This window comes from Brochothrix campestris (assembly GCF_046058945.1).
Classification (GTDB): domain Bacteria; phylum Bacillota; class Bacilli; order Lactobacillales; family Listeriaceae; genus Brochothrix; species Brochothrix campestris.
In genome coordinates this window covers 517,845-574,438 of record NZ_CP175511.1, presented here as the reverse complement: position 1 = coordinate 574,438, position 56,594 = coordinate 517,845, and the positions used below count along the sequence as shown (strand labels likewise).

The 56,594-nt window shown below is 40.0% G+C and carries 60 protein-coding genes, 1 tRNA gene and 1 pseudogene (2 of these 62 cut by a window edge); 19 read left to right on the top strand and 43 right to left on the bottom strand.

Annotated features, from left to right (window positions below; genetic code table 11):
- A protein-coding gene (locus ACJYYY_RS02995; protein WP_035314130.1) for a Xaa-Pro peptidase family protein crosses the window boundary here: on the top strand, nucleotides 1–506 show its 3' end. The gene continues 595 nt to the left of window position 1, outside the view; the window shows 506 of its 1,101 coding nt (coding positions 596–1,101); its start codon lies beyond the left edge, outside the window; the stop codon is at nucleotides 504–506.
- 81 nt (nucleotides 507–587) lie between these two features.
- Here the strand turns inward: ACJYYY_RS02995 and ACJYYY_RS02990 are convergent, their stop codons facing one another.
- The 4 genes from ACJYYY_RS02990 to ACJYYY_RS02975 all read right to left on the bottom strand — a co-directional run bounded on the left by ACJYYY_RS02990 (nucleotide 588) and on the right by ACJYYY_RS02975 (nucleotide 4,353).
- The gene (locus ACJYYY_RS02990; RefSeq protein WP_035314132.1) at nucleotides 588–1,286 is read right to left on the bottom strand and encodes a LytTR family DNA-binding domain-containing protein; all 699 of its coding nucleotides are present in this window, start codon (nucleotides 1,284–1,286) and stop codon (nucleotides 588–590) included.
- A gap of 116 nt (nucleotides 1,287–1,402) precedes the next feature.
- Nucleotides 1,403–1,897 carry a GNAT family N-acetyltransferase gene (locus ACJYYY_RS02985; RefSeq protein WP_035314134.1) on the bottom strand — a complete coding sequence of 165 codons (495 nt, stop codon included), beginning with the start codon at nucleotides 1,895–1,897 and terminating at the stop codon, nucleotides 1,403–1,405.
- Between the two features lie 156 nt (nucleotides 1,898–2,053).
- A complete protein-coding gene (gene rlmD / locus ACJYYY_RS02980; protein ID WP_035314136.1) occupies nucleotides 2,054–3,433 on the bottom strand; it encodes a 23S rRNA (uracil(1939)-C(5))-methyltransferase RlmD in 1,380 nt (459 codons plus the stop codon).
- A gap of 59 nt (nucleotides 3,434–3,492) precedes the next feature.
- Entirely contained in the window at nucleotides 3,493–4,353 is an 861-nt protein-coding gene (locus ACJYYY_RS02975; RefSeq protein ID WP_408869093.1) for a YihY/virulence factor BrkB family protein, read from the bottom strand.
- Nucleotides 4,354–4,453: 100 nt separating this feature from the next.
- Between ACJYYY_RS02975 and ACJYYY_RS02970 the strand changes: the two genes are divergently transcribed.
- Nucleotides 4,454–4,678: a DUF1128 domain-containing protein gene (locus ACJYYY_RS02970; protein WP_198015711.1), complete on the top strand. Its 225-nt coding sequence runs from the start codon at nucleotides 4,454–4,456 to the stop codon at nucleotides 4,676–4,678.
- Nucleotides 4,679–5,025: 347 nt separating this feature from the next.
- On the opposite strand, the gene map is transcribed toward ACJYYY_RS02970, so the two are convergent.
- Nucleotides 5,026–5,784, bottom strand: a complete 759-nt coding sequence (map, locus tag ACJYYY_RS02965) for a type I methionyl aminopeptidase (protein ID WP_035314140.1) — start codon at nucleotides 5,782–5,784, stop codon at nucleotides 5,026–5,028.
- A gap of 243 nt (nucleotides 5,785–6,027) precedes the next feature.
- Here map and ACJYYY_RS02960 point away from each other — a divergent pair, with 243 nt between their 5' ends.
- From ACJYYY_RS02960 to ACJYYY_RS02945, 4 genes are all read left to right on the top strand, one after another.
- Complete coding sequence (locus ACJYYY_RS02960) at nucleotides 6,028–6,474, top strand: flavodoxin (RefSeq protein WP_035314143.1); 447 nt, start codon at nucleotides 6,028–6,030, stop codon at nucleotides 6,472–6,474.
- 25 nt (nucleotides 6,475–6,499) lie between these two features.
- Entirely contained in the window at nucleotides 6,500–7,405 is a 906-nt protein-coding gene (locus tag ACJYYY_RS02955) for a diacylglycerol/lipid kinase family protein (protein ID WP_408869092.1), read from the top strand.
- A gap of 23 nt (nucleotides 7,406–7,428) precedes the next feature.
- Nucleotides 7,429–8,661 (top strand): aminopeptidase, encoded by a 1,233-nt coding sequence (locus ACJYYY_RS02950; protein ID WP_035314145.1) that lies wholly within the window; start codon nucleotides 7,429–7,431, stop codon nucleotides 8,659–8,661.
- A gap of 100 nt (nucleotides 8,662–8,761) precedes the next feature.
- Nucleotides 8,762–10,009 (top strand): MFS transporter, encoded by a 1,248-nt coding sequence (locus ACJYYY_RS02945; RefSeq protein WP_035314146.1) that lies wholly within the window; start codon nucleotides 8,762–8,764, stop codon nucleotides 10,007–10,009.
- A gap of 49 nt (nucleotides 10,010–10,058) precedes the next feature.
- Here the strand turns inward: ACJYYY_RS02945 and deoC are convergent, their stop codons facing one another.
- On the bottom strand, nucleotides 10,059–10,703 hold the full coding sequence (gene deoC, locus ACJYYY_RS02940) for a deoxyribose-phosphate aldolase (RefSeq protein ID WP_035314147.1): 645 nt from the start codon (nucleotides 10,701–10,703) through the stop codon (nucleotides 10,059–10,061).
- Nucleotides 10,704–10,837: 134 nt separating this feature from the next.
- Here deoC and ACJYYY_RS02935 point away from each other — a divergent pair.
- Both ACJYYY_RS02935 and ACJYYY_RS02930 read left to right on the top strand, forming a co-directional pair.
- A tRNA-Arg gene (locus tag ACJYYY_RS02935) sits at nucleotides 10,838–10,911 on the top strand.
- Between the two features lie 25 nt (nucleotides 10,912–10,936).
- Nucleotides 10,937–11,308 carry a PaaI family thioesterase gene (locus ACJYYY_RS02930; RefSeq protein ID WP_035314148.1) on the top strand — a complete coding sequence of 124 codons (372 nt, stop codon included), beginning with the start codon at nucleotides 10,937–10,939 and terminating at the stop codon, nucleotides 11,306–11,308.
- Here the strand turns inward: ACJYYY_RS02930 and ACJYYY_RS02925 are convergent.
- Complete coding sequence (locus ACJYYY_RS02925) at nucleotides 11,305–11,688, bottom strand: hypothetical protein (protein WP_035314149.1); 384 nt, start codon at nucleotides 11,686–11,688, stop codon at nucleotides 11,305–11,307. The two genes, ACJYYY_RS02930 and ACJYYY_RS02925, sit on opposite strands and share 4 nt — an antisense overlap.
- 9 nt (nucleotides 11,689–11,697) lie before the next feature.
- Nucleotides 11,698–12,456, bottom strand: coding sequence for a DNA/RNA non-specific endonuclease (locus ACJYYY_RS02920; protein WP_408869091.1), 759 nt, complete (start codon nucleotides 12,454–12,456; stop codon nucleotides 11,698–11,700).
- Nucleotides 12,457–12,720: 264 nt separating this feature from the next.
- Here ACJYYY_RS02920 and ACJYYY_RS02915 point away from each other — a divergent pair, with 264 nt between their 5' ends.
- Entirely contained in the window at nucleotides 12,721–13,452 is a 732-nt protein-coding gene (locus ACJYYY_RS02915) for an MIP/aquaporin family protein (protein WP_035314150.1), read from the top strand.
- A 186-nt stretch (nucleotides 13,453–13,638) separates the two neighbouring features.
- On the top strand, nucleotides 13,639–13,839 hold the full coding sequence (locus tag ACJYYY_RS02910; protein WP_035314151.1) for a cold-shock protein: 201 nt from the start codon (nucleotides 13,639–13,641) through the stop codon (nucleotides 13,837–13,839).
- 88 nt (nucleotides 13,840–13,927) lie between these two features.
- Here the strand turns inward: ACJYYY_RS02910 and ACJYYY_RS02905 are convergent, their stop codons facing one another.
- The 6 genes from ACJYYY_RS02905 to ACJYYY_RS02880 all read right to left on the bottom strand — a co-directional run bounded on the left by ACJYYY_RS02905 (nucleotide 13,928) and on the right by ACJYYY_RS02880 (nucleotide 18,709).
- A complete protein-coding gene (locus ACJYYY_RS02905; RefSeq protein WP_035314152.1) occupies nucleotides 13,928–15,037 on the bottom strand; it encodes a D-alanine--D-alanine ligase in 1,110 nt (369 codons plus the stop codon).
- A 200-nt stretch (nucleotides 15,038–15,237) separates the two neighbouring features.
- Complete coding sequence (locus ACJYYY_RS02900) at nucleotides 15,238–16,011, bottom strand: hypothetical protein (RefSeq protein ID WP_051456898.1); 774 nt, start codon at nucleotides 16,009–16,011, stop codon at nucleotides 15,238–15,240.
- Nucleotides 16,012–16,052: 41 nt separating this feature from the next.
- Nucleotides 16,053–16,217 (bottom strand): Lmo0850 family protein, encoded by a 165-nt coding sequence (locus ACJYYY_RS02895; RefSeq protein ID WP_408869090.1) that lies wholly within the window; start codon nucleotides 16,215–16,217, stop codon nucleotides 16,053–16,055.
- A gap of 104 nt (nucleotides 16,218–16,321) precedes the next feature.
- Nucleotides 16,322–17,677 carry a PFL family protein gene (locus ACJYYY_RS02890; RefSeq protein WP_035314153.1) on the bottom strand — a complete coding sequence of 452 codons (1,356 nt, stop codon included), beginning with the start codon at nucleotides 17,675–17,677 and terminating at the stop codon, nucleotides 16,322–16,324.
- Nucleotides 17,678–17,690: 13 nt separating this feature from the next.
- Nucleotides 17,691–17,960 (bottom strand): ACT domain-containing protein, encoded by a 270-nt coding sequence (locus ACJYYY_RS02885; RefSeq protein WP_035314154.1) that lies wholly within the window; start codon nucleotides 17,958–17,960, stop codon nucleotides 17,691–17,693.
- Between the two features lie 23 nt (nucleotides 17,961–17,983).
- Nucleotides 17,984–18,709, bottom strand: coding sequence for a GntR family transcriptional regulator (locus ACJYYY_RS02880; RefSeq protein ID WP_408869089.1), 726 nt, complete (start codon nucleotides 18,707–18,709; stop codon nucleotides 17,984–17,986).
- 274 nt (nucleotides 18,710–18,983) lie between these two features.
- Between ACJYYY_RS02880 and ACJYYY_RS02875 the strand changes: the two genes are divergently transcribed.
- Nucleotides 18,984–20,084 carry an IS30 family transposase gene (locus ACJYYY_RS02875; protein WP_408869088.1) on the top strand — a complete coding sequence of 367 codons (1,101 nt, stop codon included), beginning with the start codon at nucleotides 18,984–18,986 and terminating at the stop codon, nucleotides 20,082–20,084.
- 104 nt (nucleotides 20,085–20,188) lie between these two features.
- Here ACJYYY_RS02875 and ACJYYY_RS02870 read toward each other — a convergent pair whose 3' ends face one another.
- The 5 genes from ACJYYY_RS02870 to proB form a co-directional block, all read right to left on the bottom strand.
- The gene (locus ACJYYY_RS02870) at nucleotides 20,189–20,938 is read right to left on the bottom strand and encodes a gamma-glutamyl-gamma-aminobutyrate hydrolase family protein (protein ID WP_035314472.1); all 750 of its coding nucleotides are present in this window, start codon (nucleotides 20,936–20,938) and stop codon (nucleotides 20,189–20,191) included.
- Between the two features lie 160 nt (nucleotides 20,939–21,098).
- Nucleotides 21,099–21,782: a hypothetical protein gene (locus ACJYYY_RS02865; RefSeq protein ID WP_408869087.1), complete on the bottom strand. Its 684-nt coding sequence runs from the start codon at nucleotides 21,780–21,782 to the stop codon at nucleotides 21,099–21,101.
- A gap of 9 nt (nucleotides 21,783–21,791) precedes the next feature.
- On the bottom strand, nucleotides 21,792–22,097 hold the full coding sequence (locus ACJYYY_RS02860) for a hypothetical protein (RefSeq protein WP_035314474.1): 306 nt from the start codon (nucleotides 22,095–22,097) through the stop codon (nucleotides 21,792–21,794).
- Between the two features lie 100 nt (nucleotides 22,098–22,197).
- On the bottom strand, nucleotides 22,198–23,442 hold the full coding sequence (locus ACJYYY_RS02855; RefSeq protein ID WP_035314475.1) for a glutamate-5-semialdehyde dehydrogenase: 1,245 nt from the start codon (nucleotides 23,440–23,442) through the stop codon (nucleotides 22,198–22,200).
- Nucleotides 23,442–24,248 (bottom strand): glutamate 5-kinase, encoded by an 807-nt coding sequence (proB, locus tag ACJYYY_RS02850; protein WP_035314476.1) that lies wholly within the window; start codon nucleotides 24,246–24,248, stop codon nucleotides 23,442–23,444. Before proB ends, ACJYYY_RS02855 begins: the two co-directional genes overlap by 1 nt.
- A 194-nt stretch (nucleotides 24,249–24,442) precedes the next feature.
- Between proB and ACJYYY_RS02845 the strand changes: the two genes are divergently transcribed.
- A complete protein-coding gene (locus ACJYYY_RS02845) occupies nucleotides 24,443–25,270 on the top strand; it encodes an alpha/beta hydrolase (protein ID WP_408869086.1) in 828 nt (275 codons plus the stop codon).
- Nucleotides 25,271–25,298: 28 nt separating this feature from the next.
- On the opposite strand, the gene ACJYYY_RS02840 is transcribed toward ACJYYY_RS02845, so the two are convergent.
- From ACJYYY_RS02840 to ACJYYY_RS02830, 3 genes are all read right to left on the bottom strand, one after another.
- Nucleotides 25,299–26,348, bottom strand: a complete 1,050-nt coding sequence (locus ACJYYY_RS02840; protein WP_408869085.1) for an AI-2E family transporter — start codon at nucleotides 26,346–26,348, stop codon at nucleotides 25,299–25,301.
- Nucleotides 26,349–26,357: 9 nt separating this feature from the next.
- A complete protein-coding gene (locus ACJYYY_RS02835) occupies nucleotides 26,358–26,660 on the bottom strand; it encodes a HesB/YadR/YfhF family protein (RefSeq protein WP_408869084.1) in 303 nt (100 codons plus the stop codon).
- Between the two features lie 230 nt (nucleotides 26,661–26,890).
- Entirely contained in the window at nucleotides 26,891–27,370 is a 480-nt protein-coding gene (locus ACJYYY_RS02830) for a DNA starvation/stationary phase protection protein (protein ID WP_035314481.1), read from the bottom strand.
- Nucleotides 27,371–27,519: 149 nt separating this feature from the next.
- Between ACJYYY_RS02830 and ACJYYY_RS02825 the strand changes: the two genes are divergently transcribed.
- Together ACJYYY_RS02825 and ACJYYY_RS02820 are read left to right on the top strand one after the other, a co-directional pair.
- Nucleotides 27,520–27,954, top strand: coding sequence for an Rrf2 family transcriptional regulator (locus tag ACJYYY_RS02825; RefSeq protein ID WP_035314482.1), 435 nt, complete (start codon nucleotides 27,520–27,522; stop codon nucleotides 27,952–27,954).
- Nucleotides 27,955–27,958: 4 nt separating this feature from the next.
- Nucleotides 27,959–28,663 carry a hypothetical protein gene (locus ACJYYY_RS02820; protein WP_051456922.1) on the top strand — a complete coding sequence of 235 codons (705 nt, stop codon included), beginning with the start codon at nucleotides 27,959–27,961 and terminating at the stop codon, nucleotides 28,661–28,663.
- 25 nt (nucleotides 28,664–28,688) lie between these two features.
- Here ACJYYY_RS02820 and ACJYYY_RS02815 read toward each other — a convergent pair whose 3' ends face one another.
- From ACJYYY_RS02815 to ACJYYY_RS02800, 4 genes are all read right to left on the bottom strand, one after another.
- Nucleotides 28,689–29,387 (bottom strand): hypothetical protein, encoded by a 699-nt coding sequence (locus tag ACJYYY_RS02815; protein WP_408869083.1) that lies wholly within the window; start codon nucleotides 29,385–29,387, stop codon nucleotides 28,689–28,691.
- Between the two features lie 152 nt (nucleotides 29,388–29,539).
- On the bottom strand, nucleotides 29,540–30,175 hold the full coding sequence (locus tag ACJYYY_RS02810; RefSeq protein ID WP_035314484.1) for a class A sortase: 636 nt from the start codon (nucleotides 30,173–30,175) through the stop codon (nucleotides 29,540–29,542).
- Nucleotides 30,176–30,722: 547 nt separating this feature from the next.
- A complete protein-coding gene (locus ACJYYY_RS02805; RefSeq protein WP_035314485.1) occupies nucleotides 30,723–31,001 on the bottom strand; it encodes a helix-turn-helix domain-containing protein in 279 nt (92 codons plus the stop codon).
- Nucleotides 31,002–31,161: 160 nt separating this feature from the next.
- Nucleotides 31,162–32,613: a catalase gene (locus ACJYYY_RS02800; protein WP_035314486.1), complete on the bottom strand. Its 1,452-nt coding sequence runs from the start codon at nucleotides 32,611–32,613 to the stop codon at nucleotides 31,162–31,164.
- A 288-nt stretch (nucleotides 32,614–32,901) separates the two neighbouring features.
- Here ACJYYY_RS02800 and ACJYYY_RS02795 point away from each other — a divergent pair, with 288 nt between their 5' ends.
- From ACJYYY_RS02795 to ACJYYY_RS02785, 3 genes are all read left to right on the top strand, one after another.
- Complete coding sequence (locus tag ACJYYY_RS02795; RefSeq protein ID WP_035314487.1) at nucleotides 32,902–34,875, top strand: LTA synthase family protein; 1,974 nt, start codon at nucleotides 32,902–32,904, stop codon at nucleotides 34,873–34,875.
- Between the two features lie 206 nt (nucleotides 34,876–35,081).
- Nucleotides 35,082–35,906, top strand: a complete 825-nt coding sequence (locus tag ACJYYY_RS02790; RefSeq protein WP_198015722.1) for a YitT family protein — start codon at nucleotides 35,082–35,084, stop codon at nucleotides 35,904–35,906.
- 80 nt (nucleotides 35,907–35,986) lie between these two features.
- Nucleotides 35,987–37,404 (top strand): IS3 family transposase gene (locus tag ACJYYY_RS02785; protein WP_408605180.1). Its coding sequence is split into 2 segments (ribosomal slippage): nucleotides 35,987–36,461 and nucleotides 36,461–37,404, totalling 1,419 coding nucleotides; the frame shifts between segments, so codons are not numbered across the junction.
- A gap of 103 nt (nucleotides 37,405–37,507) precedes the next feature.
- Here the strand turns inward: ACJYYY_RS02785 and ACJYYY_RS02780 are convergent.
- The gene (locus tag ACJYYY_RS02780; protein WP_156921164.1) at nucleotides 37,508–37,654 is read right to left on the bottom strand and encodes a hypothetical protein; all 147 of its coding nucleotides are present in this window, start codon (nucleotides 37,652–37,654) and stop codon (nucleotides 37,508–37,510) included.
- A gap of 109 nt (nucleotides 37,655–37,763) precedes the next feature.
- On the bottom strand, nucleotides 37,764–38,681 hold the full coding sequence (gene coaA, locus ACJYYY_RS02775) for a type I pantothenate kinase (protein ID WP_408869082.1): 918 nt from the start codon (nucleotides 38,679–38,681) through the stop codon (nucleotides 37,764–37,766).
- A gap of 169 nt (nucleotides 38,682–38,850) precedes the next feature.
- On the opposite strand from coaA, the gene ACJYYY_RS02770 reads away from it, so the two are divergent.
- The gene (locus tag ACJYYY_RS02770) at nucleotides 38,851–39,894 is read left to right on the top strand and encodes an alpha/beta hydrolase (protein WP_035314493.1); all 1,044 of its coding nucleotides are present in this window, start codon (nucleotides 38,851–38,853) and stop codon (nucleotides 39,892–39,894) included.
- 53 nt (nucleotides 39,895–39,947) lie between these two features.
- Here ACJYYY_RS02770 and ACJYYY_RS02765 read toward each other — a convergent pair whose 3' ends face one another.
- The 6 genes from ACJYYY_RS02765 to ACJYYY_RS02740 form a co-directional block, all read right to left on the bottom strand.
- Nucleotides 39,948–40,658, bottom strand: a complete 711-nt coding sequence (locus tag ACJYYY_RS02765) for a carbonic anhydrase family protein (protein WP_035314495.1) — start codon at nucleotides 40,656–40,658, stop codon at nucleotides 39,948–39,950.
- 102 nt (nucleotides 40,659–40,760) lie between these two features.
- The gene (locus ACJYYY_RS02760) at nucleotides 40,761–41,834 is read right to left on the bottom strand and encodes a PotD/PotF family extracellular solute-binding protein (protein ID WP_408869081.1); all 1,074 of its coding nucleotides are present in this window, start codon (nucleotides 41,832–41,834) and stop codon (nucleotides 40,761–40,763) included.
- Nucleotides 41,831–42,628 (bottom strand): ABC transporter permease, encoded by a 798-nt coding sequence (locus ACJYYY_RS02755; RefSeq protein WP_035314496.1) that lies wholly within the window; start codon nucleotides 42,626–42,628, stop codon nucleotides 41,831–41,833. Before ACJYYY_RS02755 ends, ACJYYY_RS02760 begins: the two co-directional genes overlap by 4 nt.
- A complete protein-coding gene (locus ACJYYY_RS02750) occupies nucleotides 42,625–43,428 on the bottom strand; it encodes an ABC transporter permease (protein WP_035314498.1) in 804 nt (267 codons plus the stop codon). Before ACJYYY_RS02750 ends, ACJYYY_RS02755 begins: the two co-directional genes overlap by 4 nt.
- Complete coding sequence (locus tag ACJYYY_RS02745) at nucleotides 43,428–44,516, bottom strand: ABC transporter ATP-binding protein (RefSeq protein ID WP_035314499.1); 1,089 nt, start codon at nucleotides 44,514–44,516, stop codon at nucleotides 43,428–43,430. Before ACJYYY_RS02745 ends, ACJYYY_RS02750 begins: the two co-directional genes overlap by 1 nt.
- Nucleotides 44,517–44,527: 11 nt before the next feature.
- Nucleotides 44,528–45,070 (bottom strand): helix-turn-helix domain-containing protein, encoded by a 543-nt coding sequence (locus tag ACJYYY_RS02740; protein WP_408869080.1) that lies wholly within the window; start codon nucleotides 45,068–45,070, stop codon nucleotides 44,528–44,530.
- Between the two features lie 232 nt (nucleotides 45,071–45,302).
- Between ACJYYY_RS02740 and ACJYYY_RS02735 the strand changes: the two genes are divergently transcribed.
- Complete coding sequence (locus ACJYYY_RS02735) at nucleotides 45,303–45,935, top strand: NAD(P)-dependent oxidoreductase (protein ID WP_035314501.1); 633 nt, start codon at nucleotides 45,303–45,305, stop codon at nucleotides 45,933–45,935.
- A 122-nt stretch (nucleotides 45,936–46,057) separates the two neighbouring features.
- Here ACJYYY_RS02735 and ACJYYY_RS02730 read toward each other — a convergent pair.
- From ACJYYY_RS02730 to pfkB, 9 genes and pseudogenes are all read right to left on the bottom strand, one after another.
- Nucleotides 46,058–46,506 (bottom strand): annotated as a pseudogene (locus tag ACJYYY_RS02730) (IS3 family transposase); the annotation flags it as partial.
- Between the two features lie 177 nt (nucleotides 46,507–46,683).
- Nucleotides 46,684–48,753 (bottom strand): Na+/H+ antiporter, encoded by a 2,070-nt coding sequence (locus tag ACJYYY_RS02725; RefSeq protein WP_035314503.1) that lies wholly within the window; start codon nucleotides 48,751–48,753, stop codon nucleotides 46,684–46,686.
- Nucleotides 48,754–48,926: 173 nt separating this feature from the next.
- On the bottom strand, nucleotides 48,927–49,640 hold the full coding sequence (locus ACJYYY_RS02720; protein WP_035314505.1) for a lactate utilization protein C: 714 nt from the start codon (nucleotides 49,638–49,640) through the stop codon (nucleotides 48,927–48,929).
- Complete coding sequence (locus ACJYYY_RS02715; protein WP_035314506.1) at nucleotides 49,624–51,108, bottom strand: LutB/LldF family L-lactate oxidation iron-sulfur protein; 1,485 nt, start codon at nucleotides 51,106–51,108, stop codon at nucleotides 49,624–49,626. Before ACJYYY_RS02715 ends, ACJYYY_RS02720 begins: the two co-directional genes overlap by 17 nt.
- Before the next feature lie 16 nt (nucleotides 51,109–51,124).
- Nucleotides 51,125–51,856, bottom strand: coding sequence for a (Fe-S)-binding protein (locus tag ACJYYY_RS02710; protein WP_035314507.1), 732 nt, complete (start codon nucleotides 51,854–51,856; stop codon nucleotides 51,125–51,127).
- 152 nt (nucleotides 51,857–52,008) lie between these two features.
- Nucleotides 52,009–53,313: a hemolysin family protein gene (locus ACJYYY_RS02705; protein WP_035314509.1), complete on the bottom strand. Its 1,305-nt coding sequence runs from the start codon at nucleotides 53,311–53,313 to the stop codon at nucleotides 52,009–52,011.
- A 36-nt stretch (nucleotides 53,314–53,349) separates the two neighbouring features.
- Nucleotides 53,350–54,207, bottom strand: coding sequence for an HAD family hydrolase (locus ACJYYY_RS02700; RefSeq protein WP_035314510.1), 858 nt, complete (start codon nucleotides 54,205–54,207; stop codon nucleotides 53,350–53,352).
- Nucleotides 54,208–54,522: 315 nt separating this feature from the next.
- Nucleotides 54,523–56,397, bottom strand: coding sequence for a fructose-specific PTS transporter subunit EIIC (locus tag ACJYYY_RS02695; RefSeq protein WP_035314512.1), 1,875 nt, complete (start codon nucleotides 56,395–56,397; stop codon nucleotides 54,523–54,525).
- Between the two features lie 12 nt (nucleotides 56,398–56,409).
- Nucleotides 56,410–56,594, bottom strand: the final stretch of a protein-coding gene (gene pfkB / locus ACJYYY_RS02690; RefSeq protein ID WP_035314513.1) for a 1-phosphofructokinase. It continues 727 nt past the right edge of the window; only the last 185 of its 912 coding nucleotides appear in the window; its start codon lies beyond the right edge, outside the window; it ends in the stop codon at nucleotides 56,410–56,412.

The following is a 56,594-nucleotide window of genomic DNA, read 5'->3' as shown; positions in this document are numbered from 1 at the left end:
GTGTTAACGCCGCTTCGCCTCATGGTAATCCCGGCTTAACACAAATTCAAAATGGTGATTTGGTCTTATTCGACCTTGGTGTGATGCACAAAGGTTATGCGTCCGACATTTCTCGGACTGTAGCCTTTGGGTCGATTACACAAGAACAAGAAGAAATATACAATACTGTTTTAAAAGCGCAATTAACTGCAATGAATACCGTTAAAGCTGGCGTTTCCGCGAAAACAATCGACATGGCTGCTCGTCAAACGATTACCGATGCCGGCTACGGTGATTACTTCACGCATCGACTTGGGCATGGTTTAGGTATTACCTGCCATGAATTCCCGTCAATTACTGATACCAACGAAATGATTCTTGAAGAAAACATGGTCTTTACGATTGAACCTGGTATTTATTTACCTAACGTTGCCGGTGTTCGAATTGAAGATGATGTTGTTGTCACTAAAGACGGCGTTATTTCATTAACAACCTATCCAAAAGAATTACAAATCATTTCACAATAACAGCACGCTTAAGTTGCTTCTCGCTCATTTCCATAAACAACAGTCCCCTGTCATGAAATTGCAATGACTGGGGATTGTTGTTTATGGTTCTTCTTTTAAACGTTTCATCAAACGATAGTAACCGCGGACCGATGTGTGTACTTTTTTATTTTGCGGAAAATAAATTTGTTGTTCTTGCCGATTAACCGACATTATTTGTTTTAAGTTCACAATCACACCATGATGACATCTAAAAAATGAGGAGGGTAATTTATCAGATACCGCTGCTAAACTCGTACGATATAAGTAATTCCGTTGACGACACACAACCTTTATTTTTCGTAAATGCATGACATGCTCAAAATAAAAAATATCATTGAAGTCGACCAAATACACATGATTAGCTTGTTTAATCGCTAATTTCCGTCGATTGAAGTCACCTACTAAAACATATTGACACAATAACTTCTCAACGACTAAAGCAACAGTTGACTTTATAACCTGTTCGTTTTCTTTTTCATCAATGATTGTATATATTTCATGGCTGTTCTGTAATAACGCTAAAATCTCACGTTCCTTTTCATAGACATAAACCGTATAACACCTTGCCAAACTTATAGCTAGTTGCTCACTATGATGTTCATCGATAAATTGAATAACCGTATCGCCATAACAGAATGCATTGGGAAACTTGCTAATTTTAACCTCTTGATGATCAATTGAATAAAACCATTGGATGATTTGGCGATTGATTATTTTATTCAGGCGTTCATTTTCAAGTTGACAATACACATAAAACATCATTGGCCTCCTTTATATCACCTACCGTTTCCTAAAATTATATACGATGGTCAATAGAATTAAAAGTTTTAAAGGCATAAAAAAACTGTCCTAATCATGTGTAGGACAGCTTTTCGTTATAACTGCTTATCGTAACAATAAAATTCAAACGGTAATTCTGGACGTTTCATGATGCCTTTGAAATCGTAATCCTTCTTGGCAAAAAATGCACGCATTTTCTCATTTGTCACATACGTATCGCTTTTCAAATACCCTTGACTAGTTGTCACCGCTTTTTGTTCAGCAAAGGCAAATAACTGTGAGGCAATTCCTTGGCTACGACTTTTAGTCGAAACCGCGCAACGATGAATGACCGTTGCGCGCTGTTTACTCGCCCATTCAATCGTTGCATATTCATCATCTGTCTCTGGACTAATACAAATAAATCCAAGCACTTCCATATCCGCTTCAAACACATATAATTCATTTCGTCTAATATCATTTTCGAATACCTCATAGCTTGGATATGTCTCATCCCATTGTAAATTGTTTTCAGCTTGCATCATTGCAATTGTCTTTTTCACTATCATCATAATTGGTTTAATATCTGCTTCAGTTGCTAACCTAATCATCTAACCGCTCCTTGCACCTTATTAATAAACATTTATCTACTATAACAAAAAAACACTATAACATATAGCTCAAAAAAAGCGAACTAAACGGTCTTTTTTGACAGCTCAACACATTCAAAAAAACACATCGAAAACAAGTTTCGATGTGTTGCTGCTTTATTTCAATTCGAGTAATGTCACCGACTCCACATGTGCTGTTTGCGGGAACATGTCGTACGGTGTCACTTCTTTAATCGTATAATGATGTGTTAATTGTTGCACGTCTCGCGCTAAGGTTGACGGATTACATGAAACGTAAACAATTTTTTGCGGACGTACTTGCTTGAGTGTGTCTAATAAGGCATCATCACAGCCTGAACGCGGCGGATCGACAATTACGACATCCGGTTTAAAACCTTCTTTAACCCAGCGTGGCATAATCTCTTCAGCCTTACCAGCCTCATACTGAACATTCGTGATGTTGGCACGAGCGGCATTGCGTTGCGCATCTTCAATCGCGTCAACAACAATATCCATTCCTCGTACTTCTTTAACTGCGTGCGCTAATGAAAGACCGATTGTTCCGACACCACAATACGCATCCACGACTGTTTCCGTTCCTTTTAGTTCGAGGACATTTGCCACTTTACGATATAACTTTTCAGTTTGTTCAGGATTCAATTGGAAGAAAGCACGCGCTGATAAATCGTAACTAATGCCTGTCATCGTTTCAGAAATCGTTTCTTTACCCGCTAAAACAAACGTTTCTTCCCCAAATACAAGCGACGTCTTTTCTTGATTAACATTTTGCATCACCGATACAATTTGCGGAAAAGCTGTGCGTAAGTTTTCAATTAACTCACGTTTACGCGGTAGTTTTTTACTGTTTGTAATAAAGACGACTTGAATTTCATCCGTATTTTTCGCCTCGCGTACAACAATCGTCCGAACAATGCCGCTGTTTTTTTCTTCATCGTAAATAGGCACATTTAATTGTTGCAACTGTTGTTTAATAAAGGCTGTGATTTGTGTTGTATGTGGTTGCTGAACAACACATTCTTCGATATCAATTAAATGATGCGATTCTTGTTGATAAAGTCCCGCTTTAATAACACCATCAACTTCACGCACTTGGAACTGACTCTTATTGCGATAAGCCCAAGGGTTTTTCATCCCGACCGTATGTTTAACTTTTAACTTATCCATTGGAATTTTCGTATGCTTTTGAAACGCTTGACGTATCATGTCACGTTTCATTACAAGCTGTTTATCATAAATTAAATGTTGCAACTGACAACCACCACATTCTTCATAAATGGGACAAAGTGGTTGAATCCGATCGGGTGACTCCCGTTCGATAGTTGTCATTTCAGCTTCTAAATACTTTGGAAACACCTTACTAATTTGAGCAACGACACGTTCGCCTGGTAAAGCTCCTTTTATAAACACAATCGTGTTATCAAAGTAGCCAATCCCTTCGCCATTAATACCAATTCGTTTAATAATAACTGTCATTTTTTGGCCGACACTAAATTGTTGCGTTTTTACTTCTTTCATTTTCATTTCCTCCTAAAACCATAACTAACAAGTGACTTATATCTCATTAAATTTACGCTTTATTCATGCGTTTTAACATCAAATAATTGTTTTTTAGATAATAACGTTTTGCGATACGTTGCATAGGCTGCATTGATCATCCCTCCGATTAACACAATAATGCCTGATAAATAAAACCATAACATTAAAATGATGACCGCTCCAATACTACCATAAATTGCTGAGTAATTGCTGAAATTATCGATAAAAATTGAGAATAAATACGAGAACACTAACCAACCAATCGATGTAAAGGCTGAACCGATTAGTGTTTCTCTAAATTTAATTTTATGATGTGGCAAAAAGCGATACAATAAAACTAAGGCTACAAAAATACCGAGCACAACGATGCCCCAACGCATAATATCATAGCGTTCAAAAATATTAACATCAAATTGCAAACGTTTCGAGATGAACACACCAATTTGTCGACCGAATACACCGACAATCGCAACGATACCGACTAAGAAAAAAAGAAAAACCATAAAAACCATCGACATGATGCGCTGCATAATAAAATGACGCGGTTCAGTCGTGTTATAAATATGATCCAACGCTTTTCCGATTGCATTTACACCATTAGAAGCTGACCAAATCGTCCCTAAAATCCCGAGTGATAATAAACTCGCATTTTGATGATTTAACAAACTTTCAACCAAGCCATGAATTAAATCATACATTTCATGGGGAACGAGCTCCGCCATCATTTTATAAACACTTTCTTCATTGATATGTAAGTATGAAATTGAAGCTGAGAAAAATAATAAGAGCGGAAATAATGAGAGAAAAAAGAAATAGGCTAATTGCCCACCGACGGCCGTAATATCGACCTTTGTTAGATTTTTAAAAAAATAACTAAAAAACAGTTTTACCTTTGTCATTTGCACACCTTCTTTCTGTTATAATTCCCAACACATTACACAGCAAAACATTTTTATGCTACAATTTATCCCATACTAATTAAGAAGGGGAGTTATGTCGATGAACGAAGCTACACCAGAAAACGTCACGGTGATGTTACAAACGATTACAACCAAACTGCAAATGATCAATGCAGAAGTCATGGCGCACCGGACAATTGATTTGAACGATTATGAAGAACTCCACGATATTTATACATTTGTAATGAAACGAACAACCTTCAGTACCAATGAATTAAATATGATTGCTGAAGAACTTGGTCAGCTAACTATTAGCCGCTCGTAAGTAATAAAGGAGTCCTCTGTTAGACGGAGGACTCCTTTATTTAAACTAAGTTCTATAAGATGAACTCATTTAATGGTACTTGGGTGGTTTCTAAACGGTTTCATTCACTTTAATTTTTTCCAGTTACTTCAACCAGAAGCTCTCAACTTTCAGTTAAATGCTTGCGACGGAAAATAGTCGCTCTCATTTCACTTCCAAGTTATTCCCTTCTAAACGGTTTCATTCACTTTAATTTTTTCCAGTTACTTCAACCAGAAGCTCTCAACTTTCAGTTAAATGCTTGCGACGGAAAATAGTCGCTCTCATTTCACTTCCAAGTTATTCCCTTCTAAACGGTTTCATTCACTTTAACGTTTTTCACCTTGGTCTGTTAAAATAACAGGCCCATCTTTCGTAATCGCTAATGTATGTTCGAATTGACAGCTTAATCCACCATCGATTGTGCGTGCTGTCCAACCATTTTTATCCATTTTAGCACGCCATGCACCTGTATTTACCATCGGCTCAATTGTAATAACCATACCTTCTTTAAGACGTAAGCCTTTGCCAGGTAAGCCATAATGCGGTACTTCTGGCGCTTCATGCATTGTTGGTCCAATACCGTGACCAATAAATTCACGAACAACACTAAAACCTTCGGGTTCAACATACGATTGAATCGCATGACCAATATCGCCAATCCGGTTGCCGACAACAGCTTGTTTAATCCCTTTATAAAGCGCTGTATGTGTCACATCGTACAGACGTTGTACTTCGTCTGAGACATCTCCTACTAAATAACTCCAAGCTGAATCGCTCATCGCGCCATCAAGATTTACGACTGTATCAACCGTAATTAAATCGCCATTTTTCAATGGTTTTTTCGTTGGAAAGCCATGACAAATTTCGTCATTCAAACTTTGGCACGTCGCATACTCATAACCTTCAAAACCGATTTGCTCTGGAATCCCTCCACCGGCAATAATTTCTTTTTCAACAAACTTATCCAATTCCCAAGTTGTAATACCTGGTTTAATCATCTCTTTTAATTTGATGTGAATACTTGCTAACAACTCGCCTGAGCGACGCATTGCTTCGATTTCACGCGGTGACTTAATTGTAATCATTCTATTCATCCTTTCAATTGCTTTTCTACTATATTATAAACATAAATATTACTTTTTAAAAGGCTATTGCAAAAACTCTAATGATTTCGTTATCTTTTAACATCTCATAGTCATTTTTTTAACTTTTTCACTATCTTTTTGATAATAAACTGACAATTTGTAACATTAACATGTCAAATTACAGCTCTAGTATGTTAGAATAACATCAGATTACTATATAGAAATAAGAAAGAGTGATATTCGATGACTACTGCTAAAATTGTTTATGCCAGTATGACTGGTAATACGGAAGAAATCGCCGATATTTTCGGTGAAACATTAGAAAAACATGGAATCGAAGTCGATATCGAGGAATGCGTCACTGTCTCTCCCGAAGATTTACTCGATTATGATATTTGTCTCGTGGGAGCTTACACGTATGATTTTGGCGAGATTCCCGATGAATTTGTTGATTTTTATGAAGAAATGGCAGAAGTCGATTTCAGCGGTAAAGTATGTGCTTCATTTGGTTCAGGTGATACATTCTACGATGACTATTGCTTACTCGTCGACTTCATTCAAACCCGCTTTAAAGAGCAAGGGGGGACGATTGCAGGCGAAGGCATTAAGGTTGATTTGGATCCCGACACAGATGATATCGCCGCCATCGAAACATTATGCGAAGCCATTGTCGCCCAAGTGAATGCCTAAATAAAAGAGTAAGTGAGGTGATTGGATGAGTTCAATAGCAATGTTGATTGTCAATCCATCGTCAGGAAAAGAAAAAGGAAAAAAATATTTAAAATTTGCCGAAGAAACCTTATTAAAACGCTTTGACCGGGTCGATGTCCGTTTAACCGAAAAAGGTGGCGACGCGACGATTTTTGCCCGTGAATCGGCAAAAAAACATTACGATGCCTGTATCGCAATGGGTGGTGACGGGACGCTTAATGAAACCATTAACGGCTTAGCCAATCAAGCACACCGTCCGACCTTCGGCTTAATTCCACTCGGAACAGTCAACGATTTGGCGCGCGCGCTCAAAATACCAAAGCAACCGAAGCAAGCAATTAAAATGCTCGCTCATGCTGACGAATCTGATTTAGACATTGGTAAAATTAATGGGCATTATTTTATGAACGTGGTCGCAATCGGGAGTATTCCTGAAGCTGTTGACCGCGTCAGTGTCAAACAAAAAACACAACTAGGTGCAATGGCTTACTTCATCGAAGCTGCAAAAGCCTATGCCCGTAAAGAAAAATACCATTTTCATATCGAATCAGCTGAACAATCCTACGCGGTTGAATCAGAGTTAATTATCGTTTCATTGACGAACTCTGTCGGTGGTTTCGAAAAGCTAGCACCTGAAGCAGAAGTCAATGATGGGTTATTCCATGTGTTTGTCGTATCTGATAGTACCTTAATTGAACGGACGAAACTTTTACCACAATTATTTAGTGGACAAGTTAGTCAAAATGAAGGCTTACTCGCGTTTCAAACGAATAAAGTAGCCATCGCTTCTGATGATGCGATTTTAAAATCTAACGTCGACGGCGATCCTGATGATCACTTGCCGCTCCACTTAGAAGTACTACCCTCTCATTTAAAAGTCTTTGTGCCTGAAAAAACAAGTAACAAATAATTTACTAAAAGGGGAAATGACCGATGAAAAACTTTAAAGAACGTTTACAAAAATATGCCGAACTTGCTGTTAAAGTTGGTGTCAATGTCCAACCCAACCAAAAAGTATACTTAACGTGTACAATCGAAAATACCGAAGTTGCGCATGCAATTGCTGCAGAAGCATATAAAGCAGGTGCGAGTAACGTCATTGTTAAATATGTCGATTCAACCTTAGCTCGTTTGAAATATGAACATGCACCGTTGGCGATTTTCGAAGAAGAACCCACGCATTTTGCAAACGAACGAATTGAACTCGCGAACGAAAATGCCTGTTTCATTTCGATTACTGGTCAAGACCCTGATTTATTAAATGGTATCGATGCGGCTAAAATTGCGGCTAACAACAAGGCCTCTGGCAAGGTGATGCGCCCATTCTTACAATTGGCACAAGCTGACAAAATCAGCTGGACCGTCTTAGGTGCACCAACAGCTGGTTGGGCTGCAAAAGTCTTTCCTAACTTACCGACTGAAGAACAGATTCCGGCGCTTTGGGAAGCGATTTTCAAAACAATGCGAATCGATAATGAGAATCATATTGAAGCGTGGTACGCGCATGAAAAAACATTGACCGACAAGGCCGCTGTTTTAAATGACTTGCACTTAAAAACACTCCACTACACTGCACCAGGGACAGATTTAACGATTGGCTTACCTGCGAAACACCTCTGGGTGGCAGCTGGAAGTGTCAATGCCAAAGGCACGCGTTTCACTGCCAACATCCCAACTGAAGAAGTCTTCTCGGCCGCTGAAAAAACAGCCGTTAATGGCTTTGTTAGCAGTACGAAACCACTTAGTTATGGTGGAACAGTCATTGACGACTTTAAATTGACCTTTGAAAATGGCCGTATTATCGATGTTGTTGCGAAACAAGGCGAAGAAGTGTTACGCCATCTCATCGATTCTGATGAAGCCGCCAAATACATTGGTGAAGTGGCCCTCGTACCACATCCATCACCCATTTCACAATCAGGGATTTTATATTACACGACCCTGTTTGATGAAAATGCTGCGAACCACTTAGCCATTGGGAGCGCCTATGCGTTTAACATCGACGGTGGTAAAGAGATGACACCTGAACAACTTGAGGCTGAAGGCATCAATCAAGGGCCTGTTCACGTTGATTTCATGATTGGATCGGGTGAAATGGACATCGACGGCATTAAAGCCGATGGTACTGTTGTTCCTGTTTTCCGCAAGGGTGACTGGGCGTTTTAAACGCAGTGCTCTCGTAAGGAAGTCCCTTTTTGAGTCCGACGAATTCGTCGGACTCATACTTTATGCTTAACTATAATACATTCGTGATTGGAGGTTTTTGATGCGCTTTTCAACTTGGGATATTAACCTCAAAGTACGCTTGTACGGCGAAGCATTTGTCGACGTCTCTTTTTGGATGATTTTCCCCTTTTTAACATTATATTTTTCTGAAACATTAGGCCGAGCGACTGCTGGTCTCTTACTGATTATTTCGCAAATCATTACAGCTTTTACTGGTTTACTCGGTGGTTTCTTAGCTGATAAATACGGTCGCAAGCGTATGTTACTCGTGGCGATTAGTGGCGAAATCGCGTCATTTATTTTATTCGCCTTTGCCCGGAGCTCCTTGATTGACTCACCGATTCTTGTATTGGTCGCTTTTACTGGTGTGAGTATCTCTGGTTCATTATACCAACCAGCCGCTCAAGCAATGATTGCTGATGTGGTTCCCGAAAAAGATCGCGCTTATATCTTCTCGATTTTTTTCACGATGTTAAATATTGCGGTCGTCGTCGGACCACTGCTTGGCGCTGTCTTTTTCATTACTTATCCGGTGCAAACAATTTGTGCGATTATTTTCTTCGAAACAATTTTACTCATTGCACTCGCGAAGTTGACTCACGAAACCTTACCGCACACAGCAACAAAACAACCAGCTGGTAAACAAACAATTGCTACTGTCTTAAAAGAACAATTCAGTAGTTACAAGGTTGTTTTACGCGACAAATTATTTCTTTGGTTTATCGTTGCTGGAATTTTAACGACCCAAACAATCATGCAAATCGACATGTTGTTCCCGATTTACATTAAGGAAGTTATTCCAACAACCGTCAACCTCTTACGTTTAACCTTAAATGGTGAGCAAGTTTTCGCCATTTCGTTAGCGATTAATGGCTTCATTGTTGCCTTAACCGCCATTGTGATGACCAAATGGCTGGCACGTTATAAAGAAGGGCTGATTTTCGTGTTGTCCTGTACCTTTTATGCTGTCGGACTTCTGCTTTTTGGCAGTTCCATCTCTGTCTGGCAATTTTTCATCGCGATGGTTATCTTTAGTTTCGCTGAAGTTATGGTCGTAGGTTTCCAACAAAGTTTTGTCGCACGGATTGCCCCGGTCGAAAATCGAGCAATCTACTTTAGTGCCTCAGGCTTACGTAATACCATCGGACGGGTTGTGGCACCGTTAATGGTGACCTTATCGGTCGGCATTGGTTACTTCCCGACGTTTATTGTGATGGCTTTATTAACACTGATTGCCGCTGTTATTTATTACCTCGTCTTTAAACGTGAAGAACAGCAGCAACGCTAAAAAAAAGACTTCGTTATCGATTGATTAAGCTCGATAACGAAGTTTTTTTTTAGTTGATGAGCATCACACTCGTGCTTGCACCAATGCGATTCGCACCCGCTACAATCATCTGTTGTAAATCTTCTTTTGTTCGAATACCACCAGCGGCTTTAACACCAACTTTTTCACCGACTGTTTGACGCATTAACTTGACTGCTTCAACCGTCGCACCACTCGTTGAAAAACCAGTTGATGTTTTAACAAAGTCTGCTCCCGCGCTGACTGCCAACTGGCAGGCACGAACAATTTCAGCCTCATCAAGCAGGCTTATTTCAATGATTACCTTTAGCACAGCTTGCTCTTCGTGTACTAAGCTAGCAATCGCAGCAATTTCCGCTTTAACGGCCTCATCCTGTTGTGCCTTTAGCGCACCAACATTAATAACCATATCGATTTCATCTGCCCCATTAGCTAAGGCCTCTGCTGTTTCGAATTTTTTTACGGCTGTTGTGGTGGCACCTAATGGAAAACCAACGACTGTACAAACAGCGACTTCCGACTCTTGCAAGGCTGCCGCAGCTAGTTTTACCCACGCTCCATTCACACACACCGCTGCAAAATCATGTTGCTTGGCTTCTGTTATTAATTGTTCGATTTCTGTTTGTGTTGCCTCTGGTTTTAATAAGGTATGGTCAATCATTTTGGCTACTGACATGTTTAAATCCTCCTCGTATACAAATCCCACTATTAGCATAACACTCGTGTCATCTTCGCTCAAGCAATATTTAACACTAGCTCACGTTAGCCTCTTGTAAAAGATAGTCTTTTTTTGGTATACTAATTGCATTAGTCCCGATAGCTCAGTCGGATAGAGCATTCGTTTCCTAAACGATGTGTCGTGGGTTCGAATCCCATTCGGGGCCTTACTTAATAGTGGGAGGTGCTAAGATGACGTTAATGCAAAGCTTACAAATGGAAGCTGTCAGCGTGACGAAAGAAGCTGTCATATATAAGATGCCGGTCAATGAGGCAACAACACAACCATTTGGCTTTTTACACGGCGGTGCAACAGCTGCCTTAGCAGAAACAGTGGCGAGCGTTGGTGCAATGTGTCATCTCGCATCCACACAGATTGCCTTTGGGCTCGAAATCAACATCAATCACCTGCGATCCGTCAGAACAGGCGCTGTGATCGCCACCGCCACTCCCATTCATATCGGCCGTAGCAGCCACGTATGGGACGTTCGTGTAGTGGATGAAGAAGAACACCTCATCGCTATTAGTCGCTGTACGCTTGCAATTAGGACAAAATCAGCTTAAACGTCTGCTAAAATAGTTGACGTGATTTTTTTAGCTGTATAAGCCTTTAAAAAGACCACCGCTGGGTACGGATAACGTTCGACCTGCACAGCTTCTAACGACACTGGTACAACCAGTGTCGTTTTATTTTGTTCAATGATATAATCACCATCAATTGTCATTGCAATGAGGAGATCTTCACCGGTATCGGTATTGGGATTATACAAATCGAGTACGATTGTGTCACTGGCCTGTAACGCGTGATAAATGGAGACAAGTTTTGCTTGAAAATGATAGGCATTAAATAAGAGGTAACCTTTAAAATCCTTAATGTTTGCTTGATTTAATTGTTCAAGTAGCTCATCTGCACTCAGCGTATCCGGGTAGTCCATCCAGTCCATTAGCTCCACCTACTTTTCATTTTTTATTGTAACGTTAAATAAGATATCACCAGCTTCAGTTAAACTTTGCCCTTCCATTTTCACAAAGGCTGGCATCAAGTCATCGCCTTCAAAAACAGGTGTCACACGGTAACGTACTTTATCACCCGCTAATAACGAACGACGAATCGCATTCTCATAATTTGTCATATCTGGCGAATTAACCGGATATTGATAAATCGTCATTAAATTACGGCGATCAGTGCCACTCCCACCCAGTTGTTTACCAATCAAATGCCCACGTGAGTGATTATAGGGAGCATTCCCTGAAATAAACCCTGTTGGTTTAATGTTATATTCCGCCTTCGTACCTGTATCATACATCTCTTTTGTTAAGACTGCATTAGCTGTCGTCACACGACCTAAACGATCCAGTTCACCATATTTGATGTAGCTTGCTTGATTGGTGTTTAAATCTGCCGCTGTAAACGTTGTTTTTTCTTCTTCAACGAGATGATTGGCTGTTGTTGCTTTATCGTATTTGGCCGCTCGACTCGAAGAACTCGTCGTTGTCTTAGTCTCCGTTTCTGAATGCACAGTGGATTCACTTATAGTACGCTCTGTAACGATTGAAGTATCATCCGTTTTTTCATTTTTTTCAAAAAAATAGTTGTATCCTTGAAAGATTGCAACGAGTATAATAATAATAAGTAATGTCGAACGTTTCATCTTCGATAGCTTCTTCAACTCTTTTTTCGTTAATCTTTGTGTCCGTTTTTTGTTTGCCATAGTAATTTTATCGCTCCTTTTTGATTTATTTCAGTATAACCTATAAATAACGTTCACAAAATACTTTTTCTCATACTATTTTACGTAAAAATGAAAGCGTTTTTATGAAAACTGTCACAAATTTTCCTTTTTCTTTTGTCCATTTTTAGACAAACGGCTTTATAGATGCTTGTTGTTGCTCTAATTGTGTAAGATGAACTTATCGATTTAGCTTATTTTTTTAATTAGCATTTGTCAGATAACTATAACTTTGGAGGTTTCATTATGCCCTATGACTTAACAACCCGACTCATCTCAGAACTAATTGGTACAGCACTCTTAATTATTATTGGTAACGGGGCCGTTGCCAATGTTGAACTCAAAGGTACTAAAGGCAATAATGCCGGCTGGATTATTATCGCTTTAGGCTATGGTTTTGCCGTAATGATGCCCGCCCTCATCTTTGGTGGTATTAGTGGCAATCACATTAACCCAGCTTTCACTATTGGGTTGGCGATGAACGATTTGTTTCCTTGGTCTGAAGTATTGCCGTATATTTGTGCTCAACTTGCCGGCGCCTTCATCGGACAACTTTTAGTCGTCGCTGCTTTCAAACCCTATTATGATCAAACAAAAGAATCCGAAAAAATCTTTGCCACCTTTGCAACGAATAATAATGCAAACAGCAACGTAAATGGATTTATCAATGAATTTATTGGAAGTTTCATTCTGTTCTTTGGTGCCATCGGTATTACCAGAGCACCCTTTTTCGCTGACAATGCGGGAACAGCTCACCTAGCACTAGGTTTTCTCGTCTGTGCGCTTGTATTATGTGTCGGAGGATCAACCGGTCCCGCATTGAACCCGGCTCGTGATTTAATGCCACGTATTTTGCATAGTTTATTACGTTTGAAAAATAAAGGCAGTTCTCAATGGGGATATTCTTGGGTACCCGTCGCAGCCCCAATATTGGCTAGTATCGCTGCTATTACCCTTTATTCATACCTTTATTTGTGACAGCTAAACAATCATTTTAAAATTTTTATTGTATAATTTTAAAAATGTATTATGAATTCAAGCGAAAGTGTGTTATTCTAGGTATATAGTATTTTTGTAGGAGTAATATGTAAGTGTTTCACTTCCATAATTTATGTCCAACAGGAATCAATACACGCCTATAGGCATAAGGAGGTTTGTTATAACATGGCAAACGGTAAAGTAAAATGGTTTAACGCAGAAAAAGGTTTCGGTTTTATCGAACGCGAAGATGGCGATGATGTATTCGTACATTTCTCAGCTATCCAATCTGAAGGTTTCAAATCTTTAGACGAAGGACAAGCAGTTTCTTTCGACGTTGAAGATGGTCAACGCGGTCCTCAAGCAGCTAACGTTGTTAAAGACTAATTGTTGATTGGAACGTATTTCTTCGGAAATACGTTCTTTTTTTGTTTTAATAACTAAAACCCCTAAGCCATCGGCTTAGGGGTTTTAGTTATTCGCTTTTATTTTGCAATTGTGCTGTTTGCGCAAACCGTGCTTGCGCCAACTCAATCATCCGATTAAGCAACTGATCATAAGGTAAGCCTGATTCAGCCCAAAGCAATGGGAACATACTCACTGGTGTAAAACCGGGCATTGTATTTAACTCATTAAGGTAAATACTGTTATCTGCTGTTACAAAGAAATCCGCTCGCGATACTCCCGTACCATCTAAGGCAATGTAGGCTTTTTTTGCATAGGCTACAATTTGCTCATAAACGCCTTCATCTAATGGCGCTGGTATGACTAACTGAGTTGATGAATCAGCATACTTCGCTTTATACGTATAGAAGGAGTGACTCTCTCCTTCTGGGGTTATTTCACCCGCTACAGACACTTCAGGTCGTTCATTACCTAAGACGGCTACTTCGACCTCTCGTGCGGTTACGCCCTGTTCTACGACGATACGACGGTCATATAAAAATGCTTCTGCCATTGCCGCTTCTAATTCAGCCTCTGCGGTCACTTTTGAAATACCGACGCTTGATCCCATATTAGCCGGTTTCACAAAAACAGGATACGTCAATGCCGCGATAGCTGCTACCATATCCGCACGACGATCTTCCCAATCAACATTACGGACCGCAACATACGGAACTTGTGGAATCTTCACAGCTGTGAAGATTTCTTTCGAGATGATTTTATCCATTCCTGCTGCTGATGCAATGACATTAGCCCCAACATAGGGGATGTTTAGCGTTTCAAACAACCCTTGAATCGTTCCATCTTCACCGTTCGGTCCATGTAAAACTGGAAAAGCAATCACGTTAGCAATTTTCGTTAACTCACCAATCGTTGTTTTAACGCCCACTGAGGCTGTTTTAACACCATCGCCTAATAACATTTCATCGGTATCACTAATCGTAAATTTCAATTGTTCAGCGTTAGCGACTGGCTCAAGTAATAACGGCCCTTTTATCCATACGCCTTCATAACTAATATACATCGGTTGAATATGATACTGATTATAATCTAATGCTTTAATTACTGAAAAAGCAGACACAACCGACACTTCATGTTCAGCAGATTTCCCACCATAAAAAACCACGACTGTTTGTTTCATTCTGATTCCTCCTAGAAGCTGACTTCGAGCCAACATACGTTTATTATTTTACCATGTTTCACCCTGAATTTCTAAAAAATATGTAAGAAAATCATCACTTTAACTAATAATTCTGGTACTATCATAAACTGGTACCGCGTCGTTTATAGCTAAAAAAAAACAGCCGTAGCAAAAACCACCACAACTGTTTTACTTATGTCTCACTTCAATGACCATTCATCATTTTTCAATGAGTAAGTAAGCCATTTTTCAATGTTTACCTCTGTCATCTCTTCGTCAAAAATACTAGCGCTATCATCATCGCTATTTTTAATAATAATGGGTATCCGTACTTCTGTTTTAGTACGTTCACTTAAACCAAAGTCAAAAACACAGCCCTCTTTTAGTAACGGACGTAATGTCCGAATCAAACCAACAGGTAGTTTGTTTGCTCTTGTCGGACGAATCTTCCCGAACAAACTTTTCTTATGTTGGACTGCGTTCACCCGCATCGTAATGACCGCTGCTAGCATTTCATAAAAACGTGTAATATCACGGTAGTAGACCTTATTACGTTCACCCTCATCTAAGGTCAAGTATACATATTCATTTTGTAGCTTATAGTAAAAAGGCGAACGTAAATGTGTTCCGCGGTGACCTAAATATAAAATTTCAGCAATTTCTTGCCCGGTCAATTGATTAAGCATCTCTTCTTCTTCGAAATCAAGCCACGAAAAAGCGGTTGTCTGTTTTTCTAACGCTATTGCCAACGCTTTCGTCTTTTCACCCTCATCAATAAAACTGAATTTTGTATGCGGATTTAAATTCGCGACATCAAATTTACTATTTAATAATAATAGTGCACTCGGCAACCGTTTATTACCAATTCCATGCATAAAGTCAGTCAATGAGATTCCTTTAGAAATAACACTGTTTGTTACCGTATCTAAATAGATAACTATTTTTCCTTCGCTACTACGCTCTCTTTTTGCCACCCACGCTCACCTGACCCAACATGAATTATTTATCGATCTGCTTATTTTGTTCGAGCTGGCACAATCGCTAAAGCTGTTCCTCTTTGAACGATGCTTTGCCAAACATCATGACGAGATTTAGTTTTCGCAACAGAAATCCCCTGTTGTTTCAGTTTTTGAATAACACTGTTTAGATTAGCTTCGACTATCTGGCTATTTTTACTCATCATGCTGTCCTCCTCGCTTAATTTAGACTAGATACTATAGGATTATTTTACCACATTTCCGACTCTTTAAGCAGACTTCTTGATTCTTTTTTTTAATAGCCTCATTAATTTTTAAACGAGTGGATTGGCGCTGGAATACGACCGCCCCGTTGGATGAAGTCAGTTGAAGCAAATTGGTTGACCGGCATTACCGGACAGTAGCCTAACAGACCACCAAATTCCACCGTATCCCCCACGTCTGTTCCTGGTGCCGGAATTAAACGGACTGCTGTTGTCTTATGGTTAATAACACCAATCGCCGCCTCATCAGCAATCATCGCCGCGATGGTTGCTGATGGTGTATTACCTGGAATTGCAATCATGTCTAGACCCACTGAACAAATTGCTGTCATCGCTTCTAACTTCGCTAAACTCAGCGACCCATTAATGACTGCATCAATCATTCCCGCATCTTCAGATACTGGAATAAAGGCCCCACTCAAACCACCAACATGACCACAAGCCATGACGCCACCTTTTTTAACTGCGTCGTTTAAAAGCGCTAAGGCTGCTGTTGTTCCATGCGTTCCGACCACTTCAAGTCCCATTTCTTCAAGAACATGTGCGACTGAATCTCCAATCGCAGGTGTTGGCGCCAACGACAAATCGACAATCCCAAACGGTACACCGAGTCGTTTAGAGGCTTCAACGCCTACCAGCTGCCCCATACGGGTAATTTTGAAGGCCGTTTGCTTCACTGTTTCAGCCACGACATCAAATGATTCCCCTCTCACTTTTTCAAGGGCGCGTTTGACCACACCAGGTCCACTCACACCAACATGAATGACACAATCCGCTTCACCAACACCGTGAAAAGCACCTGCCATAAACGGGTTATCTTCGACAGCATTCGCAAAAACAACGAGTTTTGCACAACCGAGTCCTTGATTATCCTTCGTTAACTCCGCCGTTTCTTTAATAATTTCACCCATTTGTTTCACAGCATCCATGTTAATCCCCGCTCGCGTTGTGCCGACATTGACCGAAGAACATACGCGTTCGGTTTGGGCTAATGCTGCAGGAATTGAAGCAATCAACTTGCGATCGCCCGTACTGTAACCTTTTTCAACGAGGGCTGAGAAGCCACCGATAAAGTTAACACCCACTGCCTTAGCAGCTTCGTCTAATGTTTTAGCATAGGCGACATAGTCACTATCATCTGAAGCGCCTGCTACAAGTGCAATCGGGGTAACTGAAATACGCTTATTAATAATTGGAATCCCAAACTCAGCACTAATTTGTTCGCCAACTGCGACCAGATTGGCTGCCTTCGTCACAATTTTATCGTATATTTTTTGACGGGCTTTCTCACCATCGCTATCAATACAATCAAGCAAAGAAATCCCCATCGTAATTGTTCGAATATCGAGGTTTTCTTCTTCAATCATGCGGATTGTTTCTAATACTTGTGCTGTTTCCATTGCGTTAGCCCCCTTATATTTGATGCATCCGATCAAAAATCGCTTGATTTTGAATCACAATGTGAACCTTTAAGGTTTCGGCTAAAACGGAGGCTTTCGCCTTCACTGTTTCAAGCGTATTGTCCGCTTCTACCAAATCAACAGTCATCATCATCGTAAAATTCCCATCCAAAATTGTTTGAGACACATTTAAAATATTGATTTTTTCAGCTGCAAGCAACGCACTCACTCCTGCAATAATCCCTGTACCATCGCGTCCTATTACTGTTACGATTGCTTTCATGTCCATCGTCTCCTCTATTTAAATTAATTGGCATGTATGCGCGTTGAAAATTTAAAGCGGTTACCGACATATTGCGAATCGACATATTCAAATAATGTTCCATCACTAAGCGCTGTTGTTTGACGCAAACGCATCACCGGTGTGCCGAGTGGCACTTCAAGATACGGCGCAATTTTTTCAGAAACAGCGACCGCTTCCATCGTCTGCTGTGCATCACCGATTGTTAGGTGGAATTTATCACTAACAGTTTGAAATAACGAATTGGTCAATTCATCCCGTGTCAATTTACTGGCGATGTTCATCGGAATCGCAGCCACTTCGAATAATATCGGTGTGCTATCGCCATAACGGATTCGCTCAATTCGAAGCACTTCAGCATCTTCGGCTAGTTTGAGTGCCTTCGCTTCACTTCGCGTAACTGGCTTCATTGCAAATGAAACAATATGCGATGTCGGCTGTTTGCCTTGTTTCAACATTAAATTTGTAAAACTCGTCACGGCATCCATATTTTCAATCACTTTTTCTTCAGACACATATGTACCTGAACCAATTCGTCGATAGAGAATCCCTTCATCAACAAGTGCTTGAATCGCTTGTCGAACTGTCATCCGCGAGACATTAAACAGGAGCGCAAGTTGTCGTTCGGCTGGTATTGCTTCATGTACCATCCATTTTTTATTTTCAATATCTTTTTTTATTTCATTTTGAATCTGCTGATAAATCGGCAGTTTTGACATCTTATTAATCATTCCTGCACTCCTTTTCCGAAAAAAAAATCGACTTATTTAAGCTATACCAATAGTGTACCATATCAAATTTAACGTGTATGCTAAAACAATGAAATTGCTTACATTTTTAACTATTTTGTAACATTTACTGCTTTTTTGGCTAACAGATAGACAAAAAAAACTAATGGCGAATTGTATAATCAAGTTAGCCACCTGAATTTATAAAAAAAGTGCCTTAGCGAAAAATCATGTATTATTGAGGTTACGACACCAAACAATAAAGGATGATTTTGCTATGACACTCATAAAGAATAACACATTTAAAACAAAACATACACACCTTTCTGTTGCCGAACGTAGGATGATACAAATGTTACTCCGCAAGAAAGAATCACATCGGTCAATTGCTTATTTACTCAATCGGTCACCTCAAACAATTAACAACGAAGTTAAAAGGGGAATGATCACGAAAAGATTTCGATTGAAAGTAAACAAAAAACAAAGCACCGTCTTTCTTGTTCGTTCTTACTCGCATAAAAAGGGACAAGCTTGTTATGAACTCAAGCGCAAAAATTGTGGCCGTAAATACAAATGGATTTCCTGCGTTGCCTTCATTGAATATGTCACTCGAAAAATAGCAATTGATAAATGGTCACCTGATGCAATCGTTGGCTATGCCAAACGCCATCAGCTTTTTTCAGACGATGAAATGCTTTCAGTAAAAACACTTTATCATCTGATTGATGCTGGTTTCTTAGGCGTCAAAAACATTGACTTGAATAAAAAGGTATCACGACAAATTAAGAAACAAAAAAGTCGTAAGAACAAGCGTATATTAGGACAATCAATTGAAAAACGTCCAGACATCATTGATGTCCGAGAAGAATTAGGGCATTGGGAAATTGATACTGTTGTTGGTCTAAAAAATAAAACAGACGCTGTTTTATTAACAGTGACTGAGCGTAAAACAAGATTTGAATTCATACTCAAAGTCGAAGGAAAACAAGCATCTTTTGTGAATAAAGCGCTCTTACAACTAAGGAAACAGTTTGGATCATATTTTGGAGCCCTCTTTAAAACCATTACTGCGGATAATGGCAAAGACTTTTCAGGCATCAATGAGTTGCTCAAAGATACACTGGCTATTTATTTCACACATCCTTATTCCTCTTGGGAACGTGGCACCAATGAAAATCATAATGGAATCATTCGAAGATTCATTCAAAAAGGACGTTCTGTCAGTGATGTAAGTGATCAACTTGTCCAACGGATTCAAACATGGATGAATAATTTGCCACGTCGGATTTTAGGATTTCAAACACCAAAAGAGCTATTTTTAGAAGAAATTACAAAACTTCAACTGTTCACAAATGAAAAAGTAAACTTACTATCATGATTCGGCACGTGGTGGCTAACTTATTCTTGCAATTCATGAAAAAAAACTAATAATTTAGCGGATACGAGACCGATAAACAATTAGTTTTAACATCTATGTCCTTTTTAATGCAGCGACATTATCACCTTATATGTAGCACTCTCTGCAACAAACGCATTAAAGAGTCCTTGCATCTGCTGATTTTTTTGCGCCATTTGCTCAGGATGCCATTGTACACCCATAATAAAATGGTCGCGTGCTTGTGACTCAATCACTTCAACCACACCATCTGACGTGACACCAGTCGCTACAAATTGTGGTGCAACCGTTTTAATCAACTGATGATGGAATGAATTAACACCAATTGTTTCCGTCTCAAAAATTGTAGCAATGCGTGATGCTGGTGTTAAGGTAACCTTATGGACAGGCTCTTCTCCGGCAGTGGCCTGTAGATGTTGTAGCTGCACATGCTCAGCATAGGAAACATCTTGGTATAGCGAACCACCATGGACAACGTTGAGCAGCTGTGCACCCCGACAAATACCCAACACCGGTTTATTATGTTTTAAGGTTTCTAAGAGCAGGGCATGTTCAAACGTATCACGGGCAGGATAAGATTCGCCTGCTCGACTTAAGGTTTCTTCGCCATACAATTGCGGCGAAACATCATGACCTCCTGAGAGAACAAGTCCATCGATTAGTGACACATAGGCTGTAACAGCTGCAACATCTGTCACAGGGATGATGAGCGGAATTCCTCCAGCTGCTGTGATTGCATCGATGTACTGTTCATTAACATAAGAACGTTTAATAATTACGGGTGAAAAAAGCGGATCCAATAAAACACTGCCAGAAATACCAATTACGGGTGCCATACAAACTCTCCTTTAAAATTTCTTTTCTCTAGTTTAACCGAAAACCATTCCATATCCAAGTGAAATACCCCGAAAAGAAAAATCCCTTATCCGAATAAGGATAAGGGATTGAACTTTCAGACACATTTCGGCTTGTTTGACAACGTGCTGCGAAATGCTGTTATTTATCTTCCTTTGGATACTTTTCTTCCAATTGATCCATTAACTCATCCAACGATGTGCCCGCTTTTTTTTCAACCGCTTCGACTTCATCAGCAAAACGCTCTTGTTCAACTTGTTGAACTGCTTCTTCGACTGTGCCCCACGATAAGTTGTGTAACACTTCGTCCATTTTAGCTTCGGCACGTTCTTGGGTTGTATCGCTAACAAAGCTCAAACGATCAACTTCAATCGACTTCCATTTCGTTTGGATTTCATAATAGCGTTGCTCAAGCACATCAATGTCCGCTGCCATTTTTTGTTGTAATGCTGTTAATTTCTGAACCTGTGTTTTATAAAACGAAACTTCCTTTGTCGCTAAATCAGCCAACTTCACTTCGTTATCAGCTGTCGCCTGATCGGCTTGGTCTGTTCTTTTTTGCAATTGTGCTGTCGCATTTGCTAATAAGTCATCCACCTCCGAAGCTAGTTCACGTTTCTTTGCCATAATATTATCGATATCATTTAAGTCACGTTTCACTTTACGAATGTAGCGATCGTAAGACTCTAACTGCGGCATTTCATCATACTGCCATTTACGCCACGTTTCTTTCCCTTGACGGACGACATCTGACACACTTGTTTCCACTTGTTTTTTCAAATCACGCGCTTTATCTTCAACTGATTTACGAACATCCTTCATCATTCATTCCTCCTAAGATTTGTATTCAAATATATTTGGACGTGTGACTTTATTCGCACGACGCTGTTTACGCCAGTAATATAAACCGACAGCAATTAGCATCACAAAGAGTGCGAACTTCCACTGACTGATTATAAAGCTGGTGCCAAGCACAATTACAAGTAGCTGTATCCATTTTACCCAGCCCTGTGCTCGTGTAAAATACGTCACGCCGGAAACGATCATCGTTAAGCCAATTCCAATAATGAGTACTGACCAAAAAGACATCAACAATAAAAGTCCTAACGCAAGCATTAATCCAATGACTAATAGTGGCATTTTTATAACCGCCTTCTTTCTGTGTATCTATAGTATAACAACTCCTCAACCGTCACTATAGATGCTAGAGCATGATATTCCCCTACAACTTAAGTCTGATTTAATGGCGAATTTGTCCGTCACCGCTAACAACGTATTTAACCGACGTTAGTTGTGTCAATCCCATCGGTCCACGCGCGTGTAGTTTTTGTGTACTAATACCGATTTCTGCTCCGAAACCAAATTCAAAGCCATCGGTAAAACGGGTTGAGGCGTTAACATATACGACAGCCGCATCGACTCCCTTTTTAAATAATTGGGCATCCGCGTATGAATTGGTTAAAATTGCTTCCGAGTGTTTTGTGCTATAACGTTCGATATGATTCATCGCTGTCGCAGTCGAATCGACCACTTTAATGGCAATGATTAAATCTAAAAATTCAGTCTCATAATCGTGAATAGTTGCTGGCACGATTGACTCGTTAAGGGATTGAACTGTTTCGTCACCGCGTATTTCAATCCCTTTTTGTTGTAGTTTCGTTAAGAGTCCTGGTAAAAAGGTCGCTGCTATCGCTTCATGAACTAAAACTGTTTCAACCGCATTACAGGCAGACGGACGTTGGACCTTCGCATTGATAATAATCGCTTCAGCCTGTGCTTGATCAGCTGATGCGTCAACATATATATGACAATTGCCTGTGCCTGTTTCAATCACTGGTATAGTTGCTTCTTGCACAACCGTTTGAATCAGCCCTGCACTCCCACGAGGAATTAACACATCAACGTAGCCGTTCAATTGCATTAATTGTTTGGCAGATGCGCGTTCTGTACTTTGCACCAGCTGCACGGCCTCTTCTAAACCAAAGGCACGCAAGGCGGCTTGAATTACTTTAACAAGGGCACGATTTGAATGAATTGCTTCCTTACCACCTCGTAAAATCGTCGCATTCCCCGCCTTTAAACATAAGACAGCTGCATCAACGGTCACATTCGGACGTGATTCATAAATAATCGCTACGACACCAAAAGGGACACGTTCTTCTGCAATTTTCAGTCCCGCTTCATTTGTCCAAGCATTGACTCCTTCACCGACAGGATCCGCTAGTTTCATCACCTGTTCAACACCTTGAGATATGATCTCAATCGCATTTTCATCAAGACGCAAGCGCGCCATCATTGGTTCAGTCACGCCGTTTTCCGCTGCAACTGCTAAATCCTTTGCATTCTCAGTCATAATTGCCGTACTATTTGCTCGTAAAGCCGCTGCAATGGTGGCTAACAAGTCGTTTTTTTGGGAGGTTTCGAGCAGCGCAAGTTTACGTGCTGACTGCCGGGCCCGTTGCCCTTGTTCGATTATTTCGGTCATTATTTCTCCTCCAAACTAAATAAAGTACCAATCTGCTTGCCTGCTAAGATCGCATGAATAATGTAGGGATCCGCACCATTTGTAATGACCATTTTCGACTTATTATGTAACACGCGTTGAGCCGCCTCGATTTTAGTCACCATTCCACCAGTCCCAAAGCGACTGCCTTCACCACCTGCTAACTTTTCAATCGCGGGTGTAATCGCCTGAACTTCTGCGATTAGTTTTGCCGCTTTATTTTTATGTGGATCGCTATCATATAGACCATCAATATCCGATAAAATAATCAGTAAATCAGCTTCGATAATTTCACTGACAATCGCTGATAACTGATCATTATCCCCAAAGCGGGTAACGTGTTCGATTTCATTAACACTGACTGTATCGTTTTCATTAACAATTGGAATGATATGATGTTCGAGCATTTTCGCAAACGTATTCGTCACATTCTTCCGACTGTCAGGAAAGTCAATCACATCGCGGGTTAATAATACTTGTCCAACAACATGACCGTATTCACCAAATAGTTTACTGTAAATATGCATGAGCTCTGACTGTCCTACAGCTGCTACCGCTTGTTTACCAGCCATCTCAATCGGTGCCTCATCGAGTTGCAGTTTATGAATCCCAACGCCGATTGCTCCTGATGAAACAAGAACAACTTCACGACCTTGATTTGATAAATCAGCAATTACGCGGACTAATCGTTCAATCGTCCGTAAATTTATTTTGCCATTGGCATACATTAATGATGATGTACCCACCTTGATAACCACACGCTTACTTGTCGCAATAGTTGTTCTCACACTGCCACTCCTTTTATGTATCCAGTAATAAGTTCTTACCGTTTATGATGTTATTCCCTTTATTTTACACGATTTTTTACAAAAGGGCAGTATTATGATTTCTTTTAGTCCGAATTTTCTGAAACTAGCGGTGTACACAAACAGAGTAACATACGCTATAATAAAGGGTATTACACAATTAATTGAGGTGAACTATGAAAAAACATACTGGACTGTTCGTCATCCTATCTGCCTGTTTAGCTGTCGGCCTTGTCATTACGCTACTTTCACTCATGCAGCCCAAATATCCTAAAGCACAATCTACTCATATTCCAACGGTCTTTATTCATGGGTATAATGGTAATGAGCGAACCTTTGGTGGTATGATCAATCGCTTTCAGTCACAATTTGATTGGGCGTCAAACACGCAAACATTACGTGTTGATACGGATGGTACCGTTAATGCTGTCGGAACCTTTGACAAAGACAGTCTAAATCCACTCATTAATGTGACCTTTGCTTCAAATAAGGAAAACTTAAAAACACAAGCAGGTTACATTAAAAATATCATGACCTACCTCGCGGAAGAAAATCACATAAAAAAAGTCAACTTCGTGACACATTCAATGGGCGGAAGCGCTCTAACTGTTTTTATTGCCCTCAACCACCAAAATGCCGAACTACCCCAACTAAACAAATTAGTTTACCTCGGTGTGCCTTTAGCGGCAAATGATTACACGAATAAAGTAAAAAGCCAGGAAAAAGCCACTGCCAAAATGTCACAGTTGATGGCGGAAAATCTACCTAAAAGTACCGCTTTACTTATTGTGGCGGGTTATACAAGCCAAGCTGTTGGTGGCGATGGCTCAGTCTCCCTTGAAAGCGCCCTACTCGCTGAAGAAATTTTCAAAAAAAGCCCGATTCAAACACAAATCATTAAAGGCGAGGCCGGCCTTCATTCCTTGCTACACGAAAACAGTACGGTTGATTGTCGTATCGGTCAATTTTTATGGTCAGTTCCTCAAACAAAATTAAAAAACTGATTGCCCTTAAATAGCGGCAATCAGTTTTTTAATGCACTTTTTTCTTTCTTACTTTTTTGAGTAATGATGCCTTTTCAAGATGTTCTGGTTTCGCTCCAACAACGTCTACTAAGAACATAAACACAGGAATTCCGACAATTAAACCCCAAACCCCAAAGAAGTGTTCGCTAAAAATCAAGACGAGAAACGTATAAAAAATGGGTAAATCAGTTTTCGATGACATGATTTTAGGGTTTAAAATATAGGCCTCAATACCATGAATAACAAGAATCGTTATCACCATATAAATAACATCTTTAAAGCCACCAATCGTATAACCGATAATACATAGCGGTATCAGAGAGATAACAACACCGGCAACTGGGATAAGACTCAACACAAAAATCATCAGTGCTAAACTAATCAGTTGTGGGAAATTAAGCAACCATAAAACTAAGGTTGTCGCTAATGTATTGAACAACGCGATGATAAATTGTGCTTCTAATACCTTACCAAAGGTACCGATAAAACGCGATCCAAAGTAGGCCATTTCATCATAAATAAAACCAATTGCACTGTGTTTAAAGCCTTTTGTAAAAACAAGTAAATGTTCTTTGCTGAGGGAAAAGAAAAAACTTAATAATAAAGCAATTAATAAATTCATCGTTAAGCTACTTGCACTTGTTAATGAAGAAACAAGTAAATTAACACCTGTATTCATGTACTGTTTAACGTTGTATTTTTCCATGAAATCCATCGTAATTGTAAAGGCTGCATTGCTCTTACCTTGACTAAAAAAGTCCACCGTTGAATTGAATAATTGAGTCACCTGAGTGACAATCGTTGGTAAATAATGGGTTATCATTGTATATATAAAGATAACAAAGGTTGCATAAATAATGACAACAATTAGTTTTCGCGGTAGTTTGATATATTTTAAAACAAGTGTTTCTAAGCGGTCCACTAAAAAAGCAAAGATGAACGTTAGGAGTAGCACACTTATCATACTACGCAACACATAAAGGATACCAATCAGTAATACAAAAATCAAAAAGCGACGGACTGCTTTTTTCTGGAACAATTCTAACAATTCTTTCATAGTTCTCTCCTATCTATCTGTAGATGTAACTGGTCCAAAATCAAGCGAGTCTGTTTGGTGATCATAATCAATATGCCAATCGTGTCCTTCAAAATACCAAAAGTCAGTTTCTTCAATAAAAAAAACCATTTGGTCCACGGGAACCTCAACTACAGGATCGACCATCTCTTCTGCCATAATTCCTACTGAAAAACCTTGATGGATATTACTGTTACCACCATACTTCGCAAATAGACGAATGCTAGGCGTTTTCGCTATATCAAACTCATCTTTAAAAAAAGCCAACGCTGGGCTACTAATTTCAATTTTCAAACTGATGCACTCCCCTCAAATTCTACTATTAACTTCTATTACTGTAACATATTTAAGCTGAAAACTCTCCCGAGAGCAATGACAACATTATGAACAAAAAAAGACCTTGATGCTTTCTCAAGGTCTCAGATTGTCGAAAAAGTAAAAACAAACTTCTTTTTCTTTCGAAATAACGCAAGCAGCATTGCCTACGAGTTGATAAGGCTGAACAAGGTGATTTCACCTGTCGTTTAATCTTTAGCAGGCACTGGTTGCTCACCTAAGAAAGCCGTGTAGAACCAAATGTGCGTATCAATTGAGGCTTTTTTCGAAATAAGCAAGTCATTTGTTACTGAATCGTTTTCTTCATCGCTGATTGCAATGCCTTCAACTAATTCATCACGTAAAGTTGTTAAATCAGCAATGACAATTTTCACCATCTCATCTTGATTAAGCGGTGTTTTATAAGGTTGTTCTTCGATACTTGAATGAGCGATAAACTCAGCCAATGTCGAATAAGGTGCTCCACCGATTGCAATTAAACGCTCGGCAATTTCATCTAAAATGGCCGTTGTCTCATTATATAACTCTTCAAATTTTTCATGTAAGGTAAAGAAATGAGAGCCTTTGACATACCAGTGAAGTTGATGTAATTTTATATACACGACGCCGTAATTGGCCACTTGGTGATTTAAAAATTGTTTTGTATCAACTGCTTTGATTGTTTTCATAATTCATACCTCCAGTTTTTTTACGATCTTTATACCTTGTATTATAACCTTTTTTTTACTACATCTTTACTGATACGACTTAAGTGAGAACATTATCATTGACAGTGACGACATCAAGTTTCTATAATTGAGTGAAGGAGGCTGACTAAATGAAGATTAGTAGTCGTTTTACCGTGGCTGTGCACGTGCTTAGTTTATTAGCGCTCGACCAAAATGAAGGCATGAGTTCCGAGTTGTTGGCAAGTAGTGTCAATACGAATCCCGTTGTGATTCGTCGTATTATTGGTCAATTAAAAGAGGCGAAACTCGTGACTAATCATCGCGGTTCCAAAGGGGCTACTCTACTACACCCCTTTGAGTCAATCAGCTTACTCGATGTCTACCACGCTGTTGACAGTGTTCCCAATACACTCTTCCAAATACATGAAAATTCTAATCCTGATTGTATCGTAGGTTCTGAAATCGAAAAGGTTTTAGCGGATGTCTTATTTAAAGCCCAACAAAAAATGGAAGCTTACCTTGCTACACAGACAATTGATTCGATAGTAAAACAAATTATTACATTAAATGAAGCGAAAGAGTGATTCGATGACCTTATACTGGCAAACACCAGAACATCCTCATAGTAGTTTTCAACCACCACAAAACTATGACCGTTTTTATCACGAAACCATTGACGGATTACTGGCTAAAAACACCCTAGCGACGATTGAACCAACCTCGTATGGTTTTGACTTTTTAGAAGTGTATCGTGTGCTACCGATTGAAGCCGTTACAACCGTTACAGGCTTTGAGCACGAACAAACGTTGGCAGGTACAACCTTTTATTTTGCTAAGGATGGACCACGCATGCTTGGGTTTCATTACCGTACCCACTCAATTGAACCGACTGTGATTTTTGCTGATTTCGAAACATTAAACAGCTTTCAAGTTGCAGCCTCTTTAACTGCCTTTAACGAGAAACTTCAACTGAAACTTTTCGAAGCCACTGATATTTTAACGTGGTCGGCTGATAAAATCGCATTTCATATATATCATTATGATACTACTGCGTTTATACATGCAATCCAAGCAATCGAAGATTACCCTGACAAAAACTTTTGGACAACCGTTTGCCAAAGACGTTTTAAACGTGGACAGCCGCTTGAACAACAAGCAATTGCTACTGCTGTTTTGGATCAGGTGCTTTACTTCCGTCGAAAGTTACCCGCTGACTGGCTCATCCCTTGGCAGCGCCTCCTTAATACAGCACCAACCGCCTCCACGTTAGCACTAATTGAAATGGAATGGTAAATAAAAGCGAAAGCCTGTCTCCTTGTTAAGAGTCGGCTTTCGCTTTATTTTTCTTAGCTAATTCAGCACTTAATTTCACTGCCTTATTAATTTGAACCTCAAACAAGACACGTTTCTTCTCATTTTTGATTGTTTTTATTTGTTCTTTCGCCTTTTTTATTTGTGCGTCGGTCACTTTAGGTGCTAGTTTAGCTTGCTCGCCATTTGTAAATAGCTGACCAATCGTCACTTCGAGCTCATCACTCGCTGCTAGCCAGTCAATTAATTCTGTTTGTTTGGCTAGGGCTTGCTCTTGTATTTTTGCATTGCTAATGTTTTCAACTGGCAACTCTCGCACTTTCACACTCGTTAAATCATCAATGAATTGATCGCCATCGTCCGTTGTAAAGGCATCTAGCTGCTCGATAAGATCATTTTGCTGCTCCAATAACAGAGTTGCTTGTTTAATTTGTTTCGCTAATTTATTTTTCTTTGTTTCATCCTCAATCTCTGCCGTTGCCGTCCGGGCATTATTTAACGTTATTTCAGTTACACCATCTGCCAGTCGCTCATCTTTATACAAACGATTAACAATTAAGGTAGCCTTTTGGACCTTCGCTTCTTCAATCGCTTTTACATTGTTAATATGTCGCACTGCAAAAATAACTGCAATAATAATAATCAGTACCGTTAAGACAAAAAAAAGCCCGAATAACTTGTTTTTTGAATTGCTCTTCTCGCTCATCGACTACAATCCTCTCAATAAATACTCTAATTTATTAATCACTTTATTGTATCACATCTCGTTTACAAATGGATAAACTTCTAGCCAGACTAAAAGCCAGTGTCGCAACACTGGCTCAGACTAAAACTATGTTCACCACTCTCGTTCTGCGGTTATTTATGTTTTGTTACCTTATCCAGCTGACCAATAACAACATAACGTTTCGTTGTTGCACTAGCTGTATCACACGTAAATAACGTGATTCGATCATCGTTTTTATCATCTAAAATATCAACCTGTGTCTCATCGACAATTTTTGTTTCAGTAACTCGATAGTGATAATCTTTTTTCTTATTCGTAATGATGATTTCAGCCTTTTCTTTAATGTTCATCAATGGTCCAAACAGTAATTTTTCATCACGCATGTGATGACCCGCTAATGAGTAATTTCCTTTACCCATCACTTGATTATCAAGCATTGTTGTTGCCCCACCGAGTAAATTCGCATCGTTTGTTCCTTTTAAAATCGGTAAATGCAGTTTAACACTTTTAATTTCAATTTCGCCGATGATGGCATTTTTATCGACATTCATACTGTTGTTAAACACAGTCGTCAACGACGGACGTTTAACTGCATCGTAATCATTCTTCGCTTTATTTTTATCATTATCACTCAATTGACTCGCAGTGATTGAACTATCGACTTGACTCATGTTGGCAATAATCATGTTTTTAATCCATGGTGATAAAATTAGTAAAAGACCGATTATTAAAATGATGATAGGTAAAAGCAACTTCTTTTTTTGCATTATTGGACATTCCCTTCTTAAATAGATTGCTCTAGTCTTTACATCTTACCCTATTTTTTTCTAAGATGCACTTTAAAACATAAAAAAAAAAAGGCGGAAGCTGACAGTTTTCTGCGAAAGAGACTATTTACTCATCGAGAGAACGCTATTGACTGCCCTCACTTATGACTGAAGCAATCAAACAGCTTACGATGTTTCGAGTTAATCAATAGAAACTTATCACTCGCTAGTAAAACGTTTCAAACTGAACGCGTGTCATTTCAAAAAAGTTTTTTTAAAAAAAAGGGACACCTGAGCAATCCAGTATTAAAATCGAATAAACAGGTCTTTCAAGGTTTTGAGAGACACGCGTTGGTTGCGTAATTGCGTTTCATAAACGGTCAGTTGGGACAAAAACATAAAGAACTTTTCGAAATCCAAAGAAAGATGCCAATGAAATTGGTGCCACGCCATCTTCGCTGTACTTTTTTCCTTTCTTTAGACTATTTGACCCTTTAATTGTCAAATAAAATGCAACATAATATTGCAAAAGACTTCATACCGTGTTTTACAGTTTAAACATTTTTGAGTCGATAATTACGTTTAGATGTAAAAATATCAATGTTCGCCTCTCTGTATGTTGTGATGTCTGTTTATTAGGCAAATATTCTCGCAATAGACTCTTTGTCTTTTCATTTGTCCCACACTTCCAAGATGAATTAGGATGCGCAAAATAGAATGTGGTGTTATCAAGGAAATCAGCAATTTTTCGAATCGAAAGATTTTGTTCAATCCATCCATGTAAGTCTTCACGTTCAAATAGGGTAAGATGTTGGTAGTGATTCATAACTATTAATCCTCTTCGAATAAGTTGTGTAGTAACTTCTATTCTACTGAATATTTATTTATGGGTCTTTTTTGTAGCGTTGCACTTCAATTGTAAATTCAAGCCATAAAAAAAAGTTAGTTTTTCAACTAACTTTTGGTGTTCGCTAATATGATGATGCTTATTTAATTTGATCTAACGATAAGCCTAGTGCTTTTGCAACACGTTCACCATAATCTTTATCGGCTTTATAGAAGTGTTGTGTTTGACGAATTTTAATTTCTTCTAATCGGACAGTGCTTAACCCACCGACGATATTATCAACTAAACGTTGTTTTTCTTCTTCGCTTAATAAACGGTATAAATCACCAGGTTGTGTATAGAAATCATCGTTAGCATGCGCATGGTTCGCAGCAATGCCTTCGAGTTTCAAGGTTGCATATTTATCAACAGGTGATTCTTTCGGTCCGCCAAAACTATTCGGTTCATAATAAACACTTGAACCGCCATTGCTATCGCTGCGCATTGCACCGTCGCGTTGGTAGTTGTTAATCGGATTTTTTGGTTGGTTAACTTTTAACAAGTTATAGTTTGGTCCGATGCGATGACGTTGCGTATCTGGATAAGAGAACACACGACCATGTAACATTTTATCTGGTGATAAATCAATGCCAGGTACGATGTTTGCTGGTGAAAAGGCCGCTTGTTCAATTGTTGCAAAATAGTTTTCCGGGTTACGGTTCAAGATCATTGTACCGACTTCGATTAACGGATAATCTTTTTGTGAGATTGTTTGCGTTACATCAAACGGATTAAAGCGATATTTCGCTGCATCTTCTAACGGCATGATTTGAACATGGAGAGTCCATGACGGAAAATCACCATCTTCAATCGCATAGAATAAATCTTGTGTATGGTAATCAGGATTTTGACCAGCTAAACGTTCAGCCGCTTCAACAGTTAAGTTTTTAACCCCTTGGTTTGTTTTGAAGTGATATTTCACCCAGAAGCTCTGGCCCTCAGCATTTGTCCAACGATATGTATGACTACCAAAACCATGCATATGTCTAAATGAGGCCGGAATCCCGCGGTCAGACATTAAGATTGTTACTTGATGTAATGATTCTGGTGATAACGACCAGAAATCCCAAGCAGCAGTGGCGCTTTTTAGATGGGTTTGCGGATCGCGTTTTTGCGTGTGAATAAAGTCAGGGAATTTAAGCGGGTCTTTAATGAAGAAAACCGGTGTATTATTACCAACGATATCATAGTTTCCTTCTTCGCTATAGAAACGGACAGAGAAGCCACGTGGGTCACGCACTGTATCGGCCGAACCAAGTTCACCTGCAACAGTCGAGAAACGCGTTAAAATTTCAGTTTCTTTACCAACTGCTGATAAGAAATCAGCACGTGTGTATTTTGTTAAATCATTTGTTACTTTAAAAACACCATGTGCACCTGCACCTTTGGCATGAACGACACGTTCTGGCACACGTTCACGGTCAAAATGAGCCATTTTCTCAATGAAATGTACGTCTTGTAATAAGACCGGACCATTAACACCTGCGGTCATCGTGTTTTGGTTATCGCCAACTGGCGCACCGGTATTCGTTGTTAACTTGTTGTTCGTCATATTGAGCACCTCTTTTCGTTTATAATAATTATTATTTAATAATCATTATTCCCCCTAATTTTAATCGGTTAATTTGATTTATGCAAGCATTAATCTTTAATTATCAGAAAATAATCAGACTGTCATTTTACCTCATCCTGTCATTGATATATTTCTTTACTTTGGCATTTACGACCAGTTTGTGGTATTATTGTTTCAGTCTAACAGGTAGCCTTTACGTCCGAGTAAAAGTAGTCACCTGTTTGTTTTTATTGACGTTAAAACCTGAAAAATAGGAGAGATTAAAACATGAGTCGTTTAAAAATCAAACAACCCTTCAGTAGTGCCTTATTGTTTTGCTTACTAGCGGTTATATTATTTTGGATTAAATCCTACATCACTTATAAATTCGCCTTCACCTTAGGCATTGAAAATGGAGCCCAATCCTTCTTACTATTGCTTAACCCTCTAAGTGCAACCTTGTTCTTCATTGGACTTGGCCTATTCGCGAAAGGGAGACGCGCCTTTATTTGGATGATACTCGCGGACTTCCTCTTGAGCTTATTGCTTTATTGCAATGTTGTCTATTACCGTGAATTTGCTGATTTCATCACCGTTCCAACGATGTTACAATCATCAAACTTAGGAGATATGGGTGGCAGCATTATGGCATTAATGCGCCCGGTCGATTTCCTTGTCTTTACCGATGTTGTGCTCTTAATTTTATTACTTGTTTTCAAAGTATTTGTTCCTAACAAAGCGGTGCGTGTTCGTCCCCGTAAAACCTTAGGAATTTTAACGTTAGCGGTTGCCTTATTTGCAGCCAACCTATCATTAGCTGAAATTGATCGTCCGCAATTACTTTCACGTGGGTTTGATAATAACTACGTCGTGAAATATCTCGGTATGACCAACTTCATGTTATTCGATACTTATCGTACTGCGAAATCAACAAAAGAAAAAGCGAGTGCGAGCGGTACCGATACGCAACAAGCGCTCGATTTCACTAAAAAGAACTATGCTGTGCCAAACGAAAAATACTTTGGTATCGCTAAAAACAAAAATGTTATATACATCCATTTAGAGTCTTTTCAACAATATTTAGTTAACTTTAAGCTAAATGGTGAAGAAGTGACACCAAATATTAATAAGTTCTTCAAAGATAAAGAAACCATCGCCTTTGATAATTACTTTCATCAAGTCGGTCAAGGTAAAACAAGTGATGCCGAAATGATGTTAGAAAACTCATTGTACGGTCTTGCTAGCGGATCGGCCTTTACGTCTAAAGGTGACAATGTCTATCAATCACAGCCTGCTATTCTCGGTCACCATGGCTACGATAGCGCGGTATTCCATGGTAACACACGGTCGTTTTGGAATCGTGATGCCGTATATAAAGAGTTCGGTATTAAGAACTTTTTCGACTCAAGCTACTATGACATGAACGAAAACGATACGCTTAATTACGGTCTGAAAGATAAACCCTTCTTTACAGAATCGATTCCAATGTTAGAAACATTGAAACAACCGTTTTATGCGAAGTTCATCACCTTATCCAATCACTTCCCTTACCCAATAAGTGCTGAAGACGCTACGATTGATGGGGCAAATTCAGGCGATTCAACAGTTGACGGTTCTTTTCAAACTGCCCGTTACCTCGATGAGGCACTTGGACAGTTTATGACCTATTTAAAGAAATCAGGTCTGTATGACAACTCTGTGATTGTTATGTACGGCGATCATTACGGCACGTCAGACAACCGCTCAGATGCACTTGGTAAAGTTTTAGGTGACGATGACGTTACTGATTTCGATGTTGCCCAACTACAGCGTGTGCCACTCATGATACACGTTCCTGGTGTCGATGGCTTTGTTGACCATTCCTATGGCGGCCAAGTTGATACGTTACCAACGGTCTTACACTTACTCGGTATCGATAGTAAAGACTACCTGCAATTTGGGACTGACTTATTATCAACCACTCATAACCAAACGATTCCATTTAGAAATGGTAACTTTGTAAGTAACACGGTTTCTTATATTGGTGGTAAGTATTACGACCAAAAAACCGGCACCGTCTTGACCGATGAGCAGGTAACAGATGAGATGAAAGAGCAACATAATTACGTCAATAATGTGCTCGGTTTCTCTGATAAAGTCCTCCAACAAGATTTACTCCGTTTCTATACACCTGAGGGTTTTACCCCTACTAAACGGTCAGACTATACGTACGGTAACAACTCAACAACTGCTAAGAAAACAGACACAAAAGATGAGAAGTAATTGCTAGATTGCACCTTTCATGCTAAACTAGCTATATATAATTTTATGGTGAGACAGTTTAGGCGTATGATGCCTAAATGCTTTTTTTAGAAAAGACTCCTGCTAGCTACTAGCGGAAGTCTTTTTTTCTGATTACTATTATTAACTAACTATTAAATGAGGTGGCTATCGTGAAAAAAGAAATAACATTTAACATCACAAAAATTATGATTGGTTCGTTTATTTTCGCCCTTTCAGTCAACATCTTTGCCCTTCCTAACAACCTTACTGAAGGTGGTGTCACCGGGACAACGATGATTCTCTTTTATTTATTTGGGATTGCACCGGCTCTCACCAACTTAATTTTTAACGGCGTGCTGATGTTTTTAGGCTATAAATACTTGGACAAATCAACCTTCTATTATACCATTGTTACCATTGCCTTCATGTCACTCTTCTTGAAGTTAACACATACGTGGGGCGCTGAATTTCACTCTCCACTTGTTGCAAGTGTTGCAGCTGGTATCTCAATGGGTGTCGGTATCGGTCTCATTATGAATAGTGGGAGTACCACGGCGGGATCAGCGATTCTAGCGAAGATGGCAAATAAATACCTTGGTTGGAACACGAGCTACGCCTTATTGTTTTTCGATCTCATCGTCGTTATCCCATCGGGCTTTGTCATTGGCTTTGAAAATATGATTTTCACTGTTATCTCGCTCTACATCTCGACAAAGGTACTCGATTTAATTTTAGAAGGTGCCAACGTCAAAAAATCAATCATCATTATTTCTGAAAAGCATGAATTGATTGCGAATACAATTGAGCAACAAATCGAACGTGGCATCACTGTTCTTCATGGTCACGGTCACTATACGAAACAAGCCAAACAAGTCCTCTATGTGGTTGTTAGTCGGCAACAGCTCCGCATAGCAACCCAATCCATCCGTGAAATTGATGAACATGCCTTTATTATTATTAATGATGTCAAACGCGTCGAAGGTGAAGGTTTTACTCATAAGATAACGAACATCACCAAAAAAGAGAACTAAAAAACGAATGCACGATCGAAAGATTGAAGCGACCCCCAAAAGTTAGACCAAAAATCTAACGTTTGGAGGTCGCTATTTTTATGGCAAAATATAATTTTGAATTTAAATTTAGAATCGTTCAAAAATACCTTGATGGAGAAGGCCTATTGTATCTAGCGAATAAATATGAATTGAAAGATAAGAAACAGATACTAAGGTGGGTTAATATTTATAAAGAATTTGGTGAAGAAGGTCTTTTTAGAAAGCGTCAAAATCAAAAATATTCTGTTCAATTCAAGTTAGATGCGATAGAGTTATATCAAACAAGTGAAATGTCCTATCGTGATGTGGCTAATGCCATAGGCATTAATAATCCACCTCTGATTGCATCATGGATGCGTAAGTTTAGAGAGGATGGAGTCGAAGGACTTTCAAAAACGAAAGGACGTCCTTCTAATATGTCTAAGAAAAAGAAAGCTGTAAAAAAAGTTGCAATATGTGAAATAGCTGGAGAACGCGACCGCATCAAAGATTTAGAGAAACAAGTGCGTTCGCTTCAAATTGAGAATGCCTTTTTAAAAGAATTGAGGAAGCTGCGAAAACTGGAAGCTCAACAAAGACAAAAGAATCAGTCGCACGAATCATCGACAGCCTCCGAGGATCATTCAAATTAGTTGAGCTTCTTGAAACATTAAAATTTCCTAAAGCAACCTATATGTATTGGAAGAAACGCTTTAATCGCTTAAATCCAGATCAAGATATCGAAAATAAAATGTTAGAAATTCGTCAAGAACATAAGGATTATGGTTGCCTTCGAATGAAAAAAGAATTGGAAAACTACGGATTATCTATCAATAAAAAGAAAGTTCAACGTTTGATAAAAAAATTAGGTATCGAGGTGAAATCCTATACTAGAAAGTCACGTCGATATAGTTCTTATCGTGGCAAGGTCGGTAGAATTGCTAAAAATCTTATTCATCGACGATTCTACACGAGTATTTGCCATCAAAAAATAACAACTGATACAACCGAGTTCAAATATTTTGAAGCAGACACCTCAGGTGTCATTCGTCAGAAAAAACTTTATTTAGATCCTTTTATGGACCTATACAATAGTGAAATTCTTTCTTATCGAGTATCAGAGAAGCCGAATGCAGCAGCTATTATAAACGGATTAGCAGATGCTATCAAGACAACAAATAATTGCCCTTTTCGTAGAATATTCCATTCAGACCAAGGATGGGCTTATCAAATGGCTGCATGCAGTGATAAACTCAAGGAACATAAAATCTTTCAAAGCATGTCCCGAAAAGGGAATTGTTTAGATAATTCTCCTATGGAAAACTTCTTTGGTCTTTTGAAACAAGAAATTTTCCATGGTGAAATCTATCATAGCTTCGAGGAACTCAAACGAGCGATTGATCGCTATATTCACTACTACAATAATAAACGTATGAAAAAGAAGCTAAACTGGCAAAGTCCCGTTCAATTTCGTAAAACAGCACGATTAGTTGCGTAGTCAGCCATTTTAAAACATGAAAAAAAGGAGTGGATTTCTCCACTCCCTAAAAGTCTAACTTTTGGGGGTCACTACAGATATCGATCGTGCATTCGTTTTTTTGTTACTTACTTTCTATCGCTTCATACTTAACGGGTGACTGTAGATCAACGTTATTGTCTGCTGCTACTTGAACCACAATTAAATATGAGCAATAGACCGTTAAAATTAGACCGGCAACTGTAAGCGCGACACGGAAAGATGTTCCCATGAGTTGTTTACCTCTCTTTTGAGTAGAATTGTCAGCAGAATTGCTCGGCAATCTGTCGGTCTGACATCCTTATTGTATGCTGTTTGATTCAAAATTGCAATCAAAGCTGTTACTTTCGTAATTTAATTTCGTCAATTTTATGATTTTCGCCCTTTTTCAGAATCAATTTTGCTCGATTACGAGTCGGCTCAATGTGTTTTTCTAAGTTAATTTCATTGATGCGATGCCAGACATCATCAGCAATCGCTAAAGCTTGTTCATCGGTTTTATCAACATACGTATGAAAATATGATTCTGGTTTTAAAAAGGCCGTTTCACGTAAAAGCATAAACCGTTCGACGTACCATTTTTGAATCAATCCCTTATCAGCATCCATATAAATTGAAAAATCGAAGAAGTCAGTGGTGAAAAACGGTTGTTTGAGATTGCCTTGCAATACATTAACCCCTTCAACAATCACGACATCGGGTTCAATTAAGGTTTGTTTTTCATCCGACAAGACATCATAGGTTAAATGCGAGTAGAGTGGTACTTGAATTTCTGTTTGACCACTTTTCAATTCACTCAAAAAACGAATGATGCGGCGGCCATCATAACTTTCAGGAAAGCCTTTACGATCCATCATATCAGCCTTTCGAAGCACTTTATTCGGGAATAAAAAACCATCAGTCGTCACTAACTCAACATTTAATGCTGGTAAAGCATAGCTTAACAAAACTTGCAGCAGTCGTGCAATCGTACTTTTCCCAACTGCGACACTGCCAGCAATCCCAATAATAAACGGGGCAGGCTTATCTGTTTTCTTCAGAAACTGATTTAATTCGGTGTTTTTCGTTTGAAACTCTTTAATATGAATGGCTAATAATTTAATTAATGGGAGGTAGACTTCTTCTACATCTGCTAATGATAATCGGTCATTTAAACTTTCAATCCGCGTTAACTCAGATAGGGATAAATCTGGTAGTGTGATTTTTTCTAACGTTTTCCATTCCGATCTTGTAAACGTACGATATAAGGCTTCTTTCATTTTAAGTATCCTTTCAACGCTATAAATTAAGCACTGGCTCCAACTTCTACATTATACTTGAATTCACGCTGATTGAACAATCACAACCCTCACCGCTGAGTCTTTAATTGCTTATTATTTCGGAAAATTGGTATAATGGTAAAGAAGTGAAATTAAAGGAGTGAACGAGATGAATAAATTTTTAAAATGGCTATTTGTAGGATTTGCGACACTTGTATTATTGCCCTTTACGGTGCTTTTTTTCATATTCCGTAAAGCTAAAGGCGTGCCCATCGCCCACCCTGAACAATTAGAAAACTTAAACGATGACGCTAAAGAATACGTTAAAACAAGCGGTAGTACGACTGATATTGGCAGCCGTTATAAATACATCCGTGTAACCGATAAATTAACACCTGTACGTCCCTCTGTTCACGTAGGACTGGTTGAAGATAAAAAAATCGCGGGACCAAAAGGCACTCAGTTGCCGATTAGAATTTATACACCGATTAAAGATGGCCCTTACAAAGTAATGCTTTACTTCCATGATGGTGGCTTCATTAACGGCAATCTCCAAACAACTGATGCGCTTGCACGTGACATCGTTGAAGAAACTGGTTTCAAAGTCATCACAGTCGAATACCGCTTAGCTCCCGATGCGCCGTTTCCTGCTGCTGTCGAAGATGCATTCGCAGCCTTAGAATGGGCACAGGCTCATCCTGCTAGCCTTGAATACGACGGTTCTGGTTTTATCGTTGCCGGTGAAGGTTCTGGTGCTAACCTCGCGGCTGTTATTAGTATTTTAGCCCGCGACAAACAATCTGAAGCGAAGATTAGTGAACAACTCTTATTTAGCCCGATCACTGATATTTTCTCGCGTGACGCCAGTGTCTTATACCCCTCATTTGATATTTTTGATGAAGGCTTTGTTCTTACCAAAGATGGCTTAGATAAGATGTTTAGCCTCTACATAGCTGATAATTATGAACTGAAATACAATCCTTTATTAGCACCTATTCGCACTAAGGACTTAACTAACTTACCGCCAGCACTTATTATTTCAGCACAATTTGATCCATTACGTGATCAAGCTCGCAAATATGCTGATGTCTTAGCCAAAGCTGGTGTAACAGTTGAACATCATGAAATCGAACGCGTAACGCACGGTTACATGGCGCATTTACCAAATGCTGCTGCTCATGTTTTACAACTCGTTAACAAATTCGTTAAATAAAACCAAAAGAAGGCCACACTTGCATCCTAGCAAGTGTGGCCTTCTTTTCATGATTAATATTTAGAAACAATGCGACCGTTTAAAGGCTGTACCGGACGATTAGAGCCATTTAACAAATTAACAAAGGCTGTATACTGTTCGTGGCTAATAATCATTGGACGCTTCCTCACCATCCATGTCACGCATTCTAGTGTCGGTGGTGTTGTTAACGAGCCATCATACACATAAATTGTTTCACGGCTGTCGGCAATTAAGGTTGCTGGGTTAAACTGCCAGCTGCCTTTTTTACCTTCGGACTGAGCCAGTTGCCATTGCTCAGCTAAACCAGCCAAGAGACGGTTATCGCGCTCGCCAATTTTCATGAAAAAGGCCCGTACAATCACACCGCCCTGCTCATTCGTATGGACAAGATGACCTTCAAGCGGATAATGAAATCCATCCATCTGATGTTCACTTGGCATGTGCATGTGCCAGTTTGTTAAATGGTATTTAACACCGCGGTATGTCAAATAATTGGTGTTTTCTTGTGGATAAGCATGAAAGACACGATCGCCCTTCATCTCACAATCAAAGGTTAAATTTGTGTAGTGATACGTTACTGGTAGTACAGATACAGCGGTAAGCGCATCTGCGCGTTCGATGTTAATCGGAGACTGTGCTAAGCCGGTTTTTGCGATGGCAAACGCCTCACATAAATCGCCCCAGTCTGTACTCCCAGTACCGTCTAGCTTATATGTCCATTGTTTTATTTGTTGAATCCCCATCGTCTTACCCCCTATAGCAAATCGGGCGATAGTTACTGAAACAGAACCGTCCCGTTGTCTTGCCTTAATTTAGTCTTATTATAAGCCTAATTTTACAATTTGTCACCGTTTAGCCATTTTTAATTGCAAATATAGTTCATTGTAGAGGGATAACTTTTCGGGACCTAAGTCAGCATAGACTTCGAGCCCTTTCACTTCAGAAAAATCAGGGTAAAAACGTTCATCATTGGCCACTTCCAGTGGTAAAAAGGCCTTAGCTTTCGTCACCGGTGTTGAGTAACCGACGTAGTCTGCATTAGCAGCGGCATGTTCTGGCTCCAACATGAAATTGATAAAGGCATAGGCAGCCTCCTTATTTTTGGCTTTTTTTGGAATTGCCATCGTATCAAACCAAAGGTTCGTTCCTTCTGAGGGGATGACGTAATCAAGTTCAGCATCTTCCTGCACAATGTTAGCTGCCTCGCCTGACCATACGACGCCGAGGGCTGACTCTTTATTTTGAATCATCAATTTGATCTCGTCCCCGACAATCGCTTTGACATTCGGCATCAATTGTTTCAGCTTTGTCTGTGCCTCGTCGAGATGGGTTGGGTTCACATCGTTCAACGAGTAACCTAACGTATTGAGCCCCATTCCCATCACTTCACGCGCCCCATCAACGAGCATGATTTCACCCTTTAATTCGGGACGATATAAATCTGACCAACTTGTAATCGTCAAACCATCGAGCATGCGACTGTTATATAAAATCCCGACTGTTCCCCAAAAATACGGAATTGAATAATTATTGCCGTCATCATAATTTAAGTGTCTAAAGTTCGCATCGATGTTATTAAACTGTGAGATCTTTGTTTTATCGAGTTTCTCAAGCAGGTTGGCTTTTTTCATTTTAGCAATTGTATAGTCAGACGGTACGATTAAATCGAAGTTGGTTCCGCCTTGCTCAATTTTGGTCATCATTGCCTCGTTGCTATCAAACGTTTGGTAACTGACATGTATGCCCGTTTCCTTCTCAAAGGTTGTAATTAACTCCGGGTCGATGTAATCGCCCCAATTGTAAATCGTTAAGGTATTTCCAGCAGTATTGCCGCTGGCCGCATTCATTTTAACGGCAATTAACAAAATGATTAAGGCGACGACGATAATGCCAGAAAAAAAATAAACTAATCGTTTCATTTACGTATCCCCTTTGCTCGTTTGTCTTTAATGCTTAAGAAGTAATAACCTAATACGAGTGCTAACGTAATCACAAACAGGATGGTTGAAATCGCATTGATTGAAAGTGATACACCCGTTCTTGCCCGTGAATAAATTTCAATACCTAAGGTTGAAAAACCGTTTCCGGTCACAAAGAAAGTAACAGCAAAGTCATCCAGTGAGTATGTTAACGCCATAAAGAACCCCGCAAAGATACTCGACGTCAGCGAAGGTAAAATCACCTTCGTGAGGACCTGCCACTGGTTAGCACCTAAATCTTGGGCGGCACGGACGAGTGATGGACTCATTTCATTTAATTTTGGCAATACCATTAGCACGACAATCGGTACGCTAAAGGCAATATGGGCAATTAAAACCGAGGCAAAACCGAGTTTCAAACCGACCATTGTAAAGAGGATTAAAAAGGAGGCCCCAATAATGACATCCGGTGAAACGATTAAAACGTTGTTTAACGTTAAGATACTGTTTTTATACTGACGTTTTGGTGCGTAACGAATGGCCAAAGCACCAAACACACCAATAATGACCGCGATGGTTGACGATAGTAGCGCAATCGCAAACGTATCGAGCACGATCATAATCAACCGTTTATCTTGAAACACTTCTTGATAATAGTCCAAGGTGAAACCCGAAAAATTAACCATTGTGCCTGCCTTATTAAACGAAAACAACGCCATGTATAGGATTGGCACATAGAGCACTGCAAAGACAGCGACTAAATAGACATTGCCCCATTTCATTTGTTTGTTCATTCGCCCGCTCCTTTCTTACCACTCATGGCAAACATAATAATTCCCATCGCCACAATGAGAACGACGGCAATAGTGGAACCCATTCCCCAGTCTTGGGTCACGAGAAAATGTTGTTCAATGGCTGTTCCGAGTGTCACAACGCGATTGCCCGAAATTAAACGGGTAATCATAAAGAGTGACAAGGCGGGAATAAAAACAGCCTGCGTGCCGGCTTTAATGCCATCGAGTGTTAATGGGAAAATCACGCGACGAAATGTCTGAGCGCTTGAGGCCCCTAAATCACGTGAAGCCCGAATGAGCGATGGATTTAAATCTTCTAACGCGTTGAAAATCGGCATGATCATAAACGGTATGAAGATGTAGGTCGTGACAAATACGTAGCTAAAATCGGTAAACAATAGCTGTTGGGCGGGTATCCCAAAGAAGCTAAACACCTCATTGACTGGGCCATAGGCGCCAAATAAACCGATGAAAGCATAGGTTTTCAACAATAAATTAATCCAGGTGGGTAAAATAATTAATAACAACCATAGTTGTTTATGCTTCGTATGTGTTAATAAATAAGCCGTTGGATACGCCACTGCCAAGCAGAAAAACGTCACTAAAAACGCATACCAAAACGAACTCAAGGTCATTTTTAAGTATACCGGTGTTGCAAAGCGGCGGTAGTTATCGAAGGTGAAGTGACCGCTAATATCAAACAATGAATAGTAGGCGACAAGCAAAACCGGCAATATCACAAATAAAATAATCCATAAGAAATAAGGAACTGAATACAGGCGTCGAAAAGTTTTACTCATTAGGACACCTCATACGCTTCAAGTCGTTTGTCGAACTCGGCCTCAGACTCATCCAAGCGCATGACATGGATGTCTTCGGCGTTAAACTCCAACCCGATTGTATCGCCAACACTTGCTTTCTTCGTCGAATGCACAAGCCAATCATTCCCCTCGCTATCGACTGCGAAAATTTCGTAATGGACACCGCGGAACAACTGTGATGTCACAGTGACTTGTAACTTGCCCTGGTGTTGCTCTGTTAAAACTAAGTCTTCGGGGCGGATTACAATTTCAATCGCTTCATTCGGACGTAAGCCTTGATCAACACAGTCAAACTGTTTGCCTGCAAAAACTACCTTAAAATCGGATAACATGTTGCCCGCGATAATATTTGATTCACCAATGAAATCAGCCACAAACCGGTTGATTGGTTCATCATAGATGTCAATTGGTGTGCCGCTTTGTTGAATCTCGCCCTCATTTAAGACAAAAATTTCATCTGACATCGCCAACGCTTCTTCTTGGTCATGGGTAACAAAAATAAAAGTAATCCCTAAGCGACGTTGTAACTGCCGCAATTCATTTTGCATCGCGACCCGCAATTTCAAATCCAATGCCGATAAGGGTTCATCGAGTAAGATGATGTCAGGCTCATTAACAATTGCCCGGGCAATTGCCACACGTTGACGTTGACCACCACTCATTGCTTGGATGTCACGGTTAATAAAACCTGATAAATTCATCATCGCTAACGCTTCTTCGACCTTTTTGACAATCACTTTTTCACTTACTTTTTTTAAACGGAGACCAAAGGCAACGTTTTCGAACACATTCAAATGAGGAAATAAGGCGTAATCTTGAAAAACCGTATTAATCGGTCGTTTATTCGGTGGTAAATGGTCGATTTTTTCACCATTTAATAAAATACGGCCACTGGTAATGTCTGTAAAACCAGCAATCAATTGTAAAATGGTTGTTTTGCCACAGCCTGATGGGCCAAGTAACGTGTAAAACTTCCCTTTTTCAATCGTAAAATTCATCTCGTTCAAGACGAGGGTGTCATCATATTTTTTTGTGACATTTTTAAATTCAATGATAGGTGTCGTCATGTCATTCTCCTTTATAGGTAAGAGTTCGTTGCTACAAGTACAATTACACTTTTAGTGTCACTGTCGCTATAAATCCGATGAGGCTGTGACGCTTGAAAATAGAGAGCTTCGCCCGCTTTTAGTCGATGGACTGTTTGTCCAAATTGAATCTTGATAACGCCGGCTAAACAATAGCCAAACGTTTCGGATAATGACGGTTCAAATTGTTTGAAACTGCCTTTTTGGGGGAAGGTTAAAATCACCGGTTCCATTTCTTTTTCATTTGATTCTGGTACGAGCCACTTAATTTGATAGCCTTTTTCAGTATCTTCGTAATACGTATGTTCTGCTTCATCGTAAATGATTTTTTGCTGTTGTGTTTTCTCATCAAAGAAACTTTTGGGGCTCACACCAAGCACTTCTAATATATCAAAAAAAGTTTCCATCGAAGGTGAACTGCTCTCATGTTCAATTTGCGAGATATACCCCTTGGATAAATCAGTCCGTTCTGCCAACTCTTCTTGTGTTAAGCCTTTTTTTAAGCGTAAATTTTTCAAACTTTGGCCGATATTCATTCGAAACCTCCTTGTTAGTCTTCTTTACAACGTTACGTTGTGTTAGTGCAACGGTACGTTGAATCGATACAACCTCAAGTTTAGTCTAAGTAAACTTATAGTTTACTAACAACGTAATTATACTCTATTATGCAAGAATTGCAATATCGAATAAGAGCTTTTTCTTGACCTTTTTATTTAATGTAACTACAATGGTTACATAAAGGGAAATATAAAACTGGAGGTAATAACAATGAAATTAGCAATTATTGGTGCAAGTGGTAAAGCAGGACAATTTATTTTACAAGAGGCGCTTGATCGCAAACTCGATGTGACTGCGATTGTGCGTAACAAGGCGAACATTTCACAACCGGTTAAGGTGATTGAAAAAGAGGTGTTTGATCTCGAAACAGCTGATATCAACGCTTTCGATGTCATTATCAATGCCTTTGGTGCTAAACCCGGCGACGAAGAATTACATGTTAAAGCTGGACGCCATTTAATCAAAATTTTCACAAATACAACCACCCGCTTATTAGTCGTTGGTGGTGCTGGTAGTTTGTATGTTGATCCCGAAAAAATCACCCGTGTGATGGATACCCCTGAATTCCCCGCAGCCTTTTTACCGACTGCTTCCAACCAAGGGCAAAACCTTACCGATCTACAAGTGTCACCCATTAACTGGACCTTCTTAAGTCCGTCAGCCTTTTTTAATCCTGACGGTATTCGGACGGGTCACTACGTTGCTGGTCGCGATCATTTACTGGCTAACAAAGCGAATGAAAGTTATATCAGCTATGCGGATTATGCCATCGCGATGATTGATGAGGCTGTTCATCCGAAGCATCAAAATGAACGTTTCACTGTTGTCGGTGAAAGCAAGTAAGTTAATAGCAACAAAAAAGCAATCGTGCTCAGGCGAACTTGGGGACTGAACCCACAACACTGGACAGTCACAAAAAAGTATTATCCAACCAGTTTCAATTGAATTCGAGAATCGTTATACTAGGCAATATAATCTCTGGCAGTACGTTCAACAATTACCGTTGTTGTTCGCGTTAATCCGTCGAGATAGAACGTTTCAGACTTTAGCGTGGAATGAAACGATTCGATTGGGGCATTATCAGCGGGCATTCCTTCACGGGACATGCTCCTGGTAATGCCTTTGCTTTTGACTGCTTCTTGATACGCTGCGGATGTATAGACAGAACCATGATCACTATGCCGCATTGTCCCTTCGGGCAAGCTCGTTAATTGATTCAACGTATCTAATACAAGTAAGGTATCTTGCGTTTCTCCAATCGTATAATACTGGAAAGATATAATACTTTTCCACCAAATGGCAAGGCGGTAATATCCGTTACTAATCTTTCGAGCGGCTTTGTCGTAAAGAATTCGCGCTTTAGATAGTTTTCTGCGACAATTGTCGATTGACCCTTTCTTTTTCGTTGGAATACCAGATAGTTTCAGCTCAACAGCCTTCATTTTAATTTCATATAGATAACTTACACGTGTGCCGATAAAAAAATACACCTCCAAAGAATAATAGGTATCTATACCCGAAAATTCTTTGAAGATGCTTTTTTGTTTTGTCTAACCCTAAGGGGTCAGTCCGCCTGAACGCGATTGTTTTTTTAATCTTCGGTGGATTGACTATCCAACAAATAAGTTTCCATGAAGTTAATGTTTTGGCGAATGTCGTGGGCCATTTCCCGTGAAATCCGTCCTTCTTCATAAAATTGTTGCAGCGAATCCCGCTCCGCTTGCAGTGCTCGAATACGAATATCATTTTTAATAATTTCAAAATCGGCACTGTGTTTTAATGCACCTGTTTGATTTTTCAAGCGGCTAATAATCATTGATTGTTCGCTAATAATTGAGCTCACTAAGCGTTTGTTTTCTGGTGTAACATGCTCATTCAAGTAGCTCATCGCAGCGCGACCACTCTCTGCACGCCAATCTTTAATCGCTTGCAAATCCTGAGGTGAATATTTTTTCTTCTCACCGCTTGCTCGTTTTTGACGTTTACTTCGCAGTTGCAATGCCACATGCATGATGCTTACAAAGTAATAATTGAGACGCGTGCGTATCCGTCGTTCAATGCGTGTTTTCGTCGCATGAATTGTTTCGGATAAGCGATACGCAATTAACTTATTAATTTTACCTTCTTCAACGTAACGGTGTAAGAGCTCCTCTTGGATGGTTAACACTTTAATCCGTAACGCTTTCTCATCTGCCGACATTTGAATGCCGTATTCGTTAACGATTTGACCGCGTTGCACCCGACGAATCGAAGTCCGGTATTCTTCAATAATAACTTGCACCGCCGCCTTTATTTCTGGCTCTGGCTCTGATTCTAACTCGCGAATCACATCGCGGAAAATTTCAATTTGAATTCGGGCTTCAGCTTCTTCAATCGATTCACCGACTTGTAATTCAGCTTCCTCTTTTAAAATAATCGGCAACAAAACGTTCGATACGATTAATGAAACGAGGATGACACCCGCGGCTAAGAAAATAATTAACGCGCGCTCGGGGAACATCGCCCCACTTGCGAGGACGAATGGAATCGACATCGACCCAGCTAAGGTAACTGCACCGCGAACACCGGCGATTGAGATAATCGCACTGGATTCGAGCTGTTCTTTAACGGTTGTGTCCGTATCGTCGCGCTTTTGTTTACTGAGCAAACGCGGCACTAGCCATGAACCAAACACCCATACAAAACGAAGCACAATTAAGATAACATATAAAATCAAAATATATACGATGACCCGTTGATTGGATATCGCTGAATCTTCCCAAATACTCCCTAAAATATCAGGAATTTGTGACCCTAAAATGACAAACACTAAGCCATTGAGAATAAACACTAAAATATCCCACGTACTGGTCGAAACTAAATTCAACTTAACGACTTGGGTCGTGACACTCTTTTTCTCCATCCCATGCACAACACCAGCCATAACAACAGCAAGAATGCCTGAGACACCAATTTCTTCAGCTAAGATGTAAATAATAAAAGGTGTCACAATTTGCATTAAGAGATGGATCGTCACATCTTCCATACCGAAACGTCGCAACCAATGACGGATGCGGAGAATAAACCAAGCGGCAATTGCTCCGACAATTAAACCACCGACGGCGACCACCACAAAATTACCAGCGGCATTCCATAATGAGAAGGTGCCGGTTACCATTGCTGCAATGGCCATTTTAAAGGCAACAAGGCCCGAAGCATCGTTCATTAAAGCCTCACCTTCAAGCAATTGCATGATGTTTTTTGGCAGTTTAATCCGATCAGATAATGAACCCACGGCAACAGCATCGGTCGGCGATAAAATCGCTGCCAAAGCAAAGGCTGCCGGATATGGAATTGTTGGAATCATCCAGTGGATAAAATAACCAACTAAAAAGGTCGTTACAAAAACAAGTCCGACTGCCAGTAACACAATCGGGATCCGTAAGTTCCAGAGGGCTTCACTGTTCACTCGTTTACCATCATTAAAAAGTAACGGGGCAATAAAAAGCACTAAAAATAATTCCGGATCCAATTGTAAATGCCACAATGAAGGGATAAACGACAGGGCTGCTCCTAAAGCGATTTGAATCAATGGTACTGATACAAACGGAATAAAACGATTAATAACGTGCGATAAACCGATAATAAGTAGCATTATTAAAATAAAATCAAATATTGCCACCAAACCAACTCCTACTATTTTTTTCTATTCTTATTATCTCATACTAATTAATAGTTCGTCTAATATTAAGACCAGATACTTAGTCCTATTTTTTGATAAAACATACGAGGACTGTCGCCCCTCCTAAAAAAAACGCCTCCACCGTGAAAGCGGTGGGAGGACGTCGGTAGTATTCAATCTTCAATCACAATATAGGTCACCTTTAACGGGCCATGTACCCCTACAACTAGGATTGATTCAATATCGGCCGAATTCGACGGGCCTGATATAACATTAATGGCTGATCCGACCCGTTCCCCCGCTTCAATCCGGCGATTATAAGCTTTAGCCGCCTGCGTAATGCGGGGAACAAGTTGACTTTTTGGCGTGATGGCAATGTAGTGTACCGGTAAAAAATGCAAGGCGCGTCCTTGACCCGGAGTTGTTTCGACCACCACTGAGCCTGATTCAGCCAATAAATAATCACCAAAGACAATACCAATGTTGGCATTTGAGGCGTTCGTAATATTTAATTCACGATTTTCGATCCCTGGCAACCAGTGCGTGACCGTCGACTCTGGCCACGTTCCGTTCGCCAAGTCACCTAACCCATACTGGTGAAAGCGTTCATCGGTGGAAGTCATCACCGTTTCACTGCCGTATTGACGGGTAATTGTCAGCAAAGTAGCGGCTAATGCTGACGCTTTAGTTAAAACGACATCCGCGAGTAACGTTTCGCATTTCGCCTGTAAAATCGCCAACAATTCATCTGGTGACTTATCCGCCAACTGCGTGTGTGATAAGTTATTTAACGGCTCAAAATGAGTGACATCGGCTGTTTCTCGCGGACGTCCCAGTTTTTGTGCCAAGCCATTTAAAAAGGCATCGCGATTATGAATCTGTGTCATGTTTGTCACCCCGTTGTTTTTCACGTTCTTTAAACCATGAACGGAAATTATCTTTTTCTTTTACTGGCCGTGGTAAATCACGTACGTCGGTCCAGCCTTTAATTAGACCAGGCCCCTTTTTGATCACGCCATTCGTTGAAAAATTAATCGCGGCGACCGGGTCTTTGCTTGCGAGCACACCTAAACCGGCATGCGCCACTTTCAAGGCTGATTTAAAGAGGAACGGTTTGGCCGTACCTAAGGCAATCGCACGCATCTGTACATCTTGGAAGCCGTGCATCATCTTCTTCTCATCAGTCATGACGCGACGATGCTCAATCAATAACTGATGCAGTGGAATTTTAACCGGACACGTATCCGTACACGCCCCACATAAACTTGAGGCAAACGGTAACTCTTTGAATTCGTCATAGCCACCAATAATCGGTGATAAAATCGCGCCGACTGGGCCTGGATAAATCGAACCGTAACCATGGCCGCCAATGTGACGGTAGACCGGACAAACATTTAAGCAGGCACCGCAACGAATACATTGTAAAATCGATTGAAATTCCGTTCCCAACACTTTTGAACGGCCATTATCAACGATGACGACATGAAAATCTTCTGGTCCATCACTCTCGTCAGGTAGTTTTGGTCCAGCAAAGGTAATGTAAGTCGTTAAATCTTGACCAACAGCACTGCGGGCTAACAAGTTATCCAATACTTCGGCATCTTCTATGTTAGGAACAATCCGTTCCATCCCCATCACGACGATTTGTGTTTTAGGAATACTCTCAACTAAATCGGCATTTCCTTCGTTCGTCACAAGATTAACCTGACCCGAATTGGCAATCGCAAAATTACAACCTGTAATGCCGATATCTGCTTCTAAAAAATGTTGACGCAAAATACCACGCACAAACCGGGCCATCCGTTGCGGATTATCATCACCTTCATAACCAAGTTTATCATGAAACACTTGGCGGATTTGTTGCCGGTTTTTATGAATATCAGGAAAAACGATATGTGATGGCGCATCCCAGTCATCTTCTTGTAAGATGAATTCTGCTAAATCGGATTCAAAAAACTCAATGTGAGACAGCTCGCGGATCATTTCATTCATCCCGATTTCTTCTGTTACCATTGATTTGGCCTTCACGATTTTTTGACTATTTTTCTGCTCAATTACTTGTTTAATGTAGTCACTGGCATCTTCAGCCGTTTCAGCAAAGAAGACATGCCCACCGCGCTTGGCGACATTGTCGCTAAACTGTTCCAAATAATAATCAAGATGGGTAATCGTATGTTGCCGAATTTGTTCGCCTAGTTCACGCCACTGCTCCCAATTACCGATGCGTTCGCGTGAGCCTTCACGTTTTTCCCATTGCACATCCTGTGATTTTTCGACCGCTTTTTGCATGAATTTATCTTCCTTCGATAAATCAATCCGCTCTTTAAATGGTTTATCACTTGTTGAAATTGGCATCTTTACAACTCCTCACTTAAACGTTGACTGTTACATTATGATTCAATACTTCGGCGATGTGCATAATACGAATGCGTTTACCGTCGCGGTTAAACTTGCCACCGATGTTCATCAGGCAGCCCATATCGGCACTGATTAAAATTTCGGCACCGGTATTAACGATGTCTTCAACTTTTTCAGTCACCATCTGCTCTGAAATGTCAGGCATTTTAACCGAGAAGGTACCACCGAATCCACAGCAGTTTTCGATATGTTCGAGTGGAATCATTTCGAGGTCTTTAACTTCTGCTAACAATTGATAAGGCGCCTTTTTTTCACCGAGCAATCGTGTCATATGGCACGAACGATGATAGGTTGCCTTACCGCTTAATTGCGCACCAACATCCGTTATCCCTAAGACATTCACAATAAACTGTGTAAATTCATAGGTTTTGTCATGGAGCTCGGCAGCAATGTCGCGGTACTCAGGGTCATCTTCGAAAATTTCTTTATATTCTTTTAGCATCGCCACACATGAACCCGATGGTCCGACGACATAGGTCGCGTTATTAAACGCTTTCATTTGATTGATCATTGAAGCGCGACTATCCTTATGATAGCCACTGTTGTACGTTGGTTGGCCGCAACAAATTTGCGAACCAGGTAGCTCTGTTTCACAGCCAAAGCGTTCTAACACTTCAACCATTGCCTTACCTACTTCGGGGAACATCATGTCTACTAAACATGTCGAAAAAATGGTCACTTTCACTAGCATAGCCTTCTTTCAGTTTATTATCACTATTTTGTAAGAACTACTCCTATAGTATAACTTTTATAAGTCATAATATCTATTATCAAAAGGCTAAACGGTTAGATAAAATAAAAAAACGCAGTCATTTGACTACGTTTCGCCTTATTTAACTATTTTTTTGTTATTAATGGGACTTTTTGAACTTCAACGAGCTGAATCGCATGATTTGATGTGCTAACCACCTTAAAGCGATACCCCGCTTCTTCAATAACAGTCCCTTCAATCGCAGCAAAATTAGTGTATAGCACCCATCCACCCATGGTATGGACAAAATGATTGGCCAAATTGGTGCCCAGACGCTCGTCAACGTCAATTAACAATTCGTCACCGGGAATCATATAATGATTGGGTGCAATTACCCGTACCTTGCCCGACTCATTGACCTCATCTAAATCACCAACAATCACTTCGAGGATGTCTTCAATCGTAATGATGCCACTCGTACCACCGTATTCATCGGTTACAACTGCAAAATTTTGGTGTCCTTGTCGCATTTGGTGCAACACTTCTTGCAAGTTATTGCCTTCAAATACTTTCATTTCGGGAATCATTAACGAATCGACGGTACGCTCAAAGATATTTTTGTCATTTGCCATTTGCGAGATGATAGTTTTTGCATGTAAAAGACCAACAACTTCATCTTTGTCGTTGTTTTCAACGACTAAATAATTATCAAACGGATGATCGGCAAACATTTCAATCAACTCATTGATGGTTTGATCGACGTTAATGGCCTGCACTTCAGTTCTTGGTACCATCACTTCTTGCACATGGATGTCATCCAGTTTAAAGATATTTTGCACATACTCATATTCCATTGGATTAACGATTCCTTGACGATAGCTGTCATTTAAAATGATTTTCAACTCTGTTGGTGTCACACCATTGTTGAGGGGGACGTCACGTTTGACACCAAATAAGCGTGTAATCAGATTAGCCGATTCATTGAGTAACCAGTTGAACGGATACATCGCATAGTACCAAGCAATAAGCGGTCGCGCAACAATTAATGCCACCTTATCGGCCGCTTGAATTGATAATGTTTTCGGTGCTAATTCTCCGACCACGACATTGATGTATGTAATCGCCAAAAAGGAAATTACGACAGCAACTGGTCCTTGTAAGGCTGGTGTTAACGGTAACACATTGAATAGCGGTTGCAACCAATGATGCATTGTTGCTTCACCAATCCACCCAAGGGCTAGGGCCGCGAGTGTGTTTCCGAGCTGACAGGCAGCTAAGTAATCATTCATTCGTGATGTAATCACACGCACGTATTTGGCCTTTTTATTGCCAGATTCTTCTAATTCTCTTACTTTTGTCGGTTTAAGCGCTACGATGGCAAACTCGGAGGCCACAAAAAAACCGGTGATGATGATTAATACAATAACTGCGAGCGAATTCACAACGTCCATCTTCTATCTCCTCTATGTTTACGACTGTTAGACATCTTAGTTAAACAGTTCGTGAAGGTAGCGGTAGACACCATCTTCTTCATTCGTATAAGGGTTGATAGCCGTTGCCAGTGCTTTGATTTCTGGCACCGCATTTTGCATCGCCACTGATTGACCAGCTAACTCGAACATCGGCACATCATTGTAACTGTCACCAAATACTAAAATGTTTTCTGGTTTTAGTTTAAAATGATTGAGCACGTATCGAATGCCTGATGCTTTCGAAATGTTTTCGACAATCAATTCGATGTTATTTGCCGATGATGAAAAATTAGCAAAGGGTTGTACTTTGGCCAGAGCACTTAAGTTCTTATTGAAGGCGATAATTTCAGCTGGATCACCATGATAAAAATAGATTTTAGCGATGTCTTCATGTGTACCGACTGGAATCCAATCGACGACGCCCGCTTCCATCGCGTTTTCGCGTGATAAAAATTCACCATCTTCTACGCTGGCAGGTTGTCCACCGGCAATATGTTGACGAATCCACTGTTCATCTGCTTGATAAATACGACGTTTGCCCGAAATCGGATTTAATTCGTAGTACATTTCAACTTCACGGGCACGTTCAACTAATTCTGTGACCAATTCTGCTGTTAAGGCATTTTTTTCAACGAGTTTACCTTCTAGGTAAACGGCCATTCCGTTTGTCGTTACCATTCCAGTGGGTTCAAACGGCACTGAAAAGGCACCTTTCATTTCTTCGATTGTACGTCCTGTACACACAAAAATGAGGTACCCCCGTGCTTTTAATTCCATTAAATAGTTTAATGAACGCTCGCTTGCTTTGTTTTCACTATTTAATAATGTCCCATCTAAATCGGTAAAAATAACCTTCACTTTTTCTATACTCATTACTAATCACCTTTCATCATTTAATTGCTATTACTATAGAATACCATAAATTTTTATTTATGCATGTTAAGAGTTTATTAATTGTTCACCTGCTCCTTTTTGAAAACAAAAAAAGAGTAGCGACAAAGATCGTCGCTACTGTGTGAGACTGAAGTTAAAAAGATATGTTTCTAACCGGTTGTTTTCACTTTCATTTCTCCAGTTCCATCAACCAGAACTTAGGAAATTTCACTCCCTCATCTGTCGACGGTAAATAATCGACACATTCGGTAGTTCCAATTTCTACAGTTCTAACCTGTTGTTTTCACTTTCATTTCACTTTAATGGTTTCTTCCATAGTCCCATAATGATAGCGGCAACGACTGAACCGATTGCCACTGCAAGAACGAATAACCACGGGTGATTAGCCAAGGCAGCTAAAATGAAACCACCGTGTGGTGCTGGGAAGTTAATCGCCCACAATTGTGTTAAACCACCTGCAATGGCAGCACCGATGACACTTGAGACGATGATACGAATTGGATCGGCTGCTGCAAAGGGAATCGCACCTTCGGTAATAAAGGTTGCCCCTAACACATAGTTCGAAATACCAGCATTGCGTTCTTCGGCTGTGAATTTATTTTTAAAGAAGGTCGATGCTAAGGCCGTTGCGAATGGTGGAACCATCCCACCAGCCATAACAGCTGCCATCATTAAACCATTTGTATTACCGCTCGTTGTAAAGACACCTATTGAAAAAGCATAGGCTACTTTATTAAAGGGCCCCCCCATATCAATCGCCATCATCCCACCAAGAACAACACCTAAAATAATCGCATTACCAGTTCCCATTGAGTTTAAGCCTGTTGTTAAAATATCATTTAACCAACCAAAGACAGGGTCAAACACATAAAACATCACAGCACCCGTTAATAACAGGCCAAAAATCGGATAAAGTAACATCGGTTTAATACCAGCTAAAATCTTAGGTAGCTGAGCAAATACTTTACGTAAGCCTAAAACGATGTAACCGGCTAGGAAACCGGCAGCTAATGCCCCTAAGAAACCAGCATTCGCGTGTACAGCCATCAAACCACCAACCATACCAGGCATTAACCCTGGTCTATCCGCAATACTCATGGCAATAAAGCCAGCTAAAATTGGCATTAAGAACAGAAAGGCACCTTTTTCTCCGCCTGAAATGGTTGACAGTAATTTGTAAATCGTATTGTCGGTACCAAAGTTATTTTCAAAGATGAATGAGAGTGCCAGTAAAATCCCACCACCAATGACAAATGGCAGCATGTGTGAAATCCCATTCATTAAGTCTTTATAAATACGACTCCCAATTGACTCGTCATTTTCTTTCGAGTTGTTCGACTCAGTTGAGCCGCTGCCATGAAAAATCGGGGCATCACCAACTGAAGCACGTGTTACGAGTTCTTCTGACTTACGAAAGCCATCGGTGACAGGTCGTTTCAAGAGTGGTTTCCCGTCAAAACGATCCATCTCTACTTTTTTATCGGCCGCAATAATGACACCATCGGCGCGAGCAATTTCCGCGGCAGTCAAAACATTTTTAGCCCCTTCAGACCCATTTGTTTCAACCCGAATTCCAATCCCGAGTTCAGCACCTTTTTTAAGCAAGGCATCTTCAGACATATATGTATGGGCAATCCCATTCGGGCAGGCTGTTACGGCCACAACAAACTTTGTTGACGACGTCGTTGGTACACCTTCATCTGTTGCAGCTGTTTCCGCTTGTTTGGCATCAAACAAAGCAATTACTTCTGCTGGTGTCGTTGTCGCTTTAAGTTGTGCCATGAAGTCAGCATCAATTAACAACCGCGATAAGGCAGCAATTGTTTGGAGATGGACATCCGCCCCATCAGCTGGTGCAGCAATCATAAAGAACAGCTCAGCTGGCGCACCATCTAACGACTCAAACTCAATGCCGCTTTCACTTTTACCAAACACAACGGTCGGTTGTGTCACCGCGCTCGTTTTTGCGTGTGGCATTGCTACCCCTTCACCAATCCCAGTACTTGATTGCGCTTCGCGTTCGAGCAGTTTCGCTTTAAACAACTCTAAATCAGCGAGACGACCCGCATCATTTAAACGACCCGCCAATTCATTAAGCGCTTCGATTTTTGTAGAGGCGGTCATGTTCATGACCATCACCTCTGGTAACAATAATTCAGAAATTTTCATTGTGTGCACCCCTTATTTTTTAGTTACATTTACGGTTGGTACTAAGTTAGCGATTTCAGCCGCTGTTGCAATATCATATGAAAAGGCAGTTGCGCTCCCTGTGGCAACACCTGTTTGAAACGCTGTTAATAAATCACCGGTTTGAACAAAAGCTCCGATAAAGCCCCCAATCATTGAATCACCCGCGCCGACTGAAT

Excerpts from the sequence above, each read along its gene's own strand:
- ACJYYY_RS02830 (WP_035314481.1), bottom strand. The coding sequence starts at position 27,370 with ATGAAAACAATCAAAGCAGTTGATACAAAACAATTTTTAAATCACCAA.
- rlmD (WP_035314136.1), bottom strand. The coding sequence starts at position 3,433 with ATGAAAGAAGTAAAAACGCAACAATTTAGTGTCGGCCAAAAAATGACA.
- ACJYYY_RS02885 (WP_035314154.1), bottom strand. The coding sequence starts at position 17,960 with ATGAAAGCAATCGTAACAGTAATAGGACGCGATGGTACAGGGATTATT.
- ACJYYY_RS02960 (WP_035314143.1), top strand. The coding sequence starts at position 6,028 with ATGACTACTGCTAAAATTGTTTATGCCAGTATGACTGGTAATACGGAA.
- ACJYYY_RS02880 (WP_408869089.1), bottom strand. The coding sequence starts at position 18,709 with ATGATTAATAAGATGTCAAAACTGCCGATTTATCAGCAGATTCAAAAT.
- ACJYYY_RS02870 (WP_035314472.1), bottom strand. The coding sequence starts at position 20,938 with ATGGCACCCGTAATTGGTATTTCTGGCAGTGTTTTATTGGATCCGCTT.
- ACJYYY_RS02720 (WP_035314505.1), bottom strand. The coding sequence starts at position 49,640 with ATGACACAGATTCATAATCGCGATGCCTTTTTAAATGGCTTGGCACAA.
- ACJYYY_RS02700 (WP_035314510.1), bottom strand. The coding sequence starts at position 54,207 with ATGAGTATAGAAAAAGTGAAGGTTATTTTTACCGATTTAGATGGGACA.
- ACJYYY_RS02840 (WP_408869085.1), bottom strand. The coding sequence starts at position 26,348 with ATGAAAGAATTGTTAGAATTGTTCCAGAAAAAAGCAGTCCGTCGCTTT.
- ACJYYY_RS02990 (WP_035314132.1), bottom strand. The coding sequence starts at position 1,286 with ATGTTTTATGTGTATTGTCAACTTGAAAATGAACGCCTGAATAAAATA.
- ACJYYY_RS02970 (WP_198015711.1), top strand. The coding sequence starts at position 4,454 with ATGAACGAAGCTACACCAGAAAACGTCACGGTGATGTTACAAACGATT.
- ACJYYY_RS02930 (WP_035314148.1), top strand. The coding sequence starts at position 10,937 with ATGACGTTAATGCAAAGCTTACAAATGGAAGCTGTCAGCGTGACGAAA.
- ACJYYY_RS02945 (WP_035314146.1), top strand. The coding sequence starts at position 8,762 with ATGCGCTTTTCAACTTGGGATATTAACCTCAAAGTACGCTTGTACGGC.
- ACJYYY_RS02855 (WP_035314475.1), bottom strand. The coding sequence starts at position 23,442 with ATGACCGAAATAATCGAACAAGGGCAACGGGCCCGGCAGTCAGCACGT.
- ACJYYY_RS02890 (WP_035314153.1), bottom strand. The coding sequence starts at position 17,677 with ATGGAAACAGCACAAGTATTAGAAACAATCCGCATGATTGAAGAAGAA.
- ACJYYY_RS02975 (WP_408869093.1), bottom strand. The coding sequence starts at position 4,353 with ATGACAAAGGTAAAACTGTTTTTTAGTTATTTTTTTAAAAATCTAACA.
- ACJYYY_RS02905 (WP_035314152.1), bottom strand. The coding sequence starts at position 15,037 with ATGAAACAAACAGTCGTGGTTTTTTATGGTGGGAAATCTGCTGAACAT.
- ACJYYY_RS02950 (WP_035314145.1), top strand. The coding sequence starts at position 7,429 with ATGAAAAACTTTAAAGAACGTTTACAAAAATATGCCGAACTTGCTGTT.
- ACJYYY_RS02825 (WP_035314482.1), top strand. The coding sequence starts at position 27,520 with ATGAAGATTAGTAGTCGTTTTACCGTGGCTGTGCACGTGCTTAGTTTA.
- ACJYYY_RS02745 (WP_035314499.1), bottom strand. The coding sequence starts at position 44,516 with ATGACGACACCTATCATTGAATTTAAAAATGTCACAAAAAAATATGAT.
- ACJYYY_RS02740 (WP_408869080.1), bottom strand. The coding sequence starts at position 45,070 with ATGAATATCGGCCAAAGTTTGAAAAATTTACGCTTAAAAAAAGGCTTA.
- ACJYYY_RS02760 (WP_408869081.1), bottom strand. The coding sequence starts at position 41,834 with ATGAAACGATTAGTTTATTTTTTTTCTGGCATTATCGTCGTCGCCTTA.
- ACJYYY_RS02865 (WP_408869087.1), bottom strand. The coding sequence starts at position 21,782 with ATGATGAAGGATGTTCGTAAATCAGTTGAAGATAAAGCGCGTGATTTG.
- ACJYYY_RS02795 (WP_035314487.1), top strand. The coding sequence starts at position 32,902 with ATGAGTCGTTTAAAAATCAAACAACCCTTCAGTAGTGCCTTATTGTTT.
- ACJYYY_RS02770 (WP_035314493.1), top strand. The coding sequence starts at position 38,851 with ATGAATAAATTTTTAAAATGGCTATTTGTAGGATTTGCGACACTTGTA.
- ACJYYY_RS02845 (WP_408869086.1), top strand. The coding sequence starts at position 24,443 with ATGAAAAAACATACTGGACTGTTCGTCATCCTATCTGCCTGTTTAGCT.
- ACJYYY_RS02790 (WP_198015722.1), top strand. The coding sequence starts at position 35,082 with ATGATTGGTTCGTTTATTTTCGCCCTTTCAGTCAACATCTTTGCCCTT.
- ACJYYY_RS02800 (WP_035314486.1), bottom strand. The coding sequence starts at position 32,613 with ATGACGAACAACAAGTTAACAACGAATACCGGTGCGCCAGTTGGCGAT.
- ACJYYY_RS02915 (WP_035314150.1), top strand. The coding sequence starts at position 12,721 with ATGCCCTATGACTTAACAACCCGACTCATCTCAGAACTAATTGGTACA.
- ACJYYY_RS02955 (WP_408869092.1), top strand. The coding sequence starts at position 6,500 with ATGAGTTCAATAGCAATGTTGATTGTCAATCCATCGTCAGGAAAAGAA.
- ACJYYY_RS02920 (WP_408869091.1), bottom strand. The coding sequence starts at position 12,456 with ATGGCAAACAAAAAACGGACACAAAGATTAACGAAAAAAGAGTTGAAG.
- ACJYYY_RS02755 (WP_035314496.1), bottom strand. The coding sequence starts at position 42,628 with ATGAACAAACAAATGAAATGGGGCAATGTCTATTTAGTCGCTGTCTTT.
- ACJYYY_RS02695 (WP_035314512.1), bottom strand. The coding sequence starts at position 56,397 with ATGAAAATTTCTGAATTATTGTTACCAGAGGTGATGGTCATGAACATG.
- ACJYYY_RS02860 (WP_035314474.1), bottom strand. The coding sequence starts at position 22,097 with ATGCCACTATTAGTCATTGGATTAATGCTTGCGTTAGGACTTTTATTG.
- ACJYYY_RS02895 (WP_408869090.1), bottom strand. The coding sequence starts at position 16,217 with ATGAGTAAAAATAGCCAGATAGTCGAAGCTAATCTAAACAGTGTTATT.
- ACJYYY_RS02715 (WP_035314506.1), bottom strand. The coding sequence starts at position 51,108 with ATGCCAATTTCAACAAGTGATAAACCATTTAAAGAGCGGATTGATTTA.
- ACJYYY_RS02820 (WP_051456922.1), top strand. The coding sequence starts at position 27,959 with ATGACCTTATACTGGCAAACACCAGAACATCCTCATAGTAGTTTTCAA.
- ACJYYY_RS02780 (WP_156921164.1), bottom strand. The coding sequence starts at position 37,654 with ATGGGAACATCTTTCCGTGTCGCGCTTACAGTTGCCGGTCTAATTTTA.
- coaA (WP_408869082.1), bottom strand. The coding sequence starts at position 38,681 with ATGAAAGAAGCCTTATATCGTACGTTTACAAGATCGGAATGGAAAACG.
- ACJYYY_RS02705 (WP_035314509.1), bottom strand. The coding sequence starts at position 53,313 with ATGGACGTTGTGAATTCGCTCGCAGTTATTGTATTAATCATCATCACC.
- ACJYYY_RS02735 (WP_035314501.1), top strand. The coding sequence starts at position 45,303 with ATGAAATTAGCAATTATTGGTGCAAGTGGTAAAGCAGGACAATTTATT.
- deoC (WP_035314147.1), bottom strand. The coding sequence starts at position 10,703 with ATGTCAGTAGCCAAAATGATTGACCATACCTTATTAAAACCAGAGGCA.
- ACJYYY_RS02985 (WP_035314134.1), bottom strand. The coding sequence starts at position 1,897 with ATGATTAGGTTAGCAACTGAAGCAGATATTAAACCAATTATGATGATA.
- ACJYYY_RS02765 (WP_035314495.1), bottom strand. The coding sequence starts at position 40,658 with ATGGGGATTCAACAAATAAAACAATGGACATATAAGCTAGACGGTACT.
- ACJYYY_RS02750 (WP_035314498.1), bottom strand. The coding sequence starts at position 43,428 with ATGAGTAAAACTTTTCGACGCCTGTATTCAGTTCCTTATTTCTTATGG.
- ACJYYY_RS02810 (WP_035314484.1), bottom strand. The coding sequence starts at position 30,175 with ATGCAAAAAAAGAAGTTGCTTTTACCTATCATCATTTTAATAATCGGT.
- map (WP_035314140.1), bottom strand. The coding sequence starts at position 5,784 with ATGATTACAATTAAGTCACCGCGTGAAATCGAAGCAATGCGTCGCTCA.
- ACJYYY_RS02875 (WP_408869088.1), top strand. The coding sequence starts at position 18,984 with ATGACACTCATAAAGAATAACACATTTAAAACAAAACATACACACCTT.
- ACJYYY_RS02910 (WP_035314151.1), top strand. The coding sequence starts at position 13,639 with ATGGCAAACGGTAAAGTAAAATGGTTTAACGCAGAAAAAGGTTTCGGT.
- ACJYYY_RS02925 (WP_035314149.1), bottom strand. The coding sequence starts at position 11,688 with ATGGACTGGATGGACTACCCGGATACGCTGAGTGCAGATGAGCTACTT.
- ACJYYY_RS02805 (WP_035314485.1), bottom strand. The coding sequence starts at position 31,001 with ATGAATCACTACCAACATCTTACCCTATTTGAACGTGAAGACTTACAT.
- ACJYYY_RS02815 (WP_408869083.1), bottom strand. The coding sequence starts at position 29,387 with ATGAGCGAGAAGAGCAATTCAAAAAACAAGTTATTCGGGCTTTTTTTT.